This window comes from Halobellus inordinatus, from assembly GCF_024464655.1.
GTDB lineage: Archaea > Halobacteriota > Halobacteria > Halobacteriales > Haloferacaceae > Haloquadratum > Haloquadratum inordinatus.
This window is the reverse complement of the sequence record NZ_JANHAV010000006.1, coordinates 1-57,671: the sequence shown is the minus strand read 5'-3', so window position 1 is coordinate 57,671 and position 57,671 is coordinate 1. Positions and strand designations below refer to the sequence as shown.

At 65.0% G+C, this 57,671-nt stretch carries 44 protein-coding genes and 1 tRNA gene (1 of these 45 running past the window's edge); 19 read left to right on the top strand and 26 right to left on the bottom strand.

The window, feature by feature from the left end:
- Together NO347_RS11790 and purD are read right to left on the bottom strand one after the other, a co-directional pair.
- A protein-coding gene (locus NO347_RS11790) for an acyltransferase (RefSeq protein ID WP_256289778.1) crosses the window boundary here: on the bottom strand, nt 1-358 show its 5' portion. It extends 263 nt beyond the left edge of the window; only the first 358 of its 621 coding nucleotides appear in the window; it begins with the start codon at nt 356-358; its stop codon lies off the left edge, out of view.
- Nucleotides 359-473: 115 nt separating this feature from the next.
- Nucleotides 474-1,772 carry a phosphoribosylamine--glycine ligase gene (purD, locus tag NO347_RS11785; protein WP_256289777.1) on the bottom strand — a complete coding sequence of 433 codons (1,299 nt, stop codon included), beginning with the start codon at nt 1,770-1,772 and terminating at the stop codon, nt 474-476.
- A gap of 170 nt (nt 1,773-1,942) precedes the next feature.
- Between purD and NO347_RS11780 the strand changes: the two genes are divergently transcribed.
- Entirely contained in the window at nt 1,943-4,246 is a 2,304-nt protein-coding gene (locus NO347_RS11780; RefSeq protein ID WP_256289776.1) for a thioredoxin domain-containing protein, read from the top strand.
- 133 nt (nt 4,247-4,379) lie between these two features.
- The gene (locus tag NO347_RS11775; RefSeq protein ID WP_256289775.1) at nt 4,380-6,581 is read left to right on the top strand and encodes an MASE3 domain-containing protein; all 2,202 of its coding nucleotides are present in this window, start codon (nt 4,380-4,382) and stop codon (nt 6,579-6,581) included.
- A 59-nt stretch (nt 6,582-6,640) separates the two neighbouring features.
- Here the strand turns inward: NO347_RS11775 and NO347_RS11770 are convergent, their stop codons facing one another.
- Nucleotides 6,641-7,045, bottom strand: a complete 405-nt coding sequence (locus NO347_RS11770) for a thioredoxin family protein (protein WP_256289774.1) — start codon at nt 7,043-7,045, stop codon at nt 6,641-6,643.
- A gap of 141 nt (nt 7,046-7,186) precedes the next feature.
- Between NO347_RS11770 and NO347_RS11765 the strand changes: the two genes are divergently transcribed.
- Complete coding sequence (locus NO347_RS11765; RefSeq protein WP_256289773.1) at nt 7,187-8,191, top strand: PLP-dependent cysteine synthase family protein; 1,005 nt, start codon at nt 7,187-7,189, stop codon at nt 8,189-8,191.
- A gap of 492 nt (nt 8,192-8,683) precedes the next feature.
- Here NO347_RS11765 and NO347_RS11760 read toward each other — a convergent pair whose 3' ends face one another.
- Together NO347_RS11760 and NO347_RS11755 are read right to left on the bottom strand one after the other, a co-directional pair.
- A complete protein-coding gene (locus tag NO347_RS11760) occupies nt 8,684-9,289 on the bottom strand; it encodes a GIY-YIG nuclease family protein (protein ID WP_256289772.1) in 606 nt (201 codons plus the stop codon).
- Nucleotides 9,290-9,292: 3 nt separating this feature from the next.
- Nucleotides 9,293-9,721 carry a DCC1-like thiol-disulfide oxidoreductase family protein gene (locus tag NO347_RS11755; RefSeq protein ID WP_256289771.1) on the bottom strand — a complete coding sequence of 143 codons (429 nt, stop codon included), beginning with the start codon at nt 9,719-9,721 and terminating at the stop codon, nt 9,293-9,295.
- Nucleotides 9,722-9,869: 148 nt separating this feature from the next.
- Here NO347_RS11755 and NO347_RS11750 point away from each other — a divergent pair, with 148 nt between their 5' ends.
- Nucleotides 9,870-12,215 (top strand): DEAD/DEAH box helicase, encoded by a 2,346-nt coding sequence (locus NO347_RS11750; protein WP_256289770.1) that lies wholly within the window; start codon nt 9,870-9,872, stop codon nt 12,213-12,215.
- Nucleotides 12,216-12,262: 47 nt separating this feature from the next.
- Here NO347_RS11750 and NO347_RS11745 read toward each other — a convergent pair whose 3' ends face one another.
- Entirely contained in the window at nt 12,263-12,748 is a 486-nt protein-coding gene (locus NO347_RS11745) for an HPP family protein (RefSeq protein WP_256289769.1), read from the bottom strand.
- Nucleotides 12,749-12,856: 108 nt separating this feature from the next.
- Between NO347_RS11745 and NO347_RS11740 the strand changes: the two genes are divergently transcribed.
- The 5 genes from NO347_RS11740 to NO347_RS11720 all read left to right on the top strand — a co-directional run bounded on the left by NO347_RS11740 (nt 12,857) and on the right by NO347_RS11720 (nt 20,360).
- Complete coding sequence (locus NO347_RS11740; protein WP_256289768.1) at nt 12,857-14,029, top strand: alpha-1 4-glucan-protein synthase; 1,173 nt, start codon at nt 12,857-12,859, stop codon at nt 14,027-14,029.
- A 135-nt stretch (nt 14,030-14,164) separates the two neighbouring features.
- Complete coding sequence (locus tag NO347_RS11735; protein WP_256289767.1) at nt 14,165-15,331, top strand: iron ABC transporter substrate-binding protein; 1,167 nt, start codon at nt 14,165-14,167, stop codon at nt 15,329-15,331.
- Between the two features lie 18 nt (nt 15,332-15,349).
- Entirely contained in the window at nt 15,350-16,954 is a 1,605-nt protein-coding gene (locus NO347_RS11730; RefSeq protein WP_256289766.1) for an ABC transporter permease, read from the top strand.
- Nucleotides 16,944-18,140, top strand: a complete 1,197-nt coding sequence (locus NO347_RS11725) for an ABC transporter ATP-binding protein (protein WP_256289765.1) — start codon at nt 16,944-16,946, stop codon at nt 18,138-18,140. Before NO347_RS11730 ends, NO347_RS11725 begins: the two co-directional genes overlap by 11 nt.
- 3 nt (nt 18,141-18,143) lie before the next feature.
- A complete protein-coding gene (locus NO347_RS11720) occupies nt 18,144-20,360 on the top strand; it encodes a DUF7846 domain-containing protein (RefSeq protein WP_256289764.1) in 2,217 nt (738 codons plus the stop codon).
- A gap of 32 nt (nt 20,361-20,392) precedes the next feature.
- Here NO347_RS11720 and NO347_RS11715 read toward each other — a convergent pair whose 3' ends face one another.
- Together NO347_RS11715 and malA are read right to left on the bottom strand one after the other, a co-directional pair.
- On the bottom strand, nt 20,393-20,608 hold the full coding sequence (locus tag NO347_RS11715; protein WP_256289763.1) for a hypothetical protein: 216 nt from the start codon (nt 20,606-20,608) through the stop codon (nt 20,393-20,395).
- A gap of 108 nt (nt 20,609-20,716) precedes the next feature.
- Nucleotides 20,717-22,762 carry an alpha-amylase MalA gene (gene malA, locus NO347_RS11710; protein WP_256289762.1) on the bottom strand — a complete coding sequence of 682 codons (2,046 nt, stop codon included), beginning with the start codon at nt 22,760-22,762 and terminating at the stop codon, nt 20,717-20,719.
- Nucleotides 22,763-22,929: 167 nt separating this feature from the next.
- Here malA and NO347_RS11705 point away from each other — a divergent pair, with 167 nt between their 5' ends.
- Entirely contained in the window at nt 22,930-27,486 is a 4,557-nt protein-coding gene (locus NO347_RS11705; protein WP_256289761.1) for a DUF7997 domain-containing protein, read from the top strand.
- A 76-nt stretch (nt 27,487-27,562) separates the two neighbouring features.
- Here NO347_RS11705 and NO347_RS11700 read toward each other — a convergent pair whose 3' ends face one another.
- Nucleotides 27,563-27,970, bottom strand: coding sequence for an ester cyclase (locus NO347_RS11700; RefSeq protein ID WP_256289760.1), 408 nt, complete (start codon nt 27,968-27,970; stop codon nt 27,563-27,565).
- 382 nt (nt 27,971-28,352) lie between these two features.
- On the opposite strand from NO347_RS11700, the gene NO347_RS11695 reads away from it, so the two are divergent.
- Together NO347_RS11695 and NO347_RS11690 are read left to right on the top strand one after the other, a co-directional pair.
- Complete coding sequence (locus NO347_RS11695; RefSeq protein WP_256289759.1) at nt 28,353-28,832, top strand: SRPBCC family protein; 480 nt, start codon at nt 28,353-28,355, stop codon at nt 28,830-28,832.
- Between the two features lie 49 nt (nt 28,833-28,881).
- Entirely contained in the window at nt 28,882-31,476 is a 2,595-nt protein-coding gene (locus tag NO347_RS11690) for an outer membrane protein assembly factor BamB family protein (RefSeq protein ID WP_256289758.1), read from the top strand.
- A gap of 118 nt (nt 31,477-31,594) precedes the next feature.
- Here NO347_RS11690 and NO347_RS11685 read toward each other — a convergent pair whose 3' ends face one another.
- The 4 genes from NO347_RS11685 to NO347_RS11670 form a co-directional block, all read right to left on the bottom strand.
- On the bottom strand, nt 31,595-32,185 hold the full coding sequence (locus tag NO347_RS11685; protein ID WP_256289757.1) for an FAD-dependent oxidoreductase: 591 nt from the start codon (nt 32,183-32,185) through the stop codon (nt 31,595-31,597).
- Nucleotides 32,186-32,293: 108 nt separating this feature from the next.
- The gene (locus NO347_RS11680) at nt 32,294-32,698 is read right to left on the bottom strand and encodes an acyl-CoA thioesterase (RefSeq protein ID WP_256289756.1); all 405 of its coding nucleotides are present in this window, start codon (nt 32,696-32,698) and stop codon (nt 32,294-32,296) included.
- A 105-nt stretch (nt 32,699-32,803) separates the two neighbouring features.
- On the bottom strand, nt 32,804-33,103 hold the full coding sequence (locus NO347_RS11675) for a DUF7999 family protein (RefSeq protein ID WP_256289755.1): 300 nt from the start codon (nt 33,101-33,103) through the stop codon (nt 32,804-32,806).
- Between the two features lie 104 nt (nt 33,104-33,207).
- Entirely contained in the window at nt 33,208-33,699 is a 492-nt protein-coding gene (locus NO347_RS11670) for a type IV pilin domain-containing protein (RefSeq protein WP_256289754.1), read from the bottom strand.
- A gap of 125 nt (nt 33,700-33,824) precedes the next feature.
- Between NO347_RS11670 and NO347_RS11665 the strand changes: the two genes are divergently transcribed.
- From NO347_RS11665 to NO347_RS11640, 6 genes are all read left to right on the top strand, one after another.
- On the top strand, nt 33,825-34,310 hold the full coding sequence (locus tag NO347_RS11665; protein WP_256289753.1) for a universal stress protein: 486 nt from the start codon (nt 33,825-33,827) through the stop codon (nt 34,308-34,310).
- A gap of 320 nt (nt 34,311-34,630) precedes the next feature.
- A complete protein-coding gene (locus tag NO347_RS11660) occupies nt 34,631-34,909 on the top strand; it encodes a DUF7344 domain-containing protein (protein WP_256289752.1) in 279 nt (92 codons plus the stop codon).
- 224 nt (nt 34,910-35,133) lie between these two features.
- Nucleotides 35,134-37,125: a PGF-CTERM-anchored ABC transporter substrate-binding protein gene (locus NO347_RS11655; protein ID WP_256289751.1), complete on the top strand. Its 1,992-nt coding sequence runs from the start codon at nt 35,134-35,136 to the stop codon at nt 37,123-37,125.
- Nucleotides 37,126-37,225: 100 nt separating this feature from the next.
- Nucleotides 37,226-37,945: an SDR family NAD(P)-dependent oxidoreductase gene (locus NO347_RS11650; protein ID WP_256289750.1), complete on the top strand. Its 720-nt coding sequence runs from the start codon at nt 37,226-37,228 to the stop codon at nt 37,943-37,945.
- Nucleotides 37,946-38,147: 202 nt separating this feature from the next.
- On the top strand, nt 38,148-38,360 hold the full coding sequence (locus NO347_RS11645; RefSeq protein WP_256289749.1) for a hypothetical protein: 213 nt from the start codon (nt 38,148-38,150) through the stop codon (nt 38,358-38,360).
- A 71-nt stretch (nt 38,361-38,431) separates the two neighbouring features.
- Nucleotides 38,432-38,776 carry a DUF8062 family protein gene (locus NO347_RS11640; RefSeq protein WP_256289748.1) on the top strand — a complete coding sequence of 115 codons (345 nt, stop codon included), beginning with the start codon at nt 38,432-38,434 and terminating at the stop codon, nt 38,774-38,776.
- A 114-nt stretch (nt 38,777-38,890) separates the two neighbouring features.
- Here NO347_RS11640 and NO347_RS11635 read toward each other — a convergent pair.
- From NO347_RS11635 to NO347_RS11625, 3 genes are all read right to left on the bottom strand, one after another.
- Nucleotides 38,891-38,964 (bottom strand) — tRNA-Tyr (locus NO347_RS11635).
- A 35-nt stretch (nt 38,965-38,999) separates the two neighbouring features.
- Entirely contained in the window at nt 39,000-41,537 is a 2,538-nt protein-coding gene (locus NO347_RS11630) for a DNA methyltransferase family protein (RefSeq protein WP_256289747.1), read from the bottom strand.
- A gap of 7 nt (nt 41,538-41,544) precedes the next feature.
- Entirely contained in the window at nt 41,545-43,674 is a 2,130-nt protein-coding gene (locus tag NO347_RS11625) for a DEAD/DEAH box helicase (RefSeq protein WP_256289746.1), read from the bottom strand.
- 1,148 nt (nt 43,675-44,822) lie between these two features.
- Between NO347_RS11625 and NO347_RS11620 the strand changes: the two genes are divergently transcribed.
- Nucleotides 44,823-46,028 carry a Cdc6/Cdc18 family protein gene (locus tag NO347_RS11620; RefSeq protein ID WP_121570587.1) on the top strand — a complete coding sequence of 402 codons (1,206 nt, stop codon included), beginning with the start codon at nt 44,823-44,825 and terminating at the stop codon, nt 46,026-46,028.
- Nucleotides 46,029-46,082: 54 nt separating this feature from the next.
- Here NO347_RS11620 and NO347_RS11615 read toward each other — a convergent pair whose 3' ends face one another.
- The 10 genes from NO347_RS11615 to NO347_RS11570 all read right to left on the bottom strand — a co-directional run bounded on the left by NO347_RS11615 (nt 46,083) and on the right by NO347_RS11570 (nt 57,122).
- Entirely contained in the window at nt 46,083-46,871 is a 789-nt protein-coding gene (locus NO347_RS11615) for an HAD-IIA family hydrolase (protein ID WP_256289745.1), read from the bottom strand.
- Nucleotides 46,872-47,040: 169 nt separating this feature from the next.
- The gene (locus tag NO347_RS11610; RefSeq protein WP_256289744.1) at nt 47,041-48,384 is read right to left on the bottom strand and encodes a hypothetical protein; all 1,344 of its coding nucleotides are present in this window, start codon (nt 48,382-48,384) and stop codon (nt 47,041-47,043) included.
- 171 nt (nt 48,385-48,555) lie between these two features.
- The gene (locus NO347_RS11605) at nt 48,556-49,593 is read right to left on the bottom strand and encodes an ABC transporter ATP-binding protein (protein ID WP_121570584.1); all 1,038 of its coding nucleotides are present in this window, start codon (nt 49,591-49,593) and stop codon (nt 48,556-48,558) included.
- A 3-nt stretch (nt 49,594-49,596) separates the two neighbouring features.
- The gene (locus NO347_RS11600) at nt 49,597-50,430 is read right to left on the bottom strand and encodes an ABC transporter permease (RefSeq protein ID WP_256289743.1); all 834 of its coding nucleotides are present in this window, start codon (nt 50,428-50,430) and stop codon (nt 49,597-49,599) included.
- On the bottom strand, nt 50,427-51,350 hold the full coding sequence (locus tag NO347_RS11595; RefSeq protein WP_256289742.1) for an ABC transporter permease: 924 nt from the start codon (nt 51,348-51,350) through the stop codon (nt 50,427-50,429). The genes NO347_RS11600 and NO347_RS11595 overlap by 4 nt, the downstream gene beginning before the upstream one ends.
- A 3-nt stretch (nt 51,351-51,353) precedes the next feature.
- On the bottom strand, nt 51,354-52,571 hold the full coding sequence (locus NO347_RS11590) for an extracellular solute-binding protein (protein ID WP_256289741.1): 1,218 nt from the start codon (nt 52,569-52,571) through the stop codon (nt 51,354-51,356).
- Nucleotides 52,572-52,884: 313 nt separating this feature from the next.
- Nucleotides 52,885-54,459 carry an FGGY family carbohydrate kinase gene (locus NO347_RS11585; RefSeq protein WP_256289740.1) on the bottom strand — a complete coding sequence of 525 codons (1,575 nt, stop codon included), beginning with the start codon at nt 54,457-54,459 and terminating at the stop codon, nt 52,885-52,887.
- On the bottom strand, nt 54,456-55,607 hold the full coding sequence (locus NO347_RS11580; protein ID WP_256289739.1) for a Cdc6/Cdc18 family protein: 1,152 nt from the start codon (nt 55,605-55,607) through the stop codon (nt 54,456-54,458). The genes NO347_RS11585 and NO347_RS11580 overlap by 4 nt, the downstream gene beginning before the upstream one ends.
- Nucleotides 55,608-55,687: 80 nt before the next feature.
- Nucleotides 55,688-56,464 (bottom strand): helix-turn-helix transcriptional regulator, encoded by a 777-nt coding sequence (locus NO347_RS11575; protein ID WP_484494531.1) that lies wholly within the window; start codon nt 56,462-56,464, stop codon nt 55,688-55,690.
- 97 nt (nt 56,465-56,561) lie between these two features.
- A complete protein-coding gene (locus tag NO347_RS11570; protein WP_089769931.1) occupies nt 56,562-57,122 on the bottom strand; it encodes a TATA-box-binding protein in 561 nt (186 codons plus the stop codon).
- Nucleotides 57,123-57,671 lie beyond the last annotated feature (549 nt).

Genomic DNA, 57,671 nt, shown 5'->3' with positions numbered 1-57,671 from the left:
GTAAGAACTCGTGACAGAGGATCACCGAGTCGTAGCCGACGACGACGTGATCGCCGAGCGTGATCAGTTCGGGCCAGAACACGTCCGGCGTCGCCTCCAGCCCCCAGGAGACGCCCCTCCCGACGGTTACGCCGAGGCGGCGGAGCGCCCAGTTGCGGACCCGAAGGGAAGGAGCGATCCGGGCGATCCACACGAGGACGTAGTTGAGGGCGACGCGCCAGACCGGCTTCGCGTCCGTCCAGTACTGTAGCGAATTGAGCGGTCCCGGCGTCGGATGCCGCTGGACGCGGCCGTGTCTGCGACCGTCGTCGGCAGCGGGGTCGTCCGCGTCGTCTGGAGAGTCGGCGTCGTCGCTCACGACCGCCCCTTCTCGGGCAGTGACCAAAAGGTTCGCTCGTCGGGCGCGTCTCGAAATAGTCGGCGGGCGCGTCTCGCAATCGCCAGCGGGCGTTTCTCGCGACGCTCCCCCGTCGTTACTCGCCGCGCAGTTCGGCCATATGGTCGATCCGGCGCTGGACGAGGTCAGGTTTCCCGACGTCGTGGCGCACGCGGAGTCCGTCGCCCGCAGCAGCGAGGGCGTCTTCGGCCTGTTTTTCGGCTTCTTCGATGGAGTCGGCGACGCCGACGACGGCGAACGAGCGGGAGGTCGTGGTGTAGAGGCCGTCCTCGCGCCCGTCGACGCTGGCGTAGAACAGGAGCGCGTCGCCGACGCTGTCCTCGTCGACGGTGATCTTCGCGCCGCTCTTGGGGTCAGTCGGGTAGCCCTCGGGAACGGCGTACTTACAGACCGTCGCCTTGCCGGCAAATTCGAGCTGCGGGAGCGGCTCACCGTCGCGGGCCGCGGTCAGTACGTCGAGGAACGAGGTGTCGAGGACGGGGAGCGTGTTCGTCGCCTCCGGGTCGCCGAAGCGCGCGTTGAACTCGACGACTTTCGGACCGTCGGCGCCGAGCATAAACTGTCCGTAGAGGACGCCTTTGTAGTCCGGCAGCGCGTCGACGGTCGCCTCCAGAATCTCGACCGCGTCGGCGTAGTCCGCGGCGGTCATAAACGGCAGTTCGGGGCCGGCGTCGCTGTAGCTTCCCATCCCGCCGGTGTTCGGTCCCTCGTCGCCCTCGTAGGCGCGCTTGTGGTCCTGCACGGCGGGCGTCGGCCGGACGTCGCCGTTCGCGACGAACGCCTGCACGGTGAACTCCTCGCCGACGAGGCGCTCTTCGAGGACGACCTGCTCGTAGTCGTTCTCGCGGAGGTACGTTTTCGCTTCTTCGGCGGTCACCTGGTCGCCGATGACCTTCACGCCCTTGCCGCCGGTGAGGCCCGCGGGCTTGACCGCGAGGTCGCCGTCGTAGTCGTCGATGTAGTCGCAGGCGGCGTCCATATCGTCGAAGACGGCGAAGTCGGGACAGCCCGGGATCGACTCGGACTGCATAAACTCCCGCTGGAACGCCTTGTCGGTCTCGATGCGGGCGGCGTCGGCGTCGGGGCCGAAGGTGTAGACGCCGGCCTCGTCGAGCGCGTCGGCGACGCCGGCTTCCAGCGCCGATTCGGGGCCGATGATGGCGAGGTCGGCACCGACGTCGGTCGCGTAGGCGACGATCTCCTCGGCGGCCGTCTCAGCGATCGTCTCGAAGCCCTCGGCGAGCGCCGTGATACCGGGGTTGCGGTTGCTCGCACACGCGTAGAGGTCGCACGCCGGGTCGTCAGTCAGCGCGCGGGCGATCGCGTGTTCGCGTCCGCCGCCACCGACGAGAAGCACCGTCTCCGAGTCAGACATACTCGGAGGGCATACACACGGGAGTGTAAAGGTTGCTCTTTTTCGGTATTCGTATATGCACGTTCGTGCGGTTCTGCGGCCGGGGAGGCACCCTCCAAACTTGCGCAACCGACGCGACAGCGACCACGACACGTCACACTGTTTTTGCACCGCAGCGTCGTACGGTCCGTATGGACGATCCCCTAGTCCGGAACCGACTCGACGAGGAGGAGAGCCCGTATCTCCGCCAGCACGCCGACAACCCGGTCAACTGGCAGCCGTGGGACGACGCCGCGCTCGCGGCCGCGAAGGCGACCGATCGGCCGATCTTCCTCTCGATCGGCTACTCGTCGTGCCACTGGTGTCACGTGATGGCCGAAGAGAGCTTCGAGGACGAGGAGGTCGCGTCCGTGCTCAACGAGTCGTTCGTTCCGATCAAGGTCGACCGCGAGGAGCGCCCCGACCTCGACCGGATCTATCAGACCATCTGCCAGCTCGTCGCCGGCGGGGGCGGCTGGCCGCTGTCGGTCTGGCTCACGCCCGAGGGCAAGCCGTTCTACGTCGGGACCTACTTCCCGAAACGGGAGGACCAGCGCCGCGGCAACGCCCCCGGCTTCCTCGACATCTGTGAGTCCTTCGCCGCGTCCTGGGAGACCGGCCGCGAGGAGATCGAGAACCGCGCCGACCAGTGGACCGACGCCTTGCGTGACCGCCTTGAGACGACATCGGCGAGCGGATCGACAGGCGAGGCGCCGGCCGGCGGCCCCGGGGCCGCGAGCGAGGTCGCCGACGACACGCTCGGCGCGGACGTGCTCGGCAACGTCGCGAAAGCGGCACTCCGAGCGACGGACGAGGAGTACGGTGGCTTCGGCTCCGGCGGACCGAAGTTTCCGCAACCGGGTCGGGTCGAGGCGCTCTTGCGCTCCTACGTCCGGTCGGGAACTGAGGAGGCACTGTCGGCCGCGACCGGAACGCTGGACGCGATGGCCGCCGGTGGCCTCTACGACCACGTCGGCGGCGGCTTCCACCGCTACGCGACCGATCGGGAGTGGACCGTCCCGCACTTCGAGAAGATGCTGTACGACAACGCCGAACTGCCGCGGGTCTACCTCGCGGCGTACCAACTCACCGGCCGCGAGACGTACGCGACGATCGCTCGCGAGACGTTCGCGTTCCTCGATCGGGAGTTCCGACACGACGACGGCGGGTTCTACAGCACGCTCGACGCCCGCAGCGAAGGCGACGAAGGGAAGTTCTACGTCTGGACGCCCGAGGAAGTCGCGGCCGCCATCGACGACGAGCGCACGGCCGAGATCGCGTGCGATCGCTTCGGCGTGACCGACGCAGGGAACTTCGAGGGGTCGACGGTGCTCACCATCGCAGCGTCGATCCCCGACCTCGCCGAGCGGTACGACTGCTCGGAATCGGCGATCGTCGACCGACTCGACGAGGCCCGCGAGGCGCTGTTCGAGGCGCGCGAAGAGCGCGTGCGGCCCGCCCGCGACGAGAAGGTCCTCGCGTCGTGGAACGGCCTCGCGATCTCCAGTCTCGCCCGCGGGGGCCTCGTCCTCGGCGACGACACCTACACGGACCTCGCGGCCGACGCGCTCTCGTTCGTGCGCGAGCACCTGTGGGACGCCGACGAGCAGCGACTCGCCCGGCGCTACAAGGACGGCGACGTCAAGGGAACGGGCTATCTCGACGACTACGCCTTCCTCGCGCGCGGCGCGTTCGAGGTGTATCAGACGACCGGCGACGTCGACCACCTCGCGTTCGCGCTCGATCTGGCCCGAGTCGTCGTCGCGGAGTTCTACGACGCCGACGCCGAGACGCTGTATCTGACACCCGCGGACGGGGAGTCGCTCGTCACGCGCCCCCAGGAGCTACAGGATCAGTCGACGCCGTCGAGTGCCGGCGTGGCAGCGTCGCTACTGCTCGATCTGGACGCCTTCGCGCCCGAGGAGGGCTTCGCAGACGTCGCCGACGCAGTGCTCGACACCCACGCGAACCGGGTCCGCGGACGGCCGCTCGAACACGTCTCGCTGGCGCTCGCGGCGGAGAAGCGCGCCCGCGGCGGGACCGAAGTGGTGATCGCCGCTGACGCGTCGACGGATGGGAGCGACGCGGCGGCCGGGACCGCAGCTCGTGGAGCGGTCGGCCTGCCCGACGCCTTCCGAACGTCGCTCGCCTCGACGTATCTCCCGGACGCAGTCGTCTCTCCCCGTCCGCCGACGGACGACGGCCTCGCCGCGTGGCTCGACGTGCTCGGCGTCGACGACGCGCCACCGGTCTGGAAGGGCCGCGAGCAGCGCGACGACGAGCCGACGGTGTACGTCTGTGAGGGTCGGACCTGCTCGCCGCCGACACACTCGCTATCGGAGGCACTCGATTGGTTCGAGAGCGAGGTCGGCGGCGATCCCGAGATGGATACTCTGGAGACCGACGACCTCTCGCTCGACGACGTCGACGGACTCGACGTCGGGAGCGAGGAGTAGAGCAGAGGAAACGGCGAGAACGGCGGGAACGGCGAGAACGTCGAGAACGGCGAACAAGACGACGAAACGTAGCGCGATTTCCGCCGACAGCGAAGTAGTAAGAGTTTCGTTCTATGACGAAAGTGGGCAACCAATGGAAGGTGGCACTCGACTGTACAGTCTCGCCCGCCATCTTCTCCTGGGATTCGTCGGCGTCGTCGTCCTGTATCTCGTCCAGACGCAGAACTACCTGCTCTTTCACAGCATCGTCGAACTCTTCAGTATCACCGTCGCGTTCGCCGTTTTCACCGTCGTCTGGAGCGCACGCGACGAACTCGGCAATCAGTTCTTCGCCATCCTCGGCGTGGGCTACCTGTTCGTCGGCGGTGTCGATCTGCTACATACGCTCGCGTACAAGGGGATGGGCGTCTTTCCCGAGGCCGGGGCCGACCTCCCGACGCAACTGTGGATCTTCGCGCGCTATCTCGAAAGCGCGACGCTCGTCGGCGCCGGAGCGCTCGGCGTCGTCTCCAAGTACAAGCATCCGCCGTTGCGGGAGTGGAGCGACGGACTCCTCTCGGCGCTCGTCGGCGGCTACGCGACAGTCGTCGCGCTGGGCCTCGGTTCGATGTTCGTCTTCGATCTGTTCCCGCGAGCCTACGTGGCCGGGCGCGGTCTCACCGATTTCAAAATCCTCAGCGAGTACATCATCATCGGCCTCCTGACGTCTTCGCTGTTTCTGTTGCGCCAGCAGCGAGACCGGTTCGAATCGCCCGTCTACAAACTGCTGGCCGCCGCAATCGTGATCGGTGCCGTCTCGGAACTGGCGTTCACCGCCTACATCGACGTCTACGGTATCTCGAACGCCGTCGGGCACTTCCTCAAGTTCGGGTCGTTCTATCTGGTCTACCTCTCGGTCGTCAAAACCGGGATCACGGAGCCACAGAAGACCCTCTACCGGGAGTTGGCGCGGCGCGAGGACGAGGCCCGAAAGTTCGAGCAGGCAGTCGAGCACTCGGGGCACGCCGTCGTCATCACGGATCGAACGGGAACGATCCAGTACGTCAACCCGGCGTACGAGGCGATGACGGGCTATACGGAAGACGAACTGCTCGACGAGAATCCGCGGATACTGAAATCTGACGAACACGAGGAAACGTTCTACGAGGAGATGTGGGCGACGGTGCTCTCCGGCAACGTCTGGGAGAGCGAAATCGTCGACGAGCGAAAGAACGGCGAGCAGTTCGTCGTCAATCAGACGATCGCCCCGATCACCGACGACGCCGGCGAGATCGAGCACTTCGTGGGCGTCCACAAGGACATCTCCGAGCGCAAGAAACAGGAACAGGAACTCCTGCAGCGCTACGAGTTGCTGTTCGACAGCATCCGCGATGCGATCGTCGTCGCCGACACCGACCGCCGGATCACCAACGCGAACTCGGAGTTCACCAGCCTGTTCGGATACGACCTCTCGGACGTCGCCGGCAAGTCGGTGAAGGTCCTCTACGAGGACGACGCGGAGTTCGAGCAGATGGGCCGAGCGATCGGCGACCACGCCGACGAGCGGCGGTTCTCCCAGACGGTCGACTACGAGAAGAAGTCTGGACAGGTCTTCCCCGGCGAGACGACCGTCTTCTACCTCCGAAACGCAGACGACGACGTGGTCGGGGTCATAAGCCTCATTCGAGACGTCTCCGAGCGGGAGAACCGCATCCAGCAGTTGCAGATACTCGATCGGACGCTCCGGCACAACCTCCGGAACGATATGAACATCATCCAGGGGTACGCGGACGTCATCCAGCACACCGGGTCGGGCGATGCCACCGAGAACGCACAAGAGATCATCGACGCCAGCGACCGCATCATCGAGAACGTGAGCAAGCAGCGCGAGGTGACGAATCTGCTCTCCGAGCCGCAGCCCCGCAAGAGCGTCGATCTGTCGACGGTGGTCGAGGCGGTCGTCTCGAACATCCGAGAGCAGTACTCCGACGGCGACGTGTCGCTGACCGCCCCCGACGAATGCACGGTCCGGACGCTCCCGTCGATCTCACGGGCGGTCGAGGAACTGATCGAGAACGCGCTCGTCCACACGGACCACTCCGATCCGAGGGTCGACGTCACCGTCCAGTGCGGCGAGGAGACGATCGAGATCCGGGTCGCAGACGACGGTCCTGGCATCCCCGAGATGGAACGGGACGTGCTGCGCAAAGACAAAGAGATCGGCCCGCTGTATCACGGCAGCGGCATCGGCCTCTGGCTGGTCAACCTGGTCGTCCAGCAGTCCGACGGCGTGTTGACCTTCGAGGAGAACGAGCCACGCGGCAGCGTCGTGACGATTCGACTGCCTGCTAATTGAGCGGTCGACTGTCCGTCAAGTGAGACGTGTGTGCGGAGGAGAGACCGGAGAGAGTAGCGCTACGCTTGCAGTCGCTCTGCGAGATACATCGCGATCGGGACCGCCTCGTTTTCGACGTACCGTGCGACTTCCTCGCCGTCGCGTTCGACGACGACCGTCGGGATCAGTTCGATGCCGTACTCCTCGACGAGCGGGCCGGTCTTGCTCCCGTCGTCCTCCTTCTCGACCGGGTAGTGATGGACGCGCTCCTCGGGGACGCCGGCGGCGTCGAGCGCGGCGGCGAAGTCCGGGAGTTGGCCCCGGCAGTCCCCGCACCAGTCGCCACCCCACACGCGGAAGACGAGGGCGTCAGCGGCGAGTGCCTCGACAGCGTCCTCGTGAGCGTCGGCGTTCCACGCGGGGTTCGGCTGCATCGTTTCGAGCGTTCCCGAGGCCGTCTCGGGTTCCGAATCGGCTTCTGACATACGCGGCGTTACGACAGCCGAGCGGGTAAAGTTCGCGATGGCTGTCGGTCACAACGACCTGGACCCCCGTCAGTCTGTGATACCGGCACTGCGTGGCCAACGTCGTCACCGTCTTGTGCCCGACCGACGAAGGACGGCGTGATGAACGGGAACGTGCTGGAGACCATCGGCTCGCCGCTGGTCCGCGTCGACTCGCCCGAGGGGGCGACGGTCGCAGCGAAGATCGAATCGAAGAACCCCGGCGGATCGGCGAAGGACCGCCCCGCGCTCGCGATGGTCGAGCGCGCCGAGCGCGAGGGTGAGATCACGCCCGGCGACGCGCTGGTCGAACCGACGAGCGGGAATACGGGGATCGGCCTCGCGGTCGTCGCCGCGGCGAAAGGCTACGACCTCACGGTCGTGATGCCCGGATCGAAGTCGCCCGAGCGCCGCCAGATTATGAAGGCCTACGGGGCCGACATCGAACTCGTCGACGGTGACATCTCCACGGCGAAGGACCGTGCGGACGAACTGGAAGCCGAGGAAGGAATGGTCCAGCTTCGACAGTTCGAGAACCCCGCGAACCCGCGGGCGCACTACCTGACCACGGGCGAGGAGATCCTCGAACAGATCGGCGACCGCACCGTCGACGCCCTCGTCGCGGGCGTCGGTACCGGCGGCACGATCACCGGCATCGGGCGGCGACTCCGCGAGGAGTTCCCCGGGATGGAGATCGTCGCGGTCGAGCCTGCCGACAACGCCGTCCTCTCCGGCGGCGAACCGGGCATCGACGACTTCCAGGGGATGGGTCCGGGCTTCGTCAGCCCGAACCTCGACACGGATCTCCTCGACGACGTCGAGACCGTCACCATCGACGACGCGGAGGCCGAGTGTCGCCTCCTCGCCCGCGAGGAGGGCATCCTCGTCGGGCAGTCGTCCGGGGCCTCGAACCTCGCCGCCAAGCGCGTCGCCGAGCGCATCGCTGACCCCGACGCGAACTGCACGGACCCGGAACCGGGATACGTCATCGAGGATCCGGACGCGCCCGCTACCGCCGAACACGACACCGCAGACGAGACGGACGCCGACGACTGCCCGCTCGTGATCACGGTGTTCTGGGACAGCGGCGAGCGGTATATGTCGACGGGAATGTTCGGCGCGGAGTAGTTCGGATACTGTCGGACCAGCAACCCAGAAGGTGCCAACGTAACTCACGAACTGCTGTCCGACAGTACGGTCGGCCGCTACACAGCGAAGGCGTCGGCAGCCGAATCCTTTCGGCGAGCGTCGCTGCTCCATTTCGAGATATCAAATCCGAGAAATCGAAGGACGGCGACGTGATATTACGGCTCTTCCGCCGACGATGTCTCGCTAATACTGGACTCCGAGTGAGTACTCTCTACCGTATTTATAAACCAGGACGACAGAACTGTTGCGTCTTCCCCTGAACTTCCTCAATATCGGTAAGAGGATATAAGTATCAGGACGGAGAATTGTCTTAGTGCCGGGGTGCCTCTGACAACCGGCAATTAGCCGACGGTTCGGCTACGGTACTAGCCCGGTCGACGACGTTCGATCGGAACCGACGGCCGAGTCAACGGCCGACCGTCCGCGCCGGCCTTGCCCGGACCGGCGCGGCGTGTCCGTACTACCGTCTTCTCACAGCACCGTTCGAAGCGCTTCGAGCACCGCCGAGCGAAGCGTCTCTGCGTCCGGTCCGGAAACGAGGTGTGCTCGACAGTCGCAGTCGGACGCGCCAAATCCCTCGATCGGTGACGACGCGAGTTCCCGGCGCGCATCCGACCCTCGCGATTTCGTCGGACTGCTGTCGGGTGATTTCTGATCGGCGTCCGCCATCGGCAGCAACTCCCGTGCGAGGCGGCATTCGGCGTCTGCGTCGGGCGCGGCGACGACGCTGTCCAGCGAGACTCCGGGATGGCCACCCAGGTAATCGACGTGCCAGTGTGTGACGTCGTGCTCGCCGGCAGCGACGCGGCGGTGGCGGTCGACGCGTCCCAGGCCGTTCGAACCGAACGCGCTGCCGACGTAGGCGTACGCTCCCGCCGGGAACGTCGTTGTCCCGAGAGCCCCCACCGAGATCGTCGCCGCAGTACTGAGTTCGAATACGAGTGCGTACGTCCCCGGCGGTGCATCGCAAGTCCCGATGCCGAGCGCGTCTTCGCCCCCGGCGATGGCGTCAGGATCGACGACGACGCAGTCTGCCGACGCTGCTGTCGACACGGCACTGGAATCCTCGCCGGGCATCGCTCAGGCGAGTGCCTCCGGTTCCGGCTCAGCCGCTTCGACGAGCCCATCGAACAGCGCTTCGGCGTCGTCGTCGAGCGGGTAGATCTCGTGGTAGTCGTCGGGGTCGCGTCCGCGCCCGCTCGCAGCCCCGACGACCTTGGCGATCCGGTCGTAGTTATCGCGGACGAGCGAGCCGACGATGCCGGGCGTCCCGGCTCGCTCCGCCAGCTCCTCGGCCGCGGAGCGGCCGGCGTAGACGCGTTTTCGGCGACGATCGACGAGGAACATCGCGAACGGCTCCTCCCCGAACTGGGCGTCGAGGAATCTCTGAGCCGCCTCGTCGTACCACGAGATCGCGCCGACGTCGTCGAGGCGCTGGAGCGCTCGCGCGGCGATCGAGCAGTAGGGACACTCCCCGTCGTAGATTAGTACCGCGTCGTACTCGCGCATACTTGGGGTTGGAACCGGGCGGGCAAAACCGTGCTGGGCGATCGGGTCGTCGGTCGCGTGGTCCGGGACGCCGTGGTTTTCGACCGCCGCCGGAGCCACCTGCGACGACCGTAACGGTCAGGTCGCTGTCGTCCTGACAGAGGATATCGTGGACGAACTCCTCGCGCAATTGAAGTCGCGTCCGTACTATGCGGGGCAGATACGCGATCACCGCCGCGTCGACGGGCGCGAGGCTGCCCACGCCGACGTTGACCTCGAATCGCGGTTGGCGGGCGCGCTGTCGGATCGCGGCATCGACCGGCTCTATCTCCACCAGGCGGCGGCCATCGACGCCGTTCGCGGCGGCGAGAACGTCGTGCTCGCGACGCCGACGGCGAGCGGGAAGAGTCTCGCCTACACCGTCCCGGCGTTCGAGCGCGCGATGGATCACGGCGGCCGGACGCTGTATCTCGGCCCGCAGAACGCCCTCGTCGCTGACCAACAGGAGACGCTCTCGGATCTGGCGCACGGACTCGGCTTCGGGAGCCGCGTCTCCGTCGAGCAGTACACCGGGCGGCTGTCGAAGTCGGAGAAACGCGACGTGCGCGACCGACGCCCGACAGTGCTGCTGTCGAACCCGGATATGCTCCATTACGCGCTGCTCCCTCACGCCCACCGGCTCTGGGAGTGGTTCTTCGGTTCGCTAGAGACGGTCGTGATCGACGAGATTCACGGCTATCGTGGCGTCTTCGGCAGCCACGTGGCGCTCACACTCCGTCGATTGAACCGGATCTGCGAACGGTTCGGGAGCGATCCGCAGTACGTCTGCTGTTCGGCGACCATCGGTAATCCGATCGAGCACGCCGCGCGCGTGACCGGTCGCGACGCGGGGACGTTCCGTCTCGTCGACGACGACGCGAGTGCGACCGGGGCGAAACACTGGCTGCTGTGGAACCCCCCGGAGTATCGAGACGACACTAGCGGAGACAGCGGGAGTGGAGGGGGCGGCAGCGGCCGGCGCCGGTCGAGTCACGTCGAGACGAAGAACCTCTTCGTCGACCTCGTCGCCCGCGGCTACCAGACCCTCGCGTTCACGCGGGCGCGGCAGACGGCCGAGCGGTACGCGACAGAGAGCGCCGCAGACCTCAGAGAGCGCGGCAAACACGACGAAGCGTCGTCGGTGACGGCCTATCAGGCCGCGCTGAAACACGACCGCCGACGCGAGATCGAAGCGGGACTGCACGACGGGTCGGTCCGCGGCGTCTGGTCGACGAACGCGCTGGAACTCGGCGTCGACGTGGGGGAACTCGACGCCGTGCTCATCGACGGCTACCCAGGCACGCGGATGTCGGCGTTCCAGCAGGCCGGACGGGCCGGGCGCGGCGACGACGACGCGCTGGTGGTGCTGGTCGGCGGCGAGGACCAACTCGATCAGTACCTCCTCAAACATCCCGAGGAGTTCTGGGACGGCAATCCCGAACGGGCCGTCTGCGACCCCGAGAACCCGGAACTCCTGCCCGATCACGTCGCCTCCGCGGCTGCCGAAAACTGGCTGAAAACGGGCGACGAGGCGCACTTCGGAGAGGCGTTCCCGGACGTCGTCGCGTCGCTGCTCGAAGACGGACAGCTCGAACGCCGCGAGACCGAGCGCGGCATCCGGTGGCTCCACGACGGCGGCGGGAGCCCCCAGCACGAGATGAGCCTCCGGACGATCGAGACCCGCGAGGTCGACCTCCTCGACGCGCGCTCGAACGAGGTGCTGTCGTCGCTCTCGTTCGCGGACGCGCTGCGCGACGCGCACGAGGGCGCGATCTACCACCATCAGGGGACGACGTACGAGGTGGCGGAACTCGACCTCGACCGCGACACCGCGCTGTTGCAGCCGACCTGGGCGGACTACTACACCCGCGTGCTGCACGAGAAGACGATCACGGTCGAGGCCGACCGACGAGCGAAGTCGCTGTCGGCCCGCCCCGACACGGAAGTTCGGTTCGCCGAAGTGACGATGCGCAAGCAGATCACCGGCTTCGAGCGGCGCGATCCGCGGCGCGGCGAGGCGATCGGCCGCAAGGCGCTCGACCTCCCGGAGACGACACTGCGGACGGCGGCACTGTACGTCACCGTCCCCGAAGACGTCGAGCGGGAGATGCGGGAGATGGGCGGCGAGTACGGCTTCAACGGCGGCATCCACGCCGCCGAGCACGGGATGATCTCGCTGTTCCCGCTGTCGTTCCTCTGTGACCGCGGTGACATCGGCGGGCTGTCGACTCCCCATCACCCACACACGGGTCAGTCGACGATCTTCGTCTACGACGGCTATCCCGGCGGCGTCGGATTGACAGAGAGCGGGTACGGTGAGGTCGAGACCTTGCTCTCCCGCACCCGGAAGATGATCGACGACTGCGACTGCGAGGACGGCTGTCCGGCCTGCGTGCAGTCGCCGCACTGCGGGAACGCGAACGATCCGCTCTCGAAGGCCGAAGCGATCCATCTACTGGACGCACTCAGTACGTGAGCGCGTCGTGGCGAACGACTCTCACTCGGCGCGGAACCTCGAACGGGCTAGAAGGAACCGAAAGAGTACGTAAGCACTCGGTCGACGGCGAGGAGAGAGACGACCGCCGGGAGGACGACCAGGAGTGCGGCTCTCGGCTCGAGTAACCCGAGCGCGACGATGAGCGTCGTCGCACAGGCTGGCGGATGCACCACGTTTCCAAGTCGCATTCCAGTGGTGGTGAGCGCGACCGCGACGACGCCACTCACGAGCAGCCACGGCGGGTCGAACACGAGCGGCGACGAGGGAACAGCCACGACGGCGGTGACGCCGAGATACGCCACGAGCCCGGCAGCAACGCCGACAGCGTGCCCGCCGACGACCGTCCGATCGGATGGGCCGGGGGGATCTGTCGAGAGGACGAACGCGGAGGGGCCGAGACTCGGAAACACCGCAGGGGCGCCCGAGACCCACGCAACGGCGGCCGCGAGAGTGAGCAAGATGCCAGCACGGAGACCCACCGCGACGTCAGCTCGCGGATTCGTTCCCGACACGGCTCTACCACGTCGTTCGGAGCGGAAGAACGCCGCGATTGTGACTTCCTCAGGGGCGGCGACTACAGAGCGACAAGATTTTTAGGGTGGCCTAAAGAGCTAGCGGTGATGAAGCAGGATGTCTGTGTCGTGGTGCCGACCATCCGCGAGTACGACTGTATGCGGGCGTATTTCGAGAATGCACGCGAACACGGCTTCGACCTCGATCGACTGTTCGTCCTCCTCGTGACCGAGGACTTCTGTGACGTCGAGGCGATGGAGCAGATGCTCGACGAGGAAGGCGTCGACGGCGCGGTCTACGACGGGTCGCGGCGCGAGGCGTGGTTCAAAGAGCAGGGGCTCTCGGCGTATTCCCACCTGATCCCCGCTGCGTCGCACGCCCAGACCAGTTTCGGACTGCTCTATATGTGGGCGCACCCGCGGTTCGAGCGCGGCGTGTTCATCGACGACGACACGTTGCCACACGAGGAGTGGGACTTCTTCGGCCGTCACCTGGCGAACCTCGACCGCACCGACGAGGTCGAGTCCGTCCGCTCGGACGAGCGTTGGGTGAACGTGCTCTATCAGAACGCCGACGAGCACGGCCTCTACCCGCGCGGGTACCCCTACTCCGCGATGGACGAGGCGGTCGAGACCGGCCGCAGCGAACTCAGCGACGTGGTCGCCTCCCAGGGTCTGTGGACGAACGTCCCCGACCTCGACGCCGTCCGAATCCTGATGGACGGCGACCTGCAGGGCCAGGCACAGACGCGCACGGAACACGAGGACTTCGAGGGCGACTTCGTCGCCGAATCGGGCCAGTATCTGACGGTCTGTTCGATGAATCTCGCGTTCGAGCGCGAGGTCATCCCCGCGTTCTATCAGTTGCCGATGGACGACAACGAGTGGGACGTCGGCCGCTTCGACGACATCTGGTCGGGCGTGTTCCTCAAGCGCGCCGCCGACCTCTTGAAGAAGGACGTCGTCAACGGCTACCCGCTCTGTGAACACAACAAGGCGCCACGGCCGACGTTCGACGACCTGAACAACGAGGTGCCGGGCCTCGAACTCAACGAACACGTCTGGGAAGTCGTCGACGCCGTCGGCGACGACGCCGACTCTTGGACGGCCGCCGCCGACGCGATGGCACGGGCGTTCGCCGAGGGAGACTTCTCCGAGTGGAACAACGGCGCGTTCCTGAATCACTGCGGCGAGTACTGGCTCGACTGGCTCGACTGTCTCTCGGAGATCGAGGACTCGAACGCCGAACCGCCTCGCGACGCCGCCGTCGCCGACGACTGACACACAGCAGCTCGGGTCAGACTCCCGAGATCGACCTCGTAGCTTCCTTTTCAGCCGAATCTATCGTCGCCAGATCGGACAGATTACGTACGTGAACCGGAAGGTATATAGGTTTTAGGCAGGCCTAAATTCAGTATGGACGGATCAGACAACACGTCCCGGACGCGCCGCCGCTTCCTCCAGGCGGCCGCGGCGGCGGGCGTGGTCGGCGTCGCCGGCTGCAACACGCCGGGAGGCGAGACGACGGAGACGGAAACGGACACTGCTGGCGGCGAGGAGCCGGCTCAACAGATCGGTTCCGGTCGTTCGCCGTTCGGCGAGCGGGACCTCTCCGCCGGCGTGTCGATGGCGGAGATGCCCGACCTCGAAGGCGAACTGACGCTGTACTCCGGACGCGGCGAGGCGCTCGTCGGCGAACTGGTCAGTTTCATCGAGGACCGCTATCCCGACTTCACCGTTCGGCCGCTGTACAACTCGGCGACCGAACTGGTCAACCAGATCATCACGGAAGGACAAAACAGCCCCGCTGACGTCTTCTACTCGGTCAACGCCGGTTCGCTCGGTGCGCTCGCAGACCGCGACCGAGCCCAGGCTCTCCCCCAGGACGTTCTCGATTTCGTCCCCTCGAACTTCCGCGACCCGGACGGCTCGTGGATCGGAACGTCCGGCCGGGCGCGCTCGGTCCCCTACAACACGAACACGTTCTCGGCGTCGGACATCCCGACGAGTATTATGGCCTTCCCCGAGACCTCGGCCTTCCAGGACCAACTCGGGTGGGCTCCCACGTACTCCTCGTTCCAGGCGTTCATCACCGCGATGCGCATCCTCGAAGGCGACGAGGCGACGCGGCAGTGGCTCACCGGGATGCAAGAGCTCGGCGTGAGCCAGTACGGCGACGAGTTCCAGGTCGCACGCGCGGTCGCCGACGGCGAGATCGCCGCCGGCCTGACGAACCACTACTACATCCAGCGCGTGCTCGCACGCCGCGGTACCGGGACGCCGCTCCGAACTGCGTTCACGCAGAACGACGCCGGTGCGGTCTTCAACGTCGCGGGCGCGGCCGTCCTCGACACCGCCGACGACGCCACGCTCGCCTCGAACTTCGTCCGACACCTCCTCTCGGCGGAAGCGCAGGACTACTTCGCGCGGACGACCTTCGAGTATCCGCTCGTCCCCGAGATCGAGCCGATCGGCCGGCTCCCGTCGATCGACGAGTTGAACCCGCCCGAGGATATAGACCTCTCACAACTGTCGGATCTCGAAGGAACGATCGATCTGCTTCGAGATACCGGCGTCCTCTAAGGGGCTGAAACGCCTACGATGGCCACAGAACACCGGACGAGCGCGGACGACGACGCGGACGAAGAGACCCAACTCCCGCTCGGAGTCTCGATCGCCGCAGCCGCGGTGTCGGCCGCGGTGCTCCTCCCGATTCTGTGGCTGGTGAAGACCGGCCTCGACGTCGGTTTTTCGGAGGCGATCGCGCTTCTCACGCGACCGACGACGCTCGAAGTGTTCGTCAACACGACCGTTTTGGTCACGCTGACGACGGCCGCGTGCGTCCTGATCGGCGTCCCGCTGGCGTATCTGACAGTCCGGACGGACCTCCCGTTTCGCCGCTTCTGGACGATCGTCGTCTCGTTGCCGCTCGTCATCCCGAGCTACGTCGGGGCGTTCGCGTTTGTCTCGGCGTTCGGGCCGCAGGGGAGTTTCCAGCGACTCCTCGCACCGCTCGGCGTCGAGAAGATCCCGGAGATCTACGGCCTCGAAGGGTCGATACTGATCCTCACGCTGTACACCTACCCCTACGTCTACATCACCGCGCGGGCGTCGCTGAAGTCGATGGACACGACGCTCATCGACGCCGCGCGGACGCTCGAACACGACCGCTGGGAGACGTTCAAGCGGGTGACGCTCCCGCAGATCCGCCCGGCGGTCGCCGCGGGTGCCTTGCTCTCGGGGCTGTACGCGCTCGCCGACTTCGGAACACCCTCGATTATGCGCTACGACGTGTTCACGCGCGTCATCTTCGTCGAGTTCGGCACGTTCGGCCGCGACACCGCGACGCTGCTCTCGCTGCAGTTGGTGGCGGTGACGCTCTTCATCCTCTGGCTCGAGGCGCGCGTCCGCGGCGAGGAGCGGACCACGGCGGGCGGCCGTTCGCGCGGGGTCGTCTCCCTGGGCAAGTGGCGGTACCTGGCGATGGGGTTCGCCGCGCTCGTCGCCGGCTTGGCGCTCGTCGTCCCGGTCGTGATCCTGCTGTCGTGGCTCGGAACCGCGTCGACGGCGGTGAATCAGTCGCTGGCGTTCCAGTGGTCCTACGTGACCAACTCGGTCGTCGTCGCGGCCGCGGCCGCCGCCGTCGCCGTCGTCGCCGGGCTGCCGGTCGCGTACCTCTCGGCGAGATACGACGGCCTGCTTCCGACGGCGTTCGAGCGCGTCAGCTATATCGGCTACGCGGTTCCGGGTGTCGTCCTCGGCCTCGCGCTCGTGTTCTTCGGGAGCCAGTACGCGACGCCGATCTACCAGACGCTGTACTTACTCGTGTTCGCGTACGTGATCCGGTTCCTGCCGCAGTCGGTCGGCTCGCTCCGGGCGTCGTTCCTCTCGGTCGACCCGGCACTTCCGGAGGCCGCCCGCACGCTCGGTCGGACCTCTGTGGGGGCGTTCCGGTACGTCACGCTCCCACTGGTCGCACCGGGGCTGTTCGGCGGGGCGGCGCTCGTGTTCCTGACGACGATGAAGGAACTGCCGGCGACGCTTCTGCTGCGACCGTCGGGTTTTACCACGCTCGTCACACATATCTGGACAGCATATGAATCGGGGTACTTCGGACAGGCGGCAGTGCCAGCACTGGTCCTGCTCTTCGTGTCGGGGCTCTCGATGCTCGTGATTCTCAGACAAGAGGGATACGATGTCAAATAGCACGCAAACACCGGTGGAGTCGAACGCGAAGTACCGAACTGACACAGCCAGCGACGGACAGACGGAGCCGTTGACGGCCGGTGTCGGTGAAGACGTCGTCCTCGAATTAGACGACCTACAGAAGTCCTACAGCTCCGAGCCGGTCGTCGAGGGGCTCTCGCTATCGGTCCGCGAGGGTGAGATTCTGACTCTCCTCGGTCCGTCCGGCTGTGGGAAGACGACGACGCTCAGGCTCATCGCGGGGCTCGAACGACCCAACGGCGGCGCGGTGCGACTGAACGGCCGCTCGGTTTCGGGATCGACGTTCGTGCCGCCCGAAGAGCGCGGCGTCGGCGTCGTCTTCCAGGAGTTCGCCCTCTTCCCGCACCTCACCGCCCGCGAGAACATCGCGTTCGGCCTGAAAGACCGGCCGAAAGACGAAGTCGACCAGCGCGTCGACGAACTGCTCGAACTGGTCGATCTGGCCGGGCAGGGCGATAGCTATCCCGATCAGCTCTCGGGTGGCCAACAGCAGCGCGTCGCCCTCGCGCGCTCGCTCGCCCCCGAACCGGAGATTCTTCTCTTAGACGAGCCGTTCTCGAATCTCGACGTCGACCTCCGCGTCGAGATGCGTGAGGAGGTCCGCCAGATCATCAAAGAGACGGGCGTGACCGCCATCTCGGTCACGCACGATCAGGAGGAGGCGCTCTCGATTTCCGATCGCGTCGCCGTAATGAACGACGGGGAAATCGAACAGGTGGGCGACCCAGAAGGCGTCTTCCAGCACCCCGAATCGCGGTTCGTCGCCGCTTTCCTCGGCTATGCGAGCTTCATTCCCGGCTACGTCTCCGGCGACGTCGTCGAGACCGACTTGGGCACCGTCCCGCGGGACCAGATCCACGGACTCGCCCCGGAGTACGACCGCACGCGCGTCGACCTGCTCGTCCGCCCCGACGACGTGAGCGTCCGCCGACTGGACTGTGAGGGCGTCGAAGCCTGCGGCAACGTCGTCGCTCGCCGATACCTCGGCCCGACGTTCCTTTATGAGGTCGAACTTGACACCGGCGAGTCCGTCCAGTGTATGCACAACCACGACGAGAACATCCCCGACTCGGGCCCCGTCGGCCTCGAACTCGACGCCGACCACGAACTCGCGTGGTTCCCGCGCGAACAGCGCCCCGAAGACGACTCCCGGTACAGCGATTGATCCGTGTCCCGGCGACGACGCCTCTCGTCCGCCGGAGGCGCCCTCCCACAGCGGCTCCGTGCCGCCGCGCGTGATGCGCCCGAACGAGTCCTTGCCGTCCTCCTCGCGGCCGCCGTCGGTGCACTCGTCTACTATCTGGCGATCGACCTCTTTCCGTACCACTCGGTCAACGACGACGAGGGCGTCTACCTCTATCAGGCCGCGATGTTGCTGGAGGGGAAGCTCTTTCTCCGCCCCGGCGACATCCCGTGGGAGGCGGTCCGGCCGTGGTTCTTCGTCGTCGAGGGCAGCGGCGAGAACGTCCGAATGTACGGCAAGTACTCGCCTGTCGCGCCGGCGATCTTCGCCGTCGGACGGCTCCTCGGAGACTGGAACATTTCGCTCGGCCTCGTCGCCGCCGGCACAGCTCTCGGGGTCTACACCCTCGGCGCGGCGGCCTTCGACCGCCGGGTGGGACTGCTCGCGGTGCTCGCGCTCGCGGGGTCGCCGCTGTTTCTCCTCACGTCGTCGACGTTTTTCTCGTATGCCCCGACGACGCTCCTGAACGTCGCCTTCGCCGTCGCCTACATCCGCGCCGCGCGAACCGGGAGCCTGCGGTGGGGTGCAGCCGCGGGCACGGCGATCGGAGTGGCGTTCTTCGCTCGACCCTACACGGCCGTCCTGTTCGCGCTCCCGTTCATCGGCCACACGCTCGTCTCGCTCGGCGTCTCGTGGCGGCGCGCGGGGTGGACGCCCCAGTTCCGAGGCGTGCTCGCCCGCGCGCTCGCCATCGCGATGCCCGGTGCGGCGTTCGTCGGCGTCGCGCTCGCGTACAACGCAGTCGTGACGGGCGATCCGCTGGTCTTCCCCTATGCGGCGTTCGCGCCGAACGACGGCATCGGCTTCGGGCCTCACGAGATCCTCAACTACGAACGGGACTACACGCCCGCGCTGGCGGCCGAGACGGCCGTCACGATCACCGAGTACTTCTTCACCGAGTGGGTGACGGCCGGCCGAATCGGCACCGCACTCGCCGCCGTCGGCGTCGGTGCCGCGGCGTGGCGCGAACGCGTGCGGATTCGCGGATGGATCGGAACGCCGAGTTCGCTCGGTAGCGGCACTCTGGAGCAGCGATTCGATCCCGCAGACGGGATGCAAAGCTGGGAAGTCGTCGCCGTCCTCCTCGCGATCGTCCCTTCGGTGTTCCTCGGCGAGGCGTACTTCTGGGGGACACACAACGGCCTCCGAAACGGCCTCATCGATCTCCTGGGGCCGTTCTACCACTTCGACGCGCTCGTCCCAGTCGCGATATTCACCGCCGCAGGAGTTGCGTTCCTCGCGCGTGGCGCCGTCTCGACGCTCCGCGCCTACACCACGCGCCGCCGCGCCCGACTCGCACTCCTCGTCGGCCTCGTCCTCGCCGCACCGGTCGTCGCCTCCGCGGAGTTGGCAGTCGTCGAGGAGCCGTTCGCGGCGAACGCCCAGCGCACCGATAGTCTCGAAGCGACCTACGAACCGTTCGAGGAACGCTCGTTCGACCACGCGCTCGTGTTCACGCCCGACCCCTACGGCGACTGGCAGGCCCATCCCTTCCAGTACCTCCGCTACGATCCCGGCTACGACGGCGACGCGGTGTACGCGACAGACGGCGGTCCCGACCGCGACCTCGCGGTGTTGGCGGCGACGAATCGGACGCCGTATCGCTTCACGTATCGGGGCGTCTGGACCGGCGCGGCGACGCCCGTGAACCCAGAGATCCAGCGCCTTCGCGTTCTCGAAGGAGAGTCAGTACAGGCGCGAACGACGCTCGGGATTCCGGCGGAGGCGACGAGCGTGAGCGTCCGCGTCGAGACGCCCGAGGGGTACGCGCGCTATGCGGTCCCCGACGCGGCGCGGACGAACGAGACAGTCACCGTCGCGTGGCGAATCGGCCCCGACGCGGCTCGGGCGGAGAATCTGCGCTTCGAGGGTGGTTCGCGGTTCCGCAACGTGCCGCTGGCGGCGGACGGGCGCGGCGAGGTCGACCTGGTCGTGACCTTCGTCGGCGTCGGTGGATCGAGCATCACCTACCGACAGGAGGCGACCGTCGAGTCGACCCCGGAGGGCGTCCGCGTCGTCTGGCCGCCCGAGACGCGTATCTGTCGGCTGACGACAGAGTGTGGCCCAGAAGGTACGTGGGTCGGTTCCGACGGCGACTACGTCGCCGGAGTGTCTGTCGCGACGAACGCGAGCGTCGTCTGATCTTCACATCGTTCTGTCCGACAGTATAGCGTTCAGAGCGGACCGGTGAAACTGAGCTGGAGAAGACCCTCGCGGACCGCGTACTGCAGGCGCTCGTCGAGCGGCATCTCACCCCAGTTGTCGGGGCGTTCGGCCTCGGGCACCTCGTTGAGACGCTCGACGAGCGATTCGTGGAGGAACCGCCCGTTCTCGCCGCAGTCCGGACAGGTCAGGATGATAAGACGGACCCGGTAGGGGCGGTCTTCCACACGCCCACAGTGCGGGCAGACGTACGAGTCAGTCACTGGATCGCGGTACGAGCCGAGGTAACTCGTATCTGTGGGTTTCGACCCGAGCGCAAACGCGAGGGAGTGGCGTCATTTCGCGCGGAAGACGGCCACGTCGTCTACTTCCAGACCTGCAGCCGTCGCGCGCGACTCCCCGGTGATCAGATCCGTCGCGTCGACGTCGCGGTCGTCGAGCGTCACTGTCGCCGGATCGGCCTCGAAGTTGAGAACGCAGACGTAGGTGTCGTCGAGTTCGCGGGCGAACGCGACCGCGCCGTCGGCGTCGGTCTCGTAGTCGATCCGTTCGAGCGTGCCCTCGTAGCCGAGTGCGGGGATCTCCGAACGGACGTCGAGCAGGCGCTCGTAGTGGTCGGAGAACGCCTCGCGGGCGTGGTCCCACGCGAGGGCGTCGCGGCGGCCGCGCTGGCCGAGTTCCTGGCCGCCGTAGAGCATCGGAACGCCGGGGAGCGTGACCAGTGCACCCGCCGCGGCCATCGCGGCGTCGTCGCCGCACTCGACGACGTACCGGGTTTCGTCGTGGTTCTCGATGTAGAGCATAAACGCCGCGTGCGGCGGGAAGCCGACGCCAGCGCGCTGGTCGATCGCGTCGAGAATCGCCTCGGCGGGAGCGTCGCCGCGGCCGACCTGCCGCAGCGTGAAGTACAGCGTGGTGTCGAAGTGCATATCGAACATCCCGTCGTGGAAGTCCGCCACGTATGGGATGGTCTCGTCCAGCAGGAGGAACTCGGGGTCGCGGGACTTCACTCGCTCGCGGAGTTCCCGCCAGAAAGTGTCGGGGACGGCCCAGGCCATATCGCACCGAAATCCGTCTGCGACCTCGAACCACGTGTCGACAGCGTCGAGGAGGTGCCGGCGAACCGAGAGGTTCGCGAAGTTCCAGTTGGCGATGTACTCCCAGTCGAAGTACGTCTCGGGTTCGCCGCTGTCCTGCCAGTCGTACCAGTCGTAGTACTCGGAGTCGGGGTTGCCGTAGGCGTCCTGAAAGAACGGGTGATCCCGCGCGGAGTGATTCAAAACGAGGTCGAACAGGACCTTCATCCCGCGGTCGTGGGCGGCCGCGACGAACTGCTCGTAGTCCTCGCGATCGCCGAGGTCCTCGGCGATGCTGAAGAAGTCGGTGATGTTGTAACCGTGCGGCGCGTGGTCGTTTTCGAGCACCGGCGTGAGCCACAGGCAGTCGACGCCGAGGTCCGCGAGGTAATCGAGGCGTTCCTCGATGGCTTCGAAGACCGTCTCGGATTCGATCTCGGCTGGGTCACCCGCGAAGCCCCGGACGTAGATCTCATACAGCGTGACGTCTTTCGCCCACTCCGGCGGGTCGTTCGGTCGGACGACATCGAAGGCGTGTCCCTCCTCGACGACGGCCCCCGAATCGGCGTCCGCTCCCTCGGCCGCCTGGGACTCCGACGAGATCGTGATGGCGCGCCCCTCGCCGCTGCCGTCGGGGACGACCTCTCGACAGAATTCGATGGTGTCGGGGACGCTGTAGGCCTCCGCGACCGCGACACCGTGGATCCGAACGCGGTCGCCGACTGCCGCGGTCGGGATCCGGAGTTCCCAGCCCTCCGTATCGATTTCGCTCTCGTCGACGTCGTCGCGGTCGTCGACGAGGAACTCGACGGCCATCTCCTCGCGATCGACGTCGCTGTCGGGATGCGGTTGCGGGTCCGCGCGAACGACGAGCGTACTTCCTTCGACGCTGCCTCTGAGTTGTATTCGCGGTCGGCCGCCGCCGCCGCTTCCGGATCGGGCCCCCGACCCTGATCCGGAGACGCCGCCGCTCTCGCCGGGTCGCCGTCCCGACCCGCTCTGGAAGCCGCTCCAGCCACTCACACCGCTGCCACCACTGACGCGGTCCGCGGGGGCGAGTTCGCCCGGGAACGCGCGGATAGTGAGTCGGTGGATGCCGTCGGGTGCATCGAGTTCGAGCCCGAACGTACCCGCAGCGTCGGGGACGAACTCGACGACCGGCTCGTCGTCGGGCAGTTCGGCCGTGCTCGCCGCCGGCGCACTCCGAACGCGCCAGCTGTACGTCGCCTCCGGGTCGGGGTCCCGAGGCGCGAGCTGGACGGATTCGCCGACCGCGACGAAGCGAGGGGGGCCTGGGTGTTGCATACTGATGTCAACGATTCCTCGGGACTTTGTCTTTGCCCCGCCCTCTGACGTCTGTTTTCATCGATCGTTTCAAATTCTGCGGGAGCGGTTACAACGGGGAGATGTTCCCGGCGAACACCGTGAGTTTCCCGCCAATACTTATGTCGCGGGCACACTGGTGCGTGTGTATGAGACTTCGGACCGTGCTGAACGAGTACAAGCGCGACCGTGACGGGCGCTTTCCGGGGGAGTTGCCCACGACAAACGGCGCGTTCTCCGGGCACGGCGATCGATTGGTCTACGTCGGGGCTGACGGCGCCCTCCGCGATTATTCCGCGGCGCTCTCGGGTCTGTACGGGATCGACCGTTCTCGGTTCGCGATCGAGGCGGACGGCGAGATACGCTGGTTCGACGAACTCGAACGCGTGCGCCAGCACTACTATCGGGAGACGACCCTCGTCGAGACGGAGTACAACGCCGGTTCCTACACCGTCCACCAGTACGACCTGACGCTGGGTCGCGCACACGTCACCCACGTCGAACTCCGCGGAGCGATCCCGACCGACGCACACCTGACGGCCTTTCTGACGCTCGCTCCCGAGAGCAGCGAGACGCAGGTCGGTCGCCTCATCCACGAGCGCGGCGGTCCGAACGACACCCAGGCCGTCGAGGTGTTCCACCGCGACGAGCACGATTACGTCACCGCTTCAACCGGCCTCGACGACGTCCGCGCACAGGTCCCCGAGCGATTCGAGGAGATGCTCTCCTCGGAGGCGTTCGAACTCCCCCGAGACGCCGTGCTCGAACGCTACGAGGACACGCACCTCAGCGGCGACATCGTCGTCTCCGCGCCGCTCGAACGCGAAGACCGGGGCGTACAGACGACGCTCGTCACGCAGTTGTCGGATCACACCGAGGTCGACCGCGAGGACGCACTGGCGGACCTCCGGAACTGCGCGCTCGAACACGCCACGGCGGACGAAATCCGCGCTGCCGCCCGCGAACGTGCCGAAGTGGCGGTCCCCGAAGACGTGCCGAGACCGCGCACCGTCCGCGCCGATCTGCGGGCGCTCTCGCTGCTGACGGCGCCCTCCGGTGCGCACATCGCCGGACCCGAGTTCGATCCCTTCTACACGCACTCGGGCGGTTACGGCTACACGTGGTTCCGCGACGAGGCCGAGTCCGCTCGACACCTTCTTCGAAGCGACGAACTGCTCGACCTCGATCTGACAGAGCGGCTCTCGACCGTCGCTGCGTTCTTCTGTGACACCCAACTCGACGACGGGTCGTGGCCCCACCGGGTGTGGGCGATCGACGGGTCGCTCGCTCCGGGCTGGGCGAACGCACAGATCGAAGGATCAGACGCACCCGAACACCAGGCCGACCAGACGGCGAGCGTCGTCACCTACCTCGCGACGCTCTTGACAGAGCGGCAGTCTGATCTCTCGGCGTCGCTCACCGAGCGGATCGAGGAGACGATCGAAGCCGGCGTCGCAGCACTCGATTCGGATCTCGCAGACGACGGGCTCCCGCGGGAGTGTCAGAACGCCTGGGAGAATATGATCGGCCGGTTCGTCCACACGGCGGCGACGTTCCTGCACGCGTACGCGAGCGTCGCAGCGGCCCCCGTGGAGACCGACCTGGCGGTCCACGCCGAAGCGCAGGCCGACGCCGTCTTCGAGGGCCTCGATCTGCTCTGGGACGACGACTACGAGGTGTACGCGCTCCGTCTCCGTGACGGGAACGGCGACCGCGACTCACGATTAGATTCGGGCTCGTTCGCCCTCGTCGAGGCGTTCGCCGCCTACGACGACGTCGACGAACTCGACGAGATACCGACGCAAACGCTCTCTCGGCTGGAGCGACATATGCGAACGGCGTTCGACGACCTCTATCGGGAGTCGGCGGGCGACGACGTCGCGGGCATCATCCGGTTCGAGGGGGACTACTGGCGCAGCGCCGAACAGGACGACGAGAAGGTGTGGTCCGTCGCGACCGCGTGGGGCGCGAACGCCGCTGCGGGGTTCGCCGTCCTGCTGGACAACTACGGGCGGAAAGCGGCGTCCGCGGACTTCTTCGAGTACGCGACGGAACTATACCACCTGATCCGTCCGAACGGCCCGTTCTGTACGGGCGCCGGCTACCTGGCAGAGCAGGTGTTCGACGACGGCACGCCCGACAGCGCCACGCCGCTCGCGTGGTCGCACGCGATGCGCCTCCGCGCGACGGGCGTTCTCGAAGCCCACGACGCCCTGCCGGCCCCGAAGTCCGCGCCGTCGGGGCCGACTGGGCGACCGCGCTGGACGACCGGCGAGAAGTACGGCGTCGGGACCGTCGCAGATCACACCTCAGAGGACCCCTCGCGCGTGTGGTTCACGCTGACCGAGGGGGCGTTGACGGAGGTCCGGTTCCCCCGCGTCGACCTGATGAACCTCCGCACGCTGGATCTCCTCGTCGTCGACGCCGACGCCGACTCCGATTACACGGCCCGGACGTACAACGAGACGCGCCGCGACGACGAGGCCGACACGATCGATCGGCGCGTCGAGATCGTCGACGACGACGCGCTGTTGTTCCGGCACGTCGTCTCCGAGACCGGCGACGGCCGCGGTCACGAGTGGCGCCTGCACGCAGAGTACGTGACCGACCCCGAACACGACGCGCTGCTCGTCGACGTCGACTTCGAGGCCGACGACGACAACGAGTACGAACTGTACGCCATCGCGGACACCGCGCTCGCGAACACAGGCACGACTGACCGCGGGCTCCGGCTCGGCGGCCCGGACGGCTATCACCTGGTCGCCCGCGACGCCAGCGCGTACGATCAGCGCGGCGACGTCGAACCGCTCCTCATCGACGAGGACGGGACGGAGTACAGCGTCGCGGCCGCGATGGCGACCGCCGGCCGCTTCGAGTGGGCCACCGTCGGCGTCGCGGGCTCGAAGTACCTCAACGAACTCTTTTCGGACGGGGCCGCGCCGACGCCGCAAAACAGCGTCGACGACGAGAACGTCGTCCTCGTCGGCCGCCTCGGCGTCGGCGAGGGAGTCGCCGACCGGATCGCACTCGGATTCGCCGAAGACGCCGACACCGCGGCCGCACTCGGTGAGGCCGCGGGGGCGCTCAGCCGCGGCTACGAGACTGTCCGGCGGGACTACGTCGACTCCTGGGACGACTTCCTCGCGGACAAAGAGCTCCCGGCCTCCGTCGCAGACGACGACACGCTCGCGAATCAGTACAAGACGTGTCTGATGAGCCTGCGCGCCGTCGAGGACAAGACGTTCCTCGGGGCCGGCATCGCCTCGCCGTCGGTGCCGTGGGGCGAGGCCGTCAGTGCCACCGAAGCGAAGGGCTACGGCTACAACTTCGTCTGGTCGCGCGACCTCTATCAGGTCTTCACCGTCTTCGAGGCGGTGGGAGACATCGAGACCGCGCAGTTGGCGCTCGAGTACATCTACCGTTTCCAGCAGGACGAGCGGGGGTTCATCCCGCAGAACACCTACCTGAACGGGCGGACGCGCTGGGGCGGCGAGCAGATGGACAATATCTCGTTCCCGCAGGTGATGGCGTGGATGCTCCGCGAACACGGCGTCGACTTCGCCGATACGGAGTACGATTACGTCAACGTCAAACGCTCCGCTGACTACGTGGCCCGGAACGGGCCGCCGACGGCCCAGGAGCGCTGGGAGGAAGAAGCGGGCTACTCCCCGTCGTCGATCGCCGCCGAGATCGCCGGCCTCGGGTGTGCTGCCGACATCGCGATCCAGGAGGGACACGACGCCGACGCGCTCATCTGGCAGGCGTTAGCCGACGACTGGGCCGACCGCGTCGAGGAGTGGACCGCCACGGAGACGGGAACGAAACGCCACACGAACACGCCCTACTACGTCCGGATCACCCGCGACGGCGACCCCGACGTGGGGCACCTCCGCACGCTCGCGAACAACGGACCGACGCTCGACGAACGCGAGATCATCGACGCCGGCTTCCTCGAACTCACCCGATTGGGAATCAAGCCCGCAGACGACGAAACGATTCGAAATTCGGTGACGGAAGTCGACGAGACGATCCGCGTGGATACGCCGCACGGTCCGGCGTTCTACCGGTACAACGGCGACGGTTACGGCGAGCGCGCGATCGACGAGGAGGGCGCGCCGTGGTCGATCGAATCGAAGGGCAAAGGGCGACTCTGGCCGATCTTCACCGGCGAGCGTGGGGAGTACGAACTGCTCCATGGGCCGGACGAAGACGCGCTCGATCCCCGAAACCTCTTGGGGACGATGGCCGGCTTCGCCAACTCCGGCCGGATGCTCGCAGAGCAGGTCTGGGACCGCGAGCACAGCACGCAGTACAACTGGGCGTTCGGCGAAGGGACCGGCGCGGCGACGCCGCTGGCGTGGTCGATGGCACAGTACGTTCGCCTCGCACACAGCATCGACGTCGGCGAGCCGGTCGAGATGCCGTCGGTGCTCCGCGAGCGGTACGTGGAGACTGAACGTCCGTCGGGGCCGCGGCTTAAGGTCAGTACGCGCTTTATGCGCGACGAACTGGTCGTCTCGGGGCGAACCGATGCGGCCATCGTGGCGATCAAGACGCCCTCGGAGACCGAAATCGTCGTGCCCGAGAAAGGGTCTTTCGAGGAGTCACTCGACATCGAACACGGAGAGAACCAGATCACCGTCGCGGGCGCGACCGACGTCGATCTGAAGCAGGCGGGAACGAGCGTCACGCGGTTCACGCTCTGAACCGTTCTATGGGGATAAATCGAGGAGCGGTCCAGACCGCGCTCCTCACTTCGCCCCCTCACGGCAGATAGACCGCTCACAGTAGGCTGACTTTCCCACGCACGAGCGTGGGCAGTTGTGCGATGACTGCCGGGAAGGTGAGCCCCAGTTGGTCCATACACTCCCGTTGGTCGAAGTAGACGTGGTGTTCCTGCAGTTTGCCCTCCTCGATGTGAAACTTCGCCATCATCTGGATTTCGACGCTCCGATACGTCGGCGGCACCCCGTTGAACACGCCTTCGTGGGTCCCCGTGAACGTCACTTCGTCCATCACGAGATCGTCCGTCGCGACGAGGTCGGCGACGGCAAACTGAAAGTCGGGGAAGCCACGCTCCAGTCGGTTCATAAAGGACACTAACCCGGTCGGGCCGCGCGCTTCGCCCACCGGGCCCGTGCCCACGTCCTCCGGGACGGCCGGATCGTACAGGACGAACGAGTCGGACACGAGGTCTGGGATCTGTCATAATGATTACTCTCGTCTCTTACCGCCGACCATCGCCACCGGGAGTGGCGCTCGGCGGTACACAGTGAGAGTAATCACTATGAGTAGTCCCGTTCGTTCCAAACGTCCACGTACGCCTCGACTAATGTTTCGTTTGCTGTGCGATTCGGAGTCATCCTCGACTCACGTTCGAATGTATGTCACACTGTGTCATAATCCCTCGTGAGCTTTTTTTGAAATGTAAACCGAGATATGGATTGTGCAGCGAGCACGGAGAGCAGACACGACAGAGTGGATCTCCCAACGTCCGGCGACAGAGATCTATCGACCGAGCGTCGGCCGAATCGCCCACGTCGCTTTTGTCTCGTCGGGTCCTCTCTCTCCTATGGCGACGTACTCGCGGCTGACACGCGTTTCCGCACCGCTCTCTGAGGTCTGGGACTTTCACTCGCGCGTCTCCGGACTGAAAGCGTTGACGCCGGGGTGGATGAACCTCCACGTCGAGGCCGTCACCGGTCCCGACGGCGACCGCGATCCCGAGATTCTGGAGACAGGGTCGGAGATCCAGATGTCGATGCGACCGTTCGGTGTCGGGCCGCGACAGCGCTGGACGTCGGTGATAACCGAACGCGAGTCCGGCGAAGAGCGGGCGATGTTCCGCGACGAGATGCGCGGCGGCCCGTTCGCGAAGTGGGTCCACACCCACCGGTTTATCGCCGACGGGGAGGAGGCGATAATCGACGATCAGGTCGAGTACGAACTCCCGGGTGGTGGCCTCGGTCGGACCGCCTCGCCACTGGCCGTGGTCGGCTTCGAGCCGATGTTTCGAGCGCGACACCGGAAGACGAAGGAACTACTCGAGTAGGGGCGACGCGCACCGAAAGCACTTATCGGTCGCTCGGGCAGTTGACAGTATGTCAGGCCCTCCACCTGTTGACGCGTCGGATATTCCCGCCCGACCCGAGACCGGTCCCCCAAAGCGGAGCGAGAGCGACGTAAACGGCGACAGCACCGCGGATAGTAACGCGGACGCAGACAGCAACAGGAACGCGGACGCAGACAGCAACAGGAACGCGGACGCAGACAGCAACAGGAACGCGGACGCAGACAGCAACGCGGCCGACGGCCGGCCCACTCGACGCCGGGTCCTCGCGAGCGTCGCAGCCGTCGGCGCGGGACTCCCCCTCGCGGGGTGCGGCGGCATCGGCACGCCCGGAACCGAAACCGAGGGCGACACGGCCACCGAGACGGCGTCGTCGCCGACGGACACATCTCCCGGTCGCGGTCCGGCACCGTCGGTGATCGGGCCGTGGCCGCAGGCCCGCGCTGACGCGGCGAACACCGGCGTCGCGGCCGGCACCGGACCACTCAGTTCGCCGAGCGTCCGGTGGACCACGGCGAGCGCCGGAACGATCGGCGCGGCGGTCGGCGTGGGTGGCGAAGCAGACAGTTCAGCAGACGACACTGGCGCGTACGTCGTCGCCGAAGACGGACGCGTCGCCGCCGTCGACGCCGCGGGCGAGGAACGCTGGACGGCCACCGTCGACGCGGCGCAGTTCCCGCCGGCCGTCGAGTCGGGTCGCGTCGTCGTCCCGGAACGCGAGCGCCTCGTCGTGCTCGACGCCGCAACCGGACAGCGACAGCGGACGATCGGCCTCCCCGGCGGAATCCTCTACGCGCCGACGGTCGTCGGGTCGCACGCGTTCGTCGGCACGTTCTCCGGCGGCGTCGTCGCAGTTGATCTCGCGACGGGCGAGACGCGCTGGCAGGCGGGCGACCCGAGTCGTTCGTACCCGCCAGTCGTCGTCGACGGCGTCGCCTACGTCACGGCGCGGCGGTGGGGGACCGATGAGACTGGCGAGCGCGAAAGCGGCGCGTCCGACGATGCTGGCGTGCTCACTGCACTCGACACCGAGACGGGCGATCGGCGCTGGACGGTGCCCCTCGACGGCAACCCGACCGCGCCCCCGGGATACCACGACGGCGTCGTCTACTGCGGGACGCACCGGGGTCACGTGTATGCGGTGGACGCGACGACAGGTGAGACGCGCTGGCGCGAGACGGTTGGCGACTGGGTGACCCGCGGTCCGACGGCCGCGGCCGACGGCGTGTACGTCGTGGTCCTCGGGGAGGGGCCAGTCAAACTAGCGCACGACGGGAGCGTGTCGTGGCGCTCGACGATCGACGCCGGGACGAATCCCGTCCTCGATTCTGGCGTCGCCCTGTTCGGAACGAACGCGGGCGTCGTCGCAGTCGGACGAGACGACGGCGAGGTCCGCTGGCGCGGTGAGACGGATGCGCCCGTCCGATTCGACATCCAGGTCGCCGACGGCGTCGCGTACGCGGGCGATCAGTACGGCACAGTCCTCGCGTTCGACGTCGCCACGGGCGACCGACGGTGGGAGTTTCCCTTCCGTCCGAAGACGATGTCAGGACCGGTGGTCGGGCCGCGGACGGTGGCGGGTGGAAACAGAGACGGCGGCACGTACGATCTCCTCGCGACAGGCGGACTCGAACTGTCCCGCATCGGAAGCGTCGGCGGGCCGAGCCTCACACCGGTGTTTCTCGGCGACGAGCCAGGCTCGTCGCGCGAGACGTTGCTCAGCGGCGGCGGAGACGGCGTTTTCAACCGCGTGCGGACGATCGACTACGGCGACTCGCCGACAACTGATCTTCAGCCCACCCCGACGCCGACCGCGACGCCGGGGCCAGACGAACCGACGGCGACGCGGACGCCACACATCGACTTTCCGCGACCCGAGCAGCTCTGGGGCACCTCACTGGACGTCGATCCGCGCTCGCCGCTGACCTACGCCGACGGCGTCGCGTACGTCGGAACGGCAGAGGGGATCGCCGCCGTCGACGCACGTGACGGTGATCTACGCCTCAGGCGAGATCTGGGGGCGGTGGTGAGCGGTGCTCCCGCGGTACAGAGCGACCGGGTGTTCGTCGCGACGCGGGCCGGCCGACTCGTCGCGCTCGGGATCGGCGGGACCGGCGACAGCAACCTCGCTGAAGCGAGCGTTCAGTGGGAGGTTTCGGTAGACGCGCCGATCCGGTCTGGCCCCGCCGTCGCTGACGGCGCGGTAGTCGTCGCCAGCGAGTCCGGACGCGTGGCGTCGTACAACGTGGACGGCGACCACCGCTGGGAGCAGACGCTCGACGGCGAGATATACGGGGGGACAGCGACGACGAGCGAGCGCGTGTTCGTCGGGACTAGCGTCGGGGAGGTGGTTGCGCTCGAACGGACCGACGGCTCCGTGGCGTGGCGTGCGTCAGCCGAGGGAGCGGTGCACGGGACACCCGCCGTGGGCGGAGAAGGCGACGACGAGCGGGAAACCGTCTACGTGGGGGATCACGCGGGGACGGTTTCGGCGTTTGCGGGGGCCTCCGGCGACGTTCGCTGGCGGCTGTCGGTCGGACAGTGGGTCGACGCCCCGCCGGCGATCGGCCACGGCGCGGTGTTCGTCGCCGACCAGACGGGCCGCGTGTATGCCGTCGTCGGGTGACTTCGATGAGGGGTCCGGCGGGAAGCGTCCCGGTCTCATAATGATTACTCTCGTCTCTTACCGCCGACCATCGCCACCGGGAGTGGCGCTCGGCGGTACACAGTGAGAGTAATCACTATCAGGCGTCGTCGTCGCGTAAGCCGCCGAAGACTTCCTCGGCGGTAGAGGGCATATCGAAGTCGTGGTAGTGTTCGCCCTTCTCTTTGGTGAGGACGTTCAGCGCGGCGGCGGCGCCGTCACCGGCGGAGATGACGGCCTGCCACTCCTCGGCGCGGATCATCCCGCCGGTCGCGTAGGCGTCTTCCACGCTCGTCTCCATCGTCACGTCGACGGCGACAGTGCCGTCGTCGTCGAAGTCACAGCCGAGCGACTCCGCGAGGTCGCGGTTCGCGCCGGTCGCGAGCACGAGGTAGTCGGCCTCGTGGTCGTCGTCGCCCGCGGTGACGACGAAGCCGTCGTCGGTCACGTCCACGTCGTCGACCTCGACGTCCTGGTGGCGTTCGGCCCCGAAATCGTCGGCCTGCTGGCGCGCTGTCTGCATATACGCGTCGCCGTCGAGCGAGCCGATTCCGGGGTAGTTGAACAGGTGCGCCTTGTGCATCCACGTCTCGTCGGTGTCGAAGACGAGCGCGTCGAGACCGTTCTTCGCCGCGAAGAGGGCTGCCGAGAGGCCGGCGGGACCGCCGCCCACGATGGCTACTCGTGTCATCAGTACTGAATACAGTCCCGTCCCGGTTGAGTGTTCGGGCTAGCGTGGCGAGCACCTCGTCGCGGGCGGGGACAGCAAGATGGGGCGAAGTGTGGCGTGGCCCGCTGATTAGGACGGCGTCGGGAGCAGTTCGCGCCACTTCTCGGGTAACGGGGCCGCCGAGCCAGTCTCCGGGTCGACGACGACCTGCACCGACGAGCCGGTGGCCGCGACCTCACCCTCGAAGGTGAGTTCGTAAGTGGTCTCGAAGGAGGTACGGCCCACGTCGTTGACGTCTAGCGCGACTTCGACGGTGCCGATGTCGTCAATCGGGGTGCGATAGTCCATTTCCAGATGGGCGACCACGATGCTGAGGTCGCTCAGACCTTCGCCGAGAATCTCCTCGAAGAACTTCACGCGGCACTGTTCGCAGTACGTCGCATACACGACGTTGTTGACGTGACCGACGGCGTCGAGGTCGCGGAAGCGGACTTCGTGCGTCGTTACGTAGGGGTATTCGAGAGGTGAGGACATACCACACCGCTCGGAGGCGGGGAACGATAAATTCCCGGTCGGTCGGCGCACTCGGATCGGTCTCGGGAGACCTCGGCGCGTCGGTGCACCAATCGCACCGGTGCGTCAGTGCATCGGTCGTACCGGTCCGTCGAGTTCGGCGGGATCTGCGGACCGGGAGACAGTCGCGCGGCGCTCGGGGAGTTCGAACGCGCGCCAGACGTTCGAGCGAACGCCGACGCGGGTCATCGTCAGTGGGACGGTCGTACCGGACGGGAGCGCTTCGAGTCGCCGGCGGAGTTCGGGGGACGCGTATTCGGTGAGGTGTCGCGTCTCGTTCGTCTCGCACACCTCGACGGTCATCGCGCCGTGGTCGTTCATCGGGCGGCGTACGACCACGTGGGTGGGGGATTGGGGCGCAGGCATCGAATAGTCCCAACGGGCTTCGCTCGGATAAACTGTTATATTTTCAATACAACTGACTACTAGAAGCTACGTAGTTTCGGTAGCCGACGAGAGGGCGGCGTCGATCAGCAGTGACTCGCCGCGTTCCCGACGGCCGGCGTGGTGATTTCGGCTTCGATAAGCACTGAACCCTGGCTGTCGTCGGGGCGGTGAACCAGCCGATACACCTCGCCTTCGCACGCGGGATTCAGTGGCGAATCGCTGCCGTAGCCGTCGATGTGTGCGTAGTCGCCGGCCGTGAGCGGACCCGACGTTGTCCAGACCTGGTCCCAGCGAATCAGATTCCCATCGCTATCGACGACGTAGAAATCTTCGCCGGGTTCGATACGTCCCTGCGTCAGGGTGATGGTCACGTAGGGCCGGTCGTTCGTATTTCCGGAACCGTCAGCCACGTGATCCGTCTCGTAGCCGTACTGCGGCGACGGGTCGTTGGGAGAGTCGATCCCGATCGCGAGGGTTCCGAGGATGACGGCGAGCGCAGCAAGAATAGCGAGCATCAGGACGGCGCCAACAACTGGGGAGACGCCACGTCGGTCCAACGAAAGATGGGACCGCATTGTGAAACGCTTCTCCGCGGACGTATTGTATCTTACTGCGATCACTTCACGGTTCTGTCGAGCCAGCCCCCACGAGACGTGTGAACATTACTTTTAATCATTTGGTATCTGATTACTACTGTGAGATGTACGACAACATCCTCATTCCGACAGACGGGAGCGAACAGGCGGGCAACGCGGTCGAGGAGGGGATCAGACTGGCAAACGAACTGGACGCGACGGTACACGCGCTGCACGTCGTCGACGAGTTCGAGGCCAAGATCGTTCCGATCACCGAAGCCGAGGACGAAAAACGCGAGGAGTACCTCGAACACGGCGAAGCGATCACCGACGAGGTAGCACAGTTGGCCGAGGAAGCGGGGCTCGACTGTGTGACTGCCGTCCGAACCGGGATGGCCCACAAGCAGATCGAGCGCTACGTCGACGAGAACGACATCGACATCGTCGTGATCGGCTCGCGTGGACTGGGCGCGGTCGAAGAGATGTTGCTTGGGAGTACTGCGGACAAAGTCGTTCGGATCGTCGACAAACCCGTGACCGTCGTCTACAAACGACCCGCCGAGACCGTCCAGTGGATGTTGCCCTCTGCGGAGGATACGATTCACCGTTGAGACGACAACACGAGGCGCCCAAAGACAAAGATCGAACGGGAGACCCGGCGATCGAGAGGCGACCCTGGCATCGGCAGGCCGGCGGTGAGTCCGCCCTGATCGAGATGTGTTTCACCGACGCAGTTGTGCTCTGAAAGTGTTAGTAAGACCACAGTAATTATGGGTCGCCGAGTTGTACATCGGTTGTCGTGACTGACAACGAAAATCGGGATGGGAGGACGTCAGGACGCGCGAGTCGATCGAGTCAGGAAACTGGGTCGGAGTCGTCCGAGAACCCGGTCGATCTCGCGGTCCTCGAGCGCGATTCCGTGTTTTCAGTTTTGAATGATCGACGCCGGCGATACGTACTCTACGCGCTCGCGGAGGACCCCGAGTGGACGTTGCAGGAGTTGGCGACGCGGCTCGTCGCCTGGGAAGAAGGCGTCGAGGACGATGACGTTGGCGCGCACTGTCGCGAGCGGCGGTACATCTCGCTGTATCACACGCACCTCCCGAAACTCGCCGACGAAGACGTCGTCGAGTTCGACGCGGACGCCGAACGCATCACGTCCGGTGAACGTGCTGCGGAGGTAATCGAGTTTCTGGCGGCCGTCGAGTGAGGGACGAGCGGAACGGGAGGTTGGATCGCTCGTGAACGGTTTTCCTGTCGGGACTTCGTTCGCGCGCGTGTAGTCGACGACGCACCGGCCTGTGGAGACGTTAGCCCAGCGTTCGCTGTTCCGTTTTAGCCGTCCGCTCACGCTACCAGCTGGTCAGTGATCGGTTATACAATCTTGATTGCAATAAGAAAAGTTCATTTTGCGTCGTCTTTGAGCACAGTGCAATGCGATACCGTCTACTGATACTAGTCGGGTTGATTCTGCTCAGCCCGATCGCTACTGCAGCGAATCCAGCACAATCGCAAGCTTCGGTTGGAGATTCGGTCGTTTTCGATCAAAGCTCGACGGATACCTCAACACCGACACCGACTCCAACACCGACTCCAACACCAACTCCAACGCCGACTCCAACACCTACACCGACGCCGACTCCAACACCGACCCCAACACCGACTCCAACAGCAACGCCTACACCGACACCGAGTGAGAGTACTTGCGACCTTCCGATCACGGAGACAGACGTTACAGGCCACACCGTGACGATCGAAGAACCGCCGACGCGGGTCGTCACGCTCAACCCGAGTGCCGCCCAGACGATGTGGGAAATCGGAGCCAAAGACCGGGTGGTCGGCGTCTCACAGTATGCGACCTATCTCGACGGGGCCGACGGGAAAGCGAACGTCTCCGGCGCAGGTGGCCCGAGCGTCGAGAAGGTGATCGACGCCGAGCCGGATCTGGTGCTCGTACCGAACACGACGCACGCGTACACGCCCGACCGTATTCAGCAGATACGCGACGCAAACATCCCCGTATACGTGTTCGGGACAGGGACCTCTCTCGAATTCGTCGCTAACAAGACCGAGACCACTGGTCGTCTGGTGGGTGAGTGCAGTGCTGGCCGCGCTCGAGCCGACGAGATGCGACGTTCCATCGAGGACATCGAGGCGGCACTCGCAGACGAATCGACACCCGTCGGACTCAACGTCTTCTATGGGTACACCTCCGGCGCCAATACCTTCATCGGGAGCGTGATGGAGACCGGCGGTCTGGAGAACGGTGCCGCAAGTGAGGGGATCGCCGGCTTTCAGATGATCAACGACGAGACTGTCGTCAAGATCAACCCGGATTGGATCGTCACGCCGTCGGGCGCTTCTGTTCCCAAAAACCCGGCGTACAACTCGACGACGGCCGTGAAAAAAGACCAGATAATCAGCGTAAACACGAACTATCTACAGCAACCCGCGCCTCGGGTCGTACAGGCCGTAGAAGTGATTCTGAAACAGGTCCACCCGGACGCATACCAAGAGTACAAAACCGGTGTAGATCCCAGTGACTCAGATCCAAAGACCGAAGAATCGAACGCCGGTTCGGACGACTCTGACGAGTCAGACGACGCAGATAGGTCGGATGATTCTGACGAACGTGACACCCGGTCCACAACCCGGAGTCCAGCGACTCCGGGGGCTCCGGGTGCAAATACCTCCGCGCAAGCAGTCGATCTGAGCAATCAAACACGATTGCAGACAACCGGGAACGCTACGGTTGATCGGGCGGAGGCAAGGGCGAACCAGATGGTCAACGTCACAGCACGAAATATCTCCGCGAACGAAACGGTCTCCGTTGAAGTGAGTTCCAACGGTGTGCAAAACCAGACGCGGAAGTCCGGTTGGGGCGTCGAACGCGTCAATATGTCCTTTGGCACAGATACCAGCACGACGATCGGCCTCTCGGAAGCCAACGCGACGAACGTCGAGGCACCGCTCCAGTGGGAGTCGTCGAATGAAGCTACGACCGAGAGATCGGTGATCGGCTACCTCAATGTGGGCCACACAGCCGGGAACGAAGAGATCACGAGCGGTGAGATCGTCGTCCGCGTGAACGAGACTGCTCTGCAGAACACCTCCGCCGAATCGGTCACAGTCTATCGGTATCACAACGGAACGTGGACGGGTCTCAACACCACCGCGCTAGGCGACGGGCGGTTCCGGGCTGAGACGCCAGGATTCTCGACGTTCGCAATTGCGGCCACGGATGCTGCTTCGGAACAGAACTCCCCGACACCGGATCCCACGACGACAGCCACGAGTACGTCCACCCTGACCACATCTACCGAAAGAGTCCTGACGACTGCGGCCGACACACCTGGATTCGGATACACCGCCGGCCTCATCGCACTCATCCTGGTCACGGGACTCCTTGTCCGACGGCCGGAGTAAGCCGTAACACGTCTCGGATCGATCGAAGACGGCCACAGCGCCACAACTGGACACCCCGCGTAGCCACCACCGTTTTGACGCGACCAGACTATGTACTGGTATGACACGTACTGCTGTCATCGCCGGCGTCGGTTCCGGGCTCGGCGAATCGCTCGCCCGTCGGTTCGCTGCTGAGGGCTGTCGCGTCGCGCTATTCGCCCGGACGGCCGACTTCATCGAGGAGTTGGCTGCCGACCTTCCCGAACCGGGAGAGGGGCTCGCGGTCCCGACCGACCTCCGGGACGTCGAGGCGATTCGAGAGGGGTTCGAAACGGTCAGAGCGGAGTTCGGGTCCGTCGACGTCCTCGTCAACCACGCCAGTGGCGCGTCGTGGAAGGGACTGATGGATTCGAGCGTTGAGGAGTTCGAGGGGGCGTGGGAGGTAGGCGGCCGCGGGGCGTTCGTCTGCTCGAAAGAGGCAGTGGGTGATATGCTCGATTCAGGCGGCGGAACGGTCATCTTCACCGGGGCGACCTCGGCCGTGCGGAGCCTCGGCGGGACGATCGGCTTCACCGCCGCGAAGTTCGCCGCGCGCGGGATGGCAATGGACATCGCCCAGGAGTTCGGACCCGAAGGCGTACACGTCGCACACGTCGTCATCGACGGCCAGATCGACGGGCCGAACGCCCGCGAGCGGTTCCCCGATCGCTCCGAGGACACGTTTCTCGATCCCGACGAGATGGCCGAGACCTACTGGCACCTCGTCGAACAGGATGCCATAGATACGATGCCGTTCGAGGTGCACATCACGAACGGGCCGCAGAACACAGAGTTCCTGTGAGCAGTTCCGGTACCGCGACGATCCCGTGAACATACGGTGACGGCTGGATTCGAGTGTACGAGTCGAGCGAGACCGGAGAGCCGTGATCCGAACGGCATAGACGGCCGTTCACGGATTCGACGTAGTCGAAGCTCGACATTGAGAGCTGATTTCGGCTGGGGCTGTAGCAAGGGACATTACGGGAACGGACCGTCTGTTGGATATGGTCATTTCAACCACGTCGATATGGGACGAACTGACAGAGGAGTTCACCGCCGAATCGGTCGTCGAATACGAGAAAGCGACAGTGTACGGAGACTTCGAACAGGAACGGGTTCTTCACCAGGGCAGAATTCGGCTGCTTCCGAACGGCTGGATCGCCTTACCGACCGGGCGACTGCTGTCTCCCGAGGCCGTGCATCATATCGATCCTTAGACGGATCCCATCGCGCTTGACTCCGGGCAGACAAAGGCAGAACAGAAGTGAATTGGGAGAAACAGAGTGGTATGGTCGACGAACCGGCCCTAGACGCGCCCGAGGACGGGGTCCCGACTGTCTCGTGTTCACGGTGCAATCGCGAGTGGGACCTCCACTACGAACTCGACGAACTATACGCGGGGAATCGAGCCGTCGAACAGTTCGCGCTCGATCACGGACGCCACACCGGACACTTCCCCGACGACGTGACGCCCTGGGTCGTCGATTGTCGGCAATGCCCCGACGGCGACCGCTACCTCGAAGAACGGCCTGCGCGGCGCTGGGCGGAGACCCACGCCCGCCACACCGGTCATACAGTCGAGCTTCAGTCGCCGACCGAGGACGGGCCGACCGAACGCATCGGTGAGGAGTAGGCGTCTCAGGTATTTGTCCTCACCGTCCAGCAACCGAGCGACTTCGACGATCAGTGCAGATCGGGTAAACAACCGAATTCGGATGTGTCTGCTACGATTCGGCAGGAAAGGAAGTCCGCCCTCCCCGAATTGAACGGGGGACAAGCCGATCTACAGTCGGCTGCTCTACCAGGCTGAGCTAAGGGCGGGCACCTCAACGTAGCACCGCTGTTGGACTTAAGGGTTACTCATCGTCGCCGTCAGTCGGTCCGGTTCGTTCTCTCTCGGGCGATGGCTGTTCGTCGAGAACCGACAGGAACTGTTCTGCCGTGCGGTCGATGTCGGTCTGGACGGCCTGCAGCTCGGGGATCGTCTTCTGGTTGTACGCGCGCTTCGAACAGTCGACGTGGTCGGGAACGATGGCGTGGGCACGTTGTGAGAGTTCCGCGAGTTGTCGCTGACGCGGACGCGCTCGCCACTCCGGTAGCGCGAGACGTTCGACCGTCGACTTCGAGAGACTCGATTTCCCGCCCGAAGAGATGGTACGGAGACAGCGCTGGTACGGTGCCGAATTGAGGAGCGCACAGAGGTAGTGCGCTTCGTCTTCGTCGTCGGTCCCGACGAACATACAGTGATCGCCGGGTATCGCGGGCTTCTCACCAACGAGGGGGTCGGAAACTGTGGAGACGACCGTGAAGTGCGGCTTGAAACCGAGCCGGCACCAGACGACTTTGTACGTCGACCACGTGTACGAGCCGAGCCCGAAGAGCGAGTAGAACGGCCCATCGTCGAACCACGACGACCCGCGATCGGTGAGCCGTTCGCGGTGCGCGTCGAGGTACGCGTACGTCGCCGGCGCTTCCTGCTTGAGTTCGCGTTCGTTGTCCTCGCCCGCCTGTCGCTGGGGGACGAGCTGCAGGTCGTGGCCGAACAGCCCGTACTTCACGATGTGTTTCGATTTCAGATACGGAAAGACGTGCTCGGATTCGAGTTCCTGCTTCTCGATGGTCTCCCGGTCGAGGGCATAAACCGCCTTGGCGTCGTCTTTCACCCCGTGACGGATGCGATACGGACTCGAACCGAGTGCACTTCGTTCGGCGTCGGCGCGGATCCACGGTGACGTCGGGTCCTCGGGGTCTGCGGGTACGAGACGCGTCTCCGCGCTGTCGAACGAGGCCCGCATCCGCGCCAGCGACTCAAACGCTGACGTTCCATCGGAGCGGTCGACGTAGCGAGCCGACGTCGTCGCCGGAGCATCCGTCCAGCGACAGGTCGGAATACCCTCGTCAGTCGGGAACGGTGATCTGCCGTCGTCGGGTGAGAGACGAAGTGAAAACAGCGCGGTGCCCGCATCGACGTCGGTGAACGGTGACAACGAGCCGAAGTCGTGGACGCGATCGTACGTGATCGATCGATGACCCACCTGCGGCCGACGGAGACGTGCCCCAGCGGGTCCGGTGAGGAAATCCCGTTTGAGGACGAGTGCAGCACGACCACCATCCCGGAGGAGCCGGTGAAGGCACATCAACCCGAATGGGACGGAGAGATCGTCGTTCGCGTATCCGAGTCGGGCGTCGGCGCCGGTGTGGTCGAACAGTTCGAGCCCGGCTTCTTCGAACGGTCCCGCTCGCCACCGGTCTTTCGCGCCCTCCGGAAGCGAATCCCAGGTCAGCCACGGTGGATTCGCGAGGAGGACGTCCGCGCGCCGACCGTCGAGCGGAGGGTCATCTGCGGTCGCGTCGACTGCGTCGCCGAGAACGACCCGGGGTGCGACGGTCGGCGACCCGTCGGCGGCGGCGAGCAACGGTCGCACGGCGAGCACCAGCGCCAAGCGCGAAGCACGGACGGCTGTCGGTGAAACGTCGAAGCCGCGGACGGCATCGAAGATAGCCTGGATGGGCGTCCCGTGACTACCGTCGGCGTTCAGTGGGTTCTCGGCGAGAGCGTCGACGTACCGGGTCGCCGTCGCAGCGAGAAACGCACCGGCGCCACAGCCGGGGTCCACTACGAGCGGGAGGTCGGCAGGTGCTCGATCGGCAGCGATCGACGTCTCGTGGTGGGCTGGTGTCTCGTCGTAGGCTGGTGTCTCGTGGTGGGCTGGTGTCTCATCTCGGGTCTGCGTCCCGTCGTGAGGGGATCCGGCGTCGAAGGCAGAGTCGACGGCGAGTGCGGCGAGTCCCTGCGGTGTGTCGTAGCGGCCGAACGCTCGACGGGCGAGCGGCGAGACGCACTCACGATGGAGGAGTGCGACGTCCCGACTCGAAGCCTCGCGGGCGAAGGTAGACGCCTGGGTGTCGAAGTCGCATCCTGCGTCCGCGGTTCCGGTGTCGAGATGGGGTGAAATCGACTCGTGCACGGCCTCGAAATTCGGCGTGAACGGAATCGCGGCGTCCGCGGCGAGCGAGCGTGTGACCGTGCACTCGAACTCTCGTTCGACCGCATCGAGGATCTCGGTGAGGAGGTAGTCGAACGCGAGCGTTTCGACGAACAGGTCGCGGGCGACGTCGGCGTCCGATCGGGCTACATTGGCGGTGGATCGGTCGGCGCCGCCCGTGGTTCCGCCGCCGTCGACGGGGGATCGTTCGCCGCCTGCGGCCGCGAGAGTGGCGAAGACGTCGCCGTGTCGCTCGCGAACGTACCGGTGCCACGCCTCGAACGCGTCAGCAACCGGGGGATCCGAGAGCGAATCCCGGAGTCGTGAGCGGTATCGAGCGAGGCGCTCGCTGTCGGCCAGGTGGCGCGCGCACGCGGCGGTGTCGACGTCCCGGCGCTGGTCGGCCATCGGCTGCTTACTCCTCGCCGTTTGCGGCGGGATCGGTCGTCGCGGGCGAGGCCTCGGATGCCGAACTCTCTCCGTCCGATTTCCGGGTGCTGCGGTCCGTCTCAGTCACGCGGATACCCTTCTCGGCGAGGTGGCGCATCTGTCGCTGCGCGAAGTCTTCTTCCGAGGTTCCGCGGGTCGCGAGCACGTACACCTGCGATCCGCCAGCAGGACGCATCGTCCGGCCGGCGCGCTGTGCTCCCTGCCGGCGAGACCCGCCGAGTCCGGAGGCGACGATGGCGAGTTCCGCGTTCGGGAGATCGATCCCCTCGTCACCGACGCGCGAGACGACGAGGGTTCGGAGATCGCCCGCGCGGAACGACGCGAAGACGCGCTCGCGACGGTGGTGTGGCATCTCTCCGCTCACGAACGGCACGTCGAGCGCGTCCGCGAGGGCTTCGCCCTGATCTAGCCAATCCACGAAGACGAGCGTCTTCGCGTCCGGGTGTGCGTCGAGGAGCCGCCGCGTTTCGTCGATCTTCTCGGGATTCTCGGCTGCGATCCGGTGTCTGTCGCGGCCGTCCGCACTCGCCCACTCGTTCCGGGCGAACTCCTCGCCCCAGGGCACGTATCGGATCTGTACTTCGGGCTCTTGAACGTACCCTGCCTCGAAGAGCTTCGACCAGTCGGTGCCGATCGGGCGTCCGATGAGCGTGAAAATCTCCTTCTCTTTGTCGTCTTCGCGCACCGGCGTCGCCGACAGTCCGAGTCGATGTTTCGTCTGGAGGTCGGCGCTACGTCGGTAGATCCGCGAGGGGATGTGATGGACCTCGTCGTAGACGACGAGCCCCCACCCGCGGGAGTCGAACAGGGAGCGGTGACGGTCCATCCCCGCCGTCTGGTAGGTCGCGATCGTGACCGGGTTGATCTCCTTTTGCCCGCCGTGGTACTCACCGATCTGCTCTTCGGTGAGCGTCGTGTGTTCGAGCAGTTCGGCACGCCACTGTGCGGCGAGTTCCCGCGACGGGACGAGAATCAGCGTCTCGCCGCCGACCGCCGCGAGGACGCCGATAGCGGTCACGGTCTTGCCCGCGCCGGAGGGGCCGACGAGGACGCCGGAGCGCTGATCGAGGAAACGCTCGACCCAGTCGGATTGGTACTCGCGCAAGTCGACAGTCAATTCCACGTCGAGCGGTTCCCCCGTGTCGAGGTCTCGGTCGTCTTCGACGGGATAGCCCGCTTCGTAGAGGATCCGCTTGATCTCGGCTTCGGCGCCGTCGCGAACCCAGCTCTGCGTATCCGAAATCGGCGCGACGAGCTGTTCGTCGTCGAGTTTCTGCCGCGCGACGTTGCCCATCAGGCTCTCGGAGGCGGCTTCGAGGACGACGTATCCGTCTTCGTGGGTGAACAGGCGGAATCGGTTCGCGCGTTTCCACTGTGATTCGACCCACTCCTCAAGCGGGGGTGACCGCCGCGGGAGCACCGACCGCATCAGCGACAGCAAGTCGGCGAGATCGTCGAAAGGGGCTTGCCAGACGTCCTCCTGGCGGATCTCGTAGATGTAGCCGCGGGTACCGGTCTGCCGGTCAGTGGTCGACCGCGCCCGCTCGCCCGTGGTGTCGACGAGGTGGGCGAACTGTGAGAGTTGCGCGCGGGTGTACTGCGTCGGTTGATCGACCACGATCTGTCGCCGTTCCGGGAACAGCACGATCCGCTCGCGCTCGGCGAGTTTCGCCCACTCGCTCGGGAAGTAGACGATCGGGTCCGTCTCGACGTTCACCCGTTCGACCGCCCCGTCGTCAGTCAGCGCATCGAGATCTGCGGCGGCGGCCGACTGCGTCGTGTCGAGCCGGCGTGCGACTTCCGAGGCCGTCACGACCGGACGGCCCTCCGCCTCCAGTACGTCGTGGAAGCGATCGAGATCGACGTTAGCAGTAGACGTGTCGGCGTCGTGAGACTCGTCGGTGTCGTAAGCGCCGTCGGTGTCGTAAGCGCCGTCGGCGTCGTGAGACTCGTCGGTGTCGTAAGCGCCGTCGGTGTCGTAAGCGCCGTCGGTGTCGTAAGCGCCGTCGGCGTCGTGAGACTCGTCGGCAGGCGTCACCTCGGGAGACGCTCCCTCCGGTGCAGTTGGCCCGCCAGTCCCCTCCTCTTCCGTCATTGTCTCTCGGGACGGTCCCGACCGGGAAACGGTTTGCGACTACGTGGGTTCGAGTTCAGCTGTTGGCGTCGACTCGAAGGGGACAGGCGAAGAGTGTGACCAGAAAACGGCGCCCACGTCCGTCAAAGCCACCCACACCGTGTTTCCGATGAAATGCCAGCGAACTGGATCCGGCGAACACCGTGTGAAGGTGAATCGCGAACACCGAGTTTCCGGTGAAACGGGGAATTGGGACCCCCTTCGAGATAGCAGTCTCGACTTGGTGGACGAGATCCTCAGTTTCTCACGGGAACACACCGTGTTTCCGGTGAAACACCAAGAAGAGTCGGATCCGAGACCGACTATTTCAGATTGAGCGTAATTAGATCGGCTTGAGTTGATAGCTATCTCCAATTTCTCCGCTACATCGTGTAGCCCCGAAAGACCGCAGACCTCACTCGCGATGTCGAGAACAGTCGAAGTGTGGCGAATTCCACGCGGAGACACACCACGTTTCCGGTGAAACCCGCTGGTAGTCCCCCTCGTCACGAGCGACGACGACCACGCATCCGCGCGTACCGAACCAATATCTGTCCTCTATAAAGCAACAAATATATACTAGATACTCGTCACCGTCCATTGACCCCAATCGAAAAGTTATAAACTAGCTTCATCGAAGTAATTCGATCGGAAACGGACCCGAGACACCGCGCCGCTTTTTCGAGCAGGTATCGGACGGACGCTCTGAGAACCCCACAGCGATACGATCAAACTTGTTCGCCGTGGAATACCGATAGCCGACGATCCCACGTATTGGCCTGTTTCAGTGCGTATCTGCGTCCTCGCTTGGGAAGTACCGTTGTCGGCCAGATTCTAACGCCTCGCCACACACCGTGTTTCCGGTGAAACTGATCCCCTGTTTCATCTGGACCTTACCCCGGTATTTCCCTCGTTCATCGGAAACGTGGTGTGTGTGTCGTCCGGTAGTCTGTCGAATCAGTCGCCGTGCCCTGTCGGAACAACGTGGCCGTCAGCCGTCGGACATAACCGTACGAAGATGCCCAGTACCACAGGATGTCGCGATGCTTCCCGAAAATGTGTCCGACAGCATCACCGTCGAACCGGGGGAAATAACAACGCATTTCACCGGAAACCCGGTGTCCTGTAGTATGCCGAACACCAGCGACGACCTCTTCACCCGAGAGGACCCCATCTTCTCCAACAAAGAGCTCTTGGAGATCAACCACCTTCCGGGGGAGGGACGGATCGTCGGTCGCGACGACGAAATCTCTGATCTGGCGGCGGCGGTCAATCCGGCGATCTTCGGTCAGAGTCCGAGCAACGTTCTCATCTACGGCAAGACGGGTACGGGTAAGTCGCTCTGTGCGAAGTACGTCTCACAGCGGTTGGTGGAAACCGCCGGCGAGGAAGACGTGAAAGCGACGTTCGCCTACGTCGACTGCGCACAGGACACGACCGAGACGCAAGCGGTCCAAACCATCGCGGACGGCGTCAACGAATCCGAAGTTACCGGAATCAAAGTCCCGGACAAGGGACTCAGCACGTCGACGTACTACAAGCGGCTGTGGCGAATCCTCGATGCACAGTACGATGTCGTCTTGATTCTGCTCGACGAGATCGACAAACTCTCCGACGACGACATTCTGATGCAACTCTCGCGGGCGGGGGAGGCCGGCAAGATCGACCAGTGCAAACTCGGCGTGATCGGCATCAGCAACAAGATCCAATACAAAGACCGGATGGACGAACGCGTCAAATCCAGCCTCTGTGAACGCGAGTTCGTCTTCCCGCCGTACGACGCCAACCAACTCCGAAACATTATGCAGGCGCGGTCGGACGCCTTCCGCGACGACGTCCTCGACCCCTCGACGATCCCGCGCGCGGCAGCGCTCGCAGCCAGAGAACACGGTGACGCCCGCAAGGCGATCGACATTCTTCGGTACGCCGGTGAGATCGCTCAATCGAAGGGCGCACAGATCGTCCGCGAGGAGTTCGTGACGCAGGCTCGCGAGCGTGCGGAGACCGATCGCTTCCGCGAACTCATCCGCGGGTCGACGCCGCACTCCCGGTACGTGTTGCAGGCCCTCGCGATCCTCTCGCTGTCGAGCGAGCGACAGGAGGGATTCCGAACGAGTCGCGTCTACGAGGTCTACGAGAACATCTGCGACGGCCAGGGCTCGGATACGCTCTCGCTACGTCGCGTCCGCGATCTGCTGAAAGAACACGCCTTCCTCGACATCATCGAGCAGTCCAAACACAGCGGCGGGAGCGCCGAGGGGAGCTACACGAAGCACCAGCTTCTGGAGGATCCTCAAGTGGTCAAAGACGTCCTGACCGAGAGCGACGACGTCTGACCGGACTTTGATTCTGAGTACACTGTCGACATCGTCGACTCCGGCGACGGACCGTCACTCCACGAGGAGACCTTCGACATCGGCGATGGAGTCGAGGACGTAATCGGGATCGACGCTCACGTCGGCGATCATTTCGCGGTCAGTCACTCCCGTGAGCACGAGGACGGTGGTCATCCCGGCACGGTCGCCCATCCGGATGTCCGTCTCGATCCGGTCGCCGACCATCAGGCAGTCGCCGGGGTCGACGCCGACCTCCCCGAGAGCCGTCTCGACCATCGTCGCGGACGGCTTCCCGAGCACCTCGTCGACGGTCTGTCCCGTCACGCCTTCGATGGCGCCGATCATCCCCGCGGCGTCCGGGATCGCACTCTTCTCAGTCGGACAGGTCCGGTCCGGATTCGTCGCCAGGAACGGCGCACCGTCTTCGAGCGTTCGGAGCGCGGTCTCGAGCGTGTCGTAGTCGAAGTGGCGGTCCATCGATGCCACGACGATGTCGCCCGGTGTCTCTGTCACTGTCGTGACGCCCGCCTCCCGGAACTCCTCGAGAAGCGGGCCTTCGCCGACGACGAACGCCGCCGCGGAAGGGAAGCGCTCGCTGACGTACTGGGCGGTTACCCACCCGGAGTTGACGACGTCGCTGCGCTCGACGTCGATGCCGAGTCGTCGCAACTTTTCGCTGTAGTCGCCGCGGCGCGCGATGGCCTTGTTCGTGAGGAACAGCACCTCTCCGACCTCCTCGCGCAGCAACTGCACGGTCTCGCCGGCACCCGGGATGAGTTTGTCGCCCAGATAGACTGTCCCATCCAGGTCCAAGATCGCGGCCTCGTGCTCGGCGATGCTCATTGGCCGTCCGGGACTGTGTGCCCGGCGAGCGCCCTCCGGTCGTCGGGCGCCTCCGAGGCCTGTACGGCCCACCTATCCGACGCTGACCGACGGAGCTGTTTGGTTACTGGAAGTATGATATGCATCAATAAAGAAATTGATGACCAAATTACAATAATCTTTGGCTGCGCTAGCGCTCGGCCTCGACGTACGGGTTCGGCGCCACCGTGGCGCTGATCTCCGTCTGCGTGTGCGATTCGACTTTGGGGTTCGGCGATTCACCGCCCGGTTCACCCCACACCAGCGTCACCTCGGTTCCAGGTTCGCTGTACTCCTCGTCGACGAGTGCCAGCGACAGGACGGCACGCTCGTTGTAGGTGTAGCCGAAGTACTTCGAGAGACCGACGGTCTCACCGCCTCTCAGGACCTCGTCGTAGTGGAAGACCGCCCAGTAGGGCATCGAGAGGTCGAAGTACTTGTACGTCTCTCCGTCTCGCAGTAACGACGCAAACAGGTCGATGACGTCGTCGTCGTCCCAGACGAGCGTTACTTTCTGGCGCTGCGACGCCTCTGCCATTTCCGCGAGCGCGTCTCTGCCGGGGAAGTCGCGGGCGAAATCGACGAATCGCTCGTATCCGAGTTCGATCGGATTCAGGTAGTACTCGGATACGTCGTCGGCGGCGAAACTCCCGCCGAGCGTGCTGCTCGCCTCGTAGCTGTCCCCGTCCAGCCACTCCCGATACTCCACCATCTCGTCGCCGAAGATCGCGGGGAGCGGACGGGCGATCCAGCCTTTCTCAGAGCCCTGCGCCTTGTAGCTCTTCTCGCCGAGTTGGCGGAGGCCGTGGTCCTCGCCGGCGTCGAGGATCGTCTTTCGAACGGTCTCGCTCGCCTCCCACGGCCCCCAGATCTCGAAGCCGACGTCCGACGCCATCGAGTGTTTCAACGCGCGCACGTCGACGCCTGCGATCGTCACCTCGTCGAAATTGAAGAACGGAATCTCCGGGAGCGACCCCTCGACTGCGGCTCTCATCACGTCGAGTGCGTTCGGCCCCTGTAGCTGATACCGGAAGGTTCTGTGCGGTTCGTCCTTGTCGTGATACCGCTCGTCCGCTGTCGCGACCGCGTCGTAATCGCCCGTTTCGAGGTTGTACTCGACCCAGTTCGGCGCGATCGGTGTGCCGGTGAGTTTCAACCGCTCGTCGTCGAGGTAAAACAGGATCGCGTCGCCGATCAGGTAGCCGTCGGTGTTGCAGGCGACGAACTGTTTGGCCTGACCGGGCTCGAACCCCTCGAAGTCGTTGGCTCCGAGGTCGACGAAGACGGCCAGCGCGTCGGGCCCCTCGACGTAGAGGTCTTTCTGGTGGTGAGAGAGGTCCGACAGGCTGCACGTCTCTCGCCAGCTCCGTTCCTCCTCGATCCAGTTCGTGTGCTCGCTGGGAACCGGATAGGGGTGTCGTCCCCGGTTTTCACGGAGCAAGTCCATCGGACTACCTGCCGCGTCCAGCGCGTCTTCGAGGCTTGGATCAGTCATTTGCCCAACAAACATCTTCTCGGGTCGTCATCTTAAAAATTACCTCCAATCTGGGTAGTGACAGTAAATAAGTGGCGCTAGATGGCACTCGGCGTCCCCCCACAGCCATCTGGCCGCTCTTCTACATCCATCTGGCCGCTCTTCCACAGCCATCTGGTCGTTCCTCCCCAGTCACTTGGTCGAGCGGATGACGTGGAGCGTCTCCGGATCGAAGCCGACCGACAGGGTGTCGCCCGTCTCGACGTTCGTCAGCGACCGATCCAGTTGGAGTGTCAGTTCTTGGCCGTCAGCAAGCGTCCCCGTCGCCTGGATGTGCTCGCCCTGATAGAACAGGTTCGTCACTTCGACGGCGGCGTCGCCTTCACCGTCGCCGACGCGGATGTCGTCCGGGCGAACGAGAACCGTCACGTCGCCGCTCGACCGGAGTCCGTCGGGCGCGTCGACGTCGCCGAATCCGAACGAGATCCGCCCGTCAGTGACCGTCGCATCGAGCAGATTCGCGGTGCCGATGAAGCCCGCGACGAACTCGTTTGCCGGCTCCTCGTAGATCTCGGCCGGCGTGCCGATCTGTTCGAGGTGGCCGTCGTTCATCACGGCGATCCGATCGCACATCGACATCGCCTGCTCTTGATCGTGCGTGACGTACAACGTCGTCACGCCGAGATCGTCGAGCAACTGGCCGAGCTCTTGCCGTAAGGTCTGTTTCAGCTTCGCGTCGAGCCCCGTCATCGGCTCGTCGAGCAGCAGAATCCGGGGCTCGATCGCGAGCGCGCGGGCGAGGCCGACGCGTTGCTGCTGGCCGCCCGAGAGTGTCTGGGGGTCGCGGTCGGCCAACTCCTCGATGTCGAGGAGTTCGAGTAGTTCACGCGCGCGCTCTCGGCGTTCAGCTTTGCCGACGCCGTGCATCTTCGGCCCGAACGTGACGTTCCCGAGCACGCTCATATTGTTGAACAGCGCGTAGGACTGAAAGACCAAGCCGACGTTTCGATTCTCCGGCGGGACGGGCGTGACGTCCTCGTCGTCGTAGCGGATCGTCCCGTCGGTGGCGGTCTCGAAGCCGGCGACGAGCCGGAGCGCCGTCGTCTTGCCACAGCCGGACGGGCCGACGATTCCCATGACTTCGCCGTCGGCGATGTCGATCGAGACGTCGTCGACGGCGACTGTCGAATCGAAGCGTTTCGTGACGTTTTCGAGTGAGACTTTTGCCATTCGTTAGACCCTCCGAATCGTCCCTCTGTTACCGACGATCTGCAGCGAGACCGTGACCAGTGCGATGAGCAGGAAGAACACCGAGACGGCCGCGGCCGCGTTCAGGAACGAGGCGTTCGTGATGTTGTTGAACAGGAAGATCGCGAGCGGCGGCGTCCCGCGAGAGTAGACGATGTACGAGAAGTTGAACTCCGCGGCCGCGAGCGTCCAGGAGATGATCGAGCCGGCGATGATGCCCGTCCGGGCGTTCGGGACGATCACCGTGAGGAACGTGCGCGGCCACGACGCACCGAGCGAGCGGGCGCTCTCTTCGATCTGTTGGAGATCCATCGACTGAAAACTCGACTGCACCGCCATCACCATATACGGTGCTTTCAGTAGCGAGTAGCCGATAATCAGGGCGATGCCGGACGTCGAGAGGTCCGGGTACGTCCGGAGGAAGGCCACACCCAGGATGATCCCGGGCGCCAGCGGGAGAATCGCGAAGACGTTGACCCAGTCTCGCCCCCAGAAGTCGTAGCGTGCGACCGCGTACGCGATCGGCACGCCGACGATGAGGTTGATGACGACTCCACCGAGAGCGAGCCCGGTACTGTACGCCAGCGAGGACCCGACTGCGACGTCGGCACCGACGCCGGTACCGACGATGACGTCTTCCCAGTTCTGTATCGTGACGAAGCCGCTGGGGAAGACGCCGAACCAATCGGAGGCGAACGAACTGACGAACGTCATCACGACCGGGAACGCGAGGAAGACGAGCGTCAGCACCAACACGAGTTTGACGACTGGCCGGCCGAAGCGGGCAGAGAGGCTGCCCCGTTGGAATCGTTCGGTCATATGCTCACCTCCGCACTGGTGTACCGAAGTGCGAACACCGTGAACCCGAACACAAAGACGAACCAGATCGTCGCCATCGCCGAGGCCTGCGCGATGTTGAAGCCCTGGGCGAGTTCACGGTCGATCTGGAGCGTCCAGACGAGCAGCCCCTTCAGGATCAGGACGGTTCCGAAGATGGCGAGTCCGGTCCGGAACACGAGGATGAACGCGCCGATCAAACCCGGTTTGATCTGCGGGAGCGTCACGTAGCGGAACGTCTGGAGGGGCGTCGCTCCCAACACGCGGGCCGCCTCCTCGGCGTCCGTGTTAATCTCCGAGTAGGTTCCACGGAGCAACAGGAGCGCGCGCGGGATCATCGAGTAGAGGTACGCGAAGAACAGCCCCAACACGCCTGTCGAGATGGCAACGTCGATCCGCGATTGCCCCGACAGGAACGCGAGGAGGTTGGTGAACACGCCCGTGTTTCCGAACAGGATGATGATCATAAACGCCGCGACGATCCCGGGGAGGCTGTTCGGGAACGACAGGATCGTCAGGATCACCGACTTCGCGGGGAGCGCGTACTTTTCGAGCGCGTGCGCCACGGGGACGGCGATGCTGATCGACGCGACCGTCGTCGCGGCCGCGAACCACAGCGTGTTGAAGGCGATGTTCCGATAGTACGGATCGTTCACCATCGTCCGATAGTACTCGAGGGTGAAGCCCTCGGTCACGAGCCGACTTTCGGAGAAACTGATTCGAAACATCTCCGTCAGCGGGAAGACGCCGGAGAACACCAAGAGCACAGAGAACGGCAGACAGAGGGCGACGATGCGCCGTATCTCCCGCTGTCGCTCGGACGTCGGGGACACTACCGATCCGACGGCGGTCCGGACTGCACCCGTCGCCCGCGTGCCCATCGATACTTGATCGGCCGCCATCGCTTACAGGCTGGCTCCGCGCGTGATGTCCTGGATGATCGTCTCCTGGTTTTCGACCAGCGCCGACTGATCGACAGTGAACTGTGTCTTGTCGTATCGGCTCTGCGGCGGGAATTCGTCGGGCATATCCATCTCCGAGGCCCGGATCGGCCGCGCGTACGCCTTGAGGAACTTCCGCTGGCCTTCCAGCGAGAGCACGTAGTCCATGAATTTCTTCACCGCCTCTGGATTCGGTGCGTTCGCCAGCATCGCGTAGCCGTACAGCGCGTTGAACGCGCCGGCCTCCCCGTTCGGCCCTTCGAGGAGCGCGACGCCGACGTTCTCCTCGGCGATGTCCTCGACGTTGTACTTCAGATCCAGCCCCGAGTAGTCGTAGCGGATGAACGAGCCGTACTCGCCGCTCGTGAACTGCGCCAGGAAGTTGTCGGTGAACTCCGCACCCCCTTCCTGGATCTCGTTGTAGTAGTCGATCACCGGTTGGACGTCGTCGAGGGACCCGCCGTAGGCGTTGTTGATCGAGAGGGCCGCTGCGAGCCCGACGGCCGCCTGCGGCGTCTGCAGCGCGAGGTCCTGCATAATGTCTGGGTGCTTCAGGTCCTCCCAGGTCTGCGGTTCGTCGAGTCCGCGCTCCTCGAAGAGGTCCTTCCGGTAGGTGAGCGCCGTCGTCACCTTCCGCGTCCCCGTACAGTGGCCGTTGTCGGTCTTCGCGCTGTCGGGGACTTTGTCCCAGTTCGCCGGCTTGTACGCCTGAGTCAATCCGTCCTGCATCGCCTGGATTGCGTAGGTGTACCCGCCGTTGAACGCCGAGTGCGTGGGGTTCTGCGCGTGCGAGCGGGCGTCCTGTAGCGCCTCACCCGACGACCGGTCGTCGTCGTTGAGCTGGACGCCGTACTGCTCTTTGAACGCTTGCATTACCTCCGGCCAGTTCATCCACCCCGACTGAACCGCGTACACGTACAGTTTCTCGTCGGTCGGGAAAGCGTCCGAACAGACGGTCGTCTGGGAGTCGCCGTAGCCGACCTCGTAGGTCTCACCCGAGCAACTCCCGCTCCCCCCAGAGGTGCCGTCGCCTCCCGTACCCGTCGTCCCGCCGGTGTCGCCGTCCCCAGTACCGCTTCCACTGTCGCCGCCACTGAGGCACCCAGCGAGACTCCCGCCGAGGACTGCACCGCCCGATGCGAGGATCTTGCGTCGCGTCGCGGAGTCTTTCATTGAGAACATAGCTACCAGCAATAAAGGTATTGACGAGAAATTGCAATAAATCTTTGGTGAATAAATATAATACATAGGTGTATGTTACTCGGCATCTCCGAAAATAGCGCTATTAATCGCTGAGACGGTCATTTATTCGTTCAGTACACAATGTTACCGGACGATATTTTGCGGCAGTCGGCTGTCTTGAGGATTGCTCGCGTTGCCGTGCTCCGCCTGCTACTGATCCAGTGTATGCATCTAAAACCGTCTTGGAACTTCTATCGAGTGGAACATCCCCTTCTAAATAGATTATTCGTGGCTTGCCTATCGAAGATAAATATTACCGCATGCCGTGGCACCTGACGACGGCGTCGACGACGTCGCCCCAGTTCTGGTACGCCGTCTCGACTGCACTCGCGTCCCCGGACGGCGTGAACGCCCGCCCGGTCGGTTGACAGGGCGCGAGGTCGTCGAGCGAATCCCACACGCCTGTCGCGAGACCCGCCGCGAATCCCGCGCCCAACGCCGTCGTCTGCGTCACGCTCGAGCGAACCAGTCGCCGATCGAGGAGATCCGCCTGCCACTGCGCGAACTCGTCGTCCTGGATTGCGCCGCCGTCGACGAGGAGGGGACGCTGTTCGATTCCAGTCGTGGCTTCGGCCGTTTCGAGGACTGTCCGCGTCCCGAACGCGATCGCCTCCACGGCCGCTCGCAGTACGTCGTCGGGGTCGGTTTCTCTGCGTAGCCCGAACACTCCCGCCCGGAGGTCCGGCACCCAGTGGGGTGCACCGAGACCGCCGAAGCCCGGAACGAGCTGCAGATCTCCCGGCGACTCCGTGCTATCGAGTTCTGCGAGTCCGCTCGCGTCTTCGAGCAGCCCGATCGTCCGGAGCCACTCCAACACCGCGCCCGTGGCGAATACCGGCCCTTCGAGCCCGTAGCGTGGTTCCGCACCCGCCCGCTGAAACCAGATCGTCGTCAGAAGGTCGCCGTCGGCCGCGACCGGATCGCTCCCGGTGTTCTGGAGGAAGAAATTCCCCGTTCCGTAGGTGACTTTGGCGTCGCCCTCGCCGCACGCGACTCGTCCGAGGAGCGCCGCTTGCTGGTCGCCCATCACGCCCGTCACGGGAACGGCAGCGTTGAGGATCCCGTTCGGATCGGTCGTGCCGAACCCCGACGGGTCGCTGGAAGCGTGTACCGCAGGCAACGCCGCTCGCGGCACGTCGAACAGGTCCAAGAGGTCGTCGTCCCACTGCAACTCGTGGATGTCGAACAGCATCGTCTGGGCAGCGTTGGTGACGTCCGTCGCGTGTGTGCCCGTGAGATTGTAGAGGAGCCACGAGTCGACGGTGCCGAGAAGCACCTCGCCGGCTTCCGCCCGTTCACGGAGGCCGCTCTGGTCGTCACTGCCGCGGTGCAGACGGCTGCTGCCCCCTTCGTGGCGGTCGCCTTCGTCGCCGCACCGACCGCGACCGTGATCGAGGAGCCATTTGGCGTTGGGCGCGGCGAAGTACGGGTCCGGTTCGAGCCCGGTTCGCTCGCGGATCAACCGCCGCTCCTCGTCAGTCAGCTCCGTGATCTGCTCGGTCGTCCGCCGGTCGCGCCAACTGATCGCGTTCGTGACCGGCGTTCCGGACTCCGCCTCCCACAGCAGCACCGTCTGGCGCTGACTCGACACGCCGAGCGCACGCAGCGCCCTCGCCGAGTCGACATCGGCCTGCACCAGTCCGCGCCGGATCGCGTCGGTCGCACAGCCCCACAGTTTGAGGGGGTCGTACTCGACGCGGTCGCCCTCGCGTGTCGTCGGACGATGACTGGTGAACGCCTCCGAGGTCGGATCGCCGCGTTCGTCGAAGACGACGAATCTGGTTCCGCTCGTCCCCTGATCCAGCGCGCCGATGTAGGTCGTGCTCATCCGCCTTGCAGTGCGGTAAGCAGTCGGGGGGCGAAGTTCAGCGCGACGCCGCTCGGTCGTCGCCCGGCCACCTGGGCGCCGACGGAGACTTCCCGCCGTTCCAGAACGCCGAACTGCGCGAGTTCGTACAGTAGTCGTTTGACCGTCCCGTGAGTCAGGTCGGTCCGCTCGGCGATCTGCTCGGCCGCGGTCTCGATCCGCGCCTCGCCGTCGAGTGAGAGTTCCAGTAGCTGGTCGAGAACCAGTCGTTCGTTGTCCGAGAGTGCCAGCACTTGCCCGATCGGGACGCCGTCTCTCGGTACGGCCGCTCTCCCGGCGTCGATGTCCTCGTCGCGGAGCCGCGTTGCCCCGTCGGTTTCCGCGTTGCTCGCGGCGAGGAACAGGGCCGCGAGCGCGTTGTGAGCGTCGCCGTCGGCCCAGTCTGCAAGTCGCTGTGCGTGAACGTGATCGAGTGTCTGTGAGAGCCCTCTGGACCCGCGGACTGTCAGGATGTCGACGAGTTCGTACGTGTACGCGGGCACGTGGATCTGCTGTTCCGGCAGTGGGAGCGACAGTTTCTCGGGCGACGTCCGGCCGACACCGATCCACGCGAGGTCTTCGAACGGCTCGAAGAACGTATAGAGGTCCGCCAGATCGACTGTCGTCTGTTCTCCGAGGTGATCGACGGCGACCAGTACGGTTTCGCTCGCGGCCGTGACAGTCTCGATCCGCTCGCGCAGCGCATCGGTGCTCACCCCGCGTCTCGGGACCGACTCTACGAGGAGACTGTCGAGCAGCTCCCGATAGAGTCGAAAGCGGCTCGCGGCCCGCCGTGCGTCGAGATAGACGACACGGACGTCGTCGCGGTCGCTTCCGCTCCGGGTGGCAGTGTAGAACGGGTCGTGGGCACTCATCTCCGTATCGAGCACCGATACGAGCGCGGTCACGATGGCCGACTTTCCGGAGCCCTGTGGACCCCAGACGTAGGTGTTCGGCGGCACGGCGTGATCGAAAAGTGGGTCGATCGCGTCCAGTAAGGCCTCGAAGAGGGTTTCTCGGCCGACCGGCTCGGAGAGATGCATCGCGGGATTCAGCGAGTCGCGATCGACGATAAGCTCGTTGTTGCTGCTCCGGTTTCGGCGGCGTTCGATGCGTTCTGTGAGATCCATAGGACTCTCTGACGCTATGCAGTATACACGGGAGTGTGGGTAAAACACTTTTTCCCGGTTGCAGGGCGATTTCTCCGGATTTAGTCCCACTCTGTCGCGTTCGCTCGAACGCGTGCGAACGCCTCAGTCACCCACTCGACGAACCCGGCTTCTGCACTGTCCGCACTCGCAACGAGGTTTCCGTGCTCGTCGTAGGCACCCAGATAGGCGTGTCCGTCGACGAGGAGGAGTCCGAACTCCAGCGGCTCCTGTGACACGTACAGCGTGAATCCGTCCAGGCCTTTCGCCCGCTCGAGCGACTCCGGATACTCCGTAGCGGAGGTCTGCAGCACGTCCTTATCGACGATTAGTTCCACCTGGGTCTCCGGTCCGATGACGCTGCCAGCAGCCTCGTTGAAAACGCGGCTCACGATCGGTGTAACCCCACGGAACTGCTCTACGGGTTCGTCTCCCACAATGGCGAGAAACCGGTCGATAGGTGCGTGCGGATTCTCCGCTGTCGACTGGGCGTACGTCGTCCCCGATAGCGTCTCACACTCTATCTCCTCGGCGGTCCCACGCAGATTCGAGAGGAGATGTTCGAAGCGGTTGGCGACGTCCATACACTCCTCGAACTCGTCGTAACTTCTCGCGACGAGTTCCCCCGCACGCGTGAGACGATATCCGTCGCTCGTGGATACCTTCTCGGCCCACCCGCGTTCGACGAACGCCGTGACCGCACGCTGGGCGGTCTCACGGGCACACGAGCATTCCGCAGCCAGTTCGCTCGGGCGGTGCTCGCCCGAACGAAGCGCTCGTAGCACGGCTATCCGGATCTCGGATCCGGTCAAAAACGCGACATCCTCGCGCGCGGTCATTCGATCAAAACGTTATACTGCAGCTGTCATTACGCTGTCGCTCCTCGTCGGCTCCCACCCGTCGGCGGCCGCCGCGTTGCGTTCCGGTTCGAGTCTGTTATCCGAGCAGGCCCAGATCGTCGATGCGCTTGACGATCTCTTCGACGGCGGTCTTCGCGTCGTCGGTCCGCTTCCCGCCGGTGATGACGATCTTTCCGGACCCGAAGAGCAGGATGACGACTTCGGGCTCGTCCATCCGGTAGACGAGACCGGGGAACTGCTCGGGCTCGTACTCGACGTCTTCGAGGCCCAGACCGATCGCGAGCGCGTTTAGGTTCAGGTTGTGACCGAGGTCGGCGCTGGAGACGATGTTCTGGACGGTGATCTCGGGGTCCTCGTCGACCGGGATGCTGAGGCCACGGAGCTTCTCGAAGATAATTCCGAGCGCCTCGTGGACGTCGTCGATGCTCTTTGCGCCCGTACAGACGATCTTCCCCGAACGGAAGATCAGGGCCGCTGCCTTCGGCTCCTGCGTTCGGTAGACGAGCCCTGGGAAGTTGTCCGGGTTGAAGTCGGCTCCGGGGAGGTCCTCGGCGAGAGCTTCGAGATCGAGCTCTTGGCCGATACCGGTCGATGCGACAACGTTCTGAATCTCGATGGAATCTGCCGGCGCACTCATACTCTGTCGGATTATCTCTGCCCTCCCTTATAAAGGCCCCCGTTATAAAGAGGGTCGGTTCGCTCGTCTCCGGCTATCCGGGAGTCGGTCGTTGCCAATTACTTGTTTCACGTGCGCTCGCGCGTGACCAGTCGTCGATCCCGTCAAAATACCAAGTGGTCGAACGTCCAGCCTACCGTACACTACCAGGATGTTGTTAGACGAACACACATATCTAACACCATTTTTCGAAAATCGTTCGGAATCAACGAGGTTAAGTACAACCCACGCATCAGACAGTAATGCGAAGAACACTACGCGACTGCGGGCGGTTGAACTCCGTCCGCGCTCGCATTCCGACGTCCGTGGCGATCGACGCCGCGGGGCGAAACGGATTCAATGGGTTTATACCCATCCGACGTTTCGCTTGAGTCGGACACGGAATGAGGATTCCACCCCTGCGGTCCGCCGTACAGATGGGATCTGATGTTAGCCTTGATGGTTCGGTGACACCTGTCTGGTGTCCACTGAACCACGAACGGACCACGCAATGATATATGGTGATCTCCC

Excerpts from the sequence above, each read along its gene's own strand:
- purD (WP_256289777.1), bottom strand. The coding sequence starts at position 1,772 with ATGTCTGACTCGGAGACGGTGCTTCTCGTCGGTGGCGGCGGACGCGAA.
- NO347_RS11780 (WP_256289776.1), top strand. The coding sequence starts at position 1,943 with ATGGACGATCCCCTAGTCCGGAACCGACTCGACGAGGAGGAGAGCCCG.
- NO347_RS11775 (WP_256289775.1), top strand. The coding sequence starts at position 4,380 with ATGGAAGGTGGCACTCGACTGTACAGTCTCGCCCGCCATCTTCTCCTG.
- NO347_RS11770 (WP_256289774.1), bottom strand. The coding sequence starts at position 7,045 with ATGTCAGAAGCCGATTCGGAACCCGAGACGGCCTCGGGAACGCTCGAA.
- NO347_RS11765 (WP_256289773.1), top strand. The coding sequence starts at position 7,187 with ATGAACGGGAACGTGCTGGAGACCATCGGCTCGCCGCTGGTCCGCGTC.
- NO347_RS11760 (WP_256289772.1), bottom strand. The coding sequence starts at position 9,289 with ATGCCCGGCGAGGATTCCAGTGCCGTGTCGACAGCAGCGTCGGCAGAC.
- NO347_RS11755 (WP_256289771.1), bottom strand. The coding sequence starts at position 9,721 with ATGCGCGAGTACGACGCGGTACTAATCTACGACGGGGAGTGTCCCTAC.
- NO347_RS11740 (WP_256289768.1), top strand. The coding sequence starts at position 12,857 with ATGAAGCAGGATGTCTGTGTCGTGGTGCCGACCATCCGCGAGTACGAC.
- NO347_RS11735 (WP_256289767.1), top strand. The coding sequence starts at position 14,165 with ATGGACGGATCAGACAACACGTCCCGGACGCGCCGCCGCTTCCTCCAG.
- NO347_RS11730 (WP_256289766.1), top strand. The coding sequence starts at position 15,350 with ATGGCCACAGAACACCGGACGAGCGCGGACGACGACGCGGACGAAGAG.
- NO347_RS11725 (WP_256289765.1), top strand. The coding sequence starts at position 16,944 with ATGTCAAATAGCACGCAAACACCGGTGGAGTCGAACGCGAAGTACCGA.
- malA (WP_256289762.1), bottom strand. The coding sequence starts at position 22,762 with ATGCAACACCCAGGCCCCCCTCGCTTCGTCGCGGTCGGCGAATCCGTC.
- NO347_RS11705 (WP_256289761.1), top strand. The coding sequence starts at position 22,930 with ATGAGACTTCGGACCGTGCTGAACGAGTACAAGCGCGACCGTGACGGG.
- NO347_RS11695 (WP_256289759.1), top strand. The coding sequence starts at position 28,353 with ATGGCGACGTACTCGCGGCTGACACGCGTTTCCGCACCGCTCTCTGAG.
- NO347_RS11690 (WP_256289758.1), top strand. The coding sequence starts at position 28,882 with ATGTCAGGCCCTCCACCTGTTGACGCGTCGGATATTCCCGCCCGACCC.
- NO347_RS11685 (WP_256289757.1), bottom strand. The coding sequence starts at position 32,185 with ATGACACGAGTAGCCATCGTGGGCGGCGGTCCCGCCGGCCTCTCGGCA.
- NO347_RS11680 (WP_256289756.1), bottom strand. The coding sequence starts at position 32,698 with ATGTCCTCACCTCTCGAATACCCCTACGTAACGACGCACGAAGTCCGC.
- NO347_RS11675 (WP_256289755.1), bottom strand. The coding sequence starts at position 33,103 with ATGCCTGCGCCCCAATCCCCCACCCACGTGGTCGTACGCCGCCCGATG.
- NO347_RS11670 (WP_256289754.1), bottom strand. The coding sequence starts at position 33,699 with ATGCGGTCCCATCTTTCGTTGGACCGACGTGGCGTCTCCCCAGTTGTT.
- NO347_RS11665 (WP_256289753.1), top strand. The coding sequence starts at position 33,825 with ATGTACGACAACATCCTCATTCCGACAGACGGGAGCGAACAGGCGGGC.
- NO347_RS11655 (WP_256289751.1), top strand. The coding sequence starts at position 35,134 with ATGCGATACCGTCTACTGATACTAGTCGGGTTGATTCTGCTCAGCCCG.
- NO347_RS11650 (WP_256289750.1), top strand. The coding sequence starts at position 37,226 with ATGACACGTACTGCTGTCATCGCCGGCGTCGGTTCCGGGCTCGGCGAA.
- NO347_RS11645 (WP_256289749.1), top strand. The coding sequence starts at position 38,148 with ATGGTCATTTCAACCACGTCGATATGGGACGAACTGACAGAGGAGTTC.
- NO347_RS11640 (WP_256289748.1), top strand. The coding sequence starts at position 38,432 with ATGGTCGACGAACCGGCCCTAGACGCGCCCGAGGACGGGGTCCCGACT.
- NO347_RS11630 (WP_256289747.1), bottom strand. The coding sequence starts at position 41,537 with ATGGCCGACCAGCGCCGGGACGTCGACACCGCCGCGTGCGCGCGCCAC.
- NO347_RS11625 (WP_256289746.1), bottom strand. The coding sequence starts at position 43,674 with ATGACGGAAGAGGAGGGGACTGGCGGGCCAACTGCACCGGAGGGAGCG.
- NO347_RS11620 (WP_121570587.1), top strand. The coding sequence starts at position 44,823 with ATGCCGAACACCAGCGACGACCTCTTCACCCGAGAGGACCCCATCTTC.
- NO347_RS11615 (WP_256289745.1), bottom strand. The coding sequence starts at position 46,871 with ATGAGCATCGCCGAGCACGAGGCCGCGATCTTGGACCTGGATGGGACA.
- NO347_RS11610 (WP_256289744.1), bottom strand. The coding sequence starts at position 48,384 with ATGACTGATCCAAGCCTCGAAGACGCGCTGGACGCGGCAGGTAGTCCG.
- NO347_RS11605 (WP_121570584.1), bottom strand. The coding sequence starts at position 49,593 with ATGGCAAAAGTCTCACTCGAAAACGTCACGAAACGCTTCGATTCGACA.
- NO347_RS11600 (WP_256289743.1), bottom strand. The coding sequence starts at position 50,430 with ATGACCGAACGATTCCAACGGGGCAGCCTCTCTGCCCGCTTCGGCCGG.
- NO347_RS11595 (WP_256289742.1), bottom strand. The coding sequence starts at position 51,350 with ATGGCGGCCGATCAAGTATCGATGGGCACGCGGGCGACGGGTGCAGTC.
- NO347_RS11590 (WP_256289741.1), bottom strand. The coding sequence starts at position 52,571 with ATGTTCTCAATGAAAGACTCCGCGACGCGACGCAAGATCCTCGCATCG.
- NO347_RS11585 (WP_256289740.1), bottom strand. The coding sequence starts at position 54,459 with ATGAGCACGACCTACATCGGCGCGCTGGATCAGGGGACGAGCGGAACC.
- NO347_RS11580 (WP_256289739.1), bottom strand. The coding sequence starts at position 55,607 with ATGGATCTCACAGAACGCATCGAACGCCGCCGAAACCGGAGCAGCAAC.
- NO347_RS11575 (WP_484494531.1), bottom strand. The coding sequence starts at position 56,464 with ATGACCGCGCGCGAGGATGTCGCGTTTTTGACCGGATCCGAGATCCGG.
- NO347_RS11570 (WP_089769931.1), bottom strand. The coding sequence starts at position 57,122 with ATGAGTGCGCCGGCAGATTCCATCGAGATTCAGAACGTTGTCGCATCG.